At 68.5% G+C, this 49,444-nt stretch carries 35 protein-coding genes and 8 pseudogenes; 21 read left to right on the top strand and 22 right to left on the bottom strand.

Annotated elements, in window-relative coordinates:
* The 8 genes and pseudogenes from AB0924_RS36840 to AB0924_RS36805 all read right to left on the bottom strand — a co-directional run.
* A partial coding sequence (locus AB0924_RS36840; RefSeq protein WP_366913788.1) for a UvrD-helicase domain-containing protein occupies positions 1-273 on the bottom strand: 273 nt, incomplete at its 3' end.
* 76 nt (positions 274-349) lie between these two features.
* A complete protein-coding gene (locus AB0924_RS36835) occupies positions 350-829 on the bottom strand; it encodes a hypothetical protein (RefSeq protein WP_366913792.1) in 480 nt (159 codons plus the stop codon).
* Positions 829-1,716: a DUF6083 domain-containing protein gene (locus tag AB0924_RS36830; protein WP_366913787.1), complete on the bottom strand. Its 888-nt coding sequence runs from the start codon at positions 1,714-1,716 to the stop codon at positions 829-831. The genes AB0924_RS36835 and AB0924_RS36830 overlap by 1 nt, the downstream gene beginning before the upstream one ends.
* A 159-nt stretch (positions 1,717-1,875) precedes the next feature.
* Positions 1,876-3,663: a transposase gene (locus tag AB0924_RS36825; protein WP_366913791.1), complete on the bottom strand. Its 1,788-nt coding sequence runs from the start codon at positions 3,661-3,663 to the stop codon at positions 1,876-1,878.
* A gap of 14 nt (positions 3,664-3,677) precedes the next feature.
* Positions 3,678-4,628: a TnsA-like heteromeric transposase endonuclease subunit gene (locus tag AB0924_RS36820; RefSeq protein ID WP_366913786.1), complete on the bottom strand. Its 951-nt coding sequence runs from the start codon at positions 4,626-4,628 to the stop codon at positions 3,678-3,680.
* A gap of 108 nt (positions 4,629-4,736) precedes the next feature.
* Positions 4,737-5,021: a hypothetical protein gene (locus AB0924_RS36815; protein ID WP_366913785.1), complete on the bottom strand. Its 285-nt coding sequence runs from the start codon at positions 5,019-5,021 to the stop codon at positions 4,737-4,739.
* Positions 4,997-6,130: a DNA-binding protein gene (locus AB0924_RS36810; protein ID WP_366913784.1), complete on the bottom strand. Its 1,134-nt coding sequence runs from the start codon at positions 6,128-6,130 to the stop codon at positions 4,997-4,999. The genes AB0924_RS36815 and AB0924_RS36810 overlap by 25 nt, the downstream gene beginning before the upstream one ends.
* Before the next feature lie 188 nt (positions 6,131-6,318).
* Positions 6,319-7,935 (bottom strand): annotated as a pseudogene (locus AB0924_RS36805) (Helicase associated domain protein); the annotation flags it as partial.
* A 177-nt stretch (positions 7,936-8,112) separates the two neighbouring features.
* On the opposite strand from AB0924_RS36805, the gene AB0924_RS36800 reads away from it, so the two are divergent.
* Entirely contained in the window at positions 8,113-8,460 is a 348-nt protein-coding gene (locus AB0924_RS36800) for a hypothetical protein (protein ID WP_366913783.1), read from the top strand.
* A 152-nt stretch (positions 8,461-8,612) separates the two neighbouring features.
* Here AB0924_RS36800 and AB0924_RS36795 read toward each other — a convergent pair.
* Positions 8,613-9,056, bottom strand: a pseudogene (locus AB0924_RS36795) (helicase); the annotation flags it as partial.
* Between the two features lie 65 nt (positions 9,057-9,121).
* Between AB0924_RS36795 and AB0924_RS36790 the strand changes: the two are divergent.
* The 5 genes and pseudogenes from AB0924_RS36790 to AB0924_RS36770 all read left to right on the top strand — a co-directional run bounded on the left by AB0924_RS36790 (position 9,122) and on the right by AB0924_RS36770 (position 18,146).
* Positions 9,122-9,256, top strand: coding sequence for a hypothetical protein (locus AB0924_RS36790; RefSeq protein ID WP_366913782.1), 135 nt, complete (start codon positions 9,122-9,124; stop codon positions 9,254-9,256).
* 865 nt (positions 9,257-10,121) lie between these two features.
* Positions 10,122-11,258: pseudogene (locus AB0924_RS36785) on the top strand (DUF6531 domain-containing protein); the annotation flags it as partial.
* Between the two features lie 60 nt (positions 11,259-11,318).
* Positions 11,319-15,656 (top strand): RHS repeat-associated core domain-containing protein, encoded by a 4,338-nt coding sequence (locus AB0924_RS36780; RefSeq protein ID WP_366913790.1) that lies wholly within the window; start codon positions 11,319-11,321, stop codon positions 15,654-15,656.
* Between the two features lie 594 nt (positions 15,657-16,250).
* A complete protein-coding gene (locus AB0924_RS36775) occupies positions 16,251-16,976 on the top strand; it encodes a DUF6531 domain-containing protein (protein ID WP_366913781.1) in 726 nt (241 codons plus the stop codon).
* Between the two features lie 352 nt (positions 16,977-17,328).
* Positions 17,329-18,146, top strand: a protein-coding gene (locus AB0924_RS36770) for an IS5 family transposase (protein WP_366913780.1) whose coding sequence is annotated in 2 segments (ribosomal slippage) — positions 17,329-17,671 and positions 17,671-18,146 — 819 coding nt in all. Because the reading frame shifts where the segments join, the coding sequence is not laid out codon by codon here.
* Between the two features lie 585 nt (positions 18,147-18,731).
* On the opposite strand, the gene AB0924_RS36765 is transcribed toward AB0924_RS36770, so the two are convergent.
* From AB0924_RS36765 to AB0924_RS36755, 3 genes are all read right to left on the bottom strand, one after another.
* Positions 18,732-18,959: a hypothetical protein gene (locus tag AB0924_RS36765; protein ID WP_366913779.1), complete on the bottom strand. Its 228-nt coding sequence runs from the start codon at positions 18,957-18,959 to the stop codon at positions 18,732-18,734.
* A 650-nt stretch (positions 18,960-19,609) separates the two neighbouring features.
* Positions 19,610-21,904 carry an ATP-binding protein gene (locus AB0924_RS36760; protein WP_366913778.1) on the bottom strand — a complete coding sequence of 765 codons (2,295 nt, stop codon included), beginning with the start codon at positions 21,902-21,904 and terminating at the stop codon, positions 19,610-19,612.
* On the bottom strand, positions 21,901-22,821 hold the full coding sequence (locus tag AB0924_RS36755) for a hypothetical protein (RefSeq protein ID WP_366913777.1): 921 nt from the start codon (positions 22,819-22,821) through the stop codon (positions 21,901-21,903). Before AB0924_RS36755 ends, AB0924_RS36760 begins: the two co-directional genes overlap by 4 nt.
* Positions 22,822-23,405: 584 nt before the next feature.
* Between AB0924_RS36755 and AB0924_RS36750 the strand changes: the two genes are divergently transcribed.
* Positions 23,406-24,695 (top strand): HEPN/Toprim-associated domain-containing protein, encoded by a 1,290-nt coding sequence (locus AB0924_RS36750; protein ID WP_366913776.1) that lies wholly within the window; start codon positions 23,406-23,408, stop codon positions 24,693-24,695.
* A gap of 90 nt (positions 24,696-24,785) precedes the next feature.
* Here the strand turns inward: AB0924_RS36750 and AB0924_RS36745 are convergent, their stop codons facing one another.
* Entirely contained in the window at positions 24,786-25,052 is a 267-nt protein-coding gene (locus tag AB0924_RS36745; protein ID WP_366913775.1) for a hypothetical protein, read from the bottom strand.
* 109 nt (positions 25,053-25,161) lie between these two features.
* On the opposite strand from AB0924_RS36745, the gene AB0924_RS36740 reads away from it, so the two are divergent.
* Positions 25,162-25,725: a hypothetical protein gene (locus tag AB0924_RS36740; RefSeq protein ID WP_366913774.1), complete on the top strand. Its 564-nt coding sequence runs from the start codon at positions 25,162-25,164 to the stop codon at positions 25,723-25,725.
* Positions 25,722-26,513 carry a hypothetical protein gene (locus tag AB0924_RS36735; RefSeq protein ID WP_366913772.1) on the top strand — a complete coding sequence of 264 codons (792 nt, stop codon included), beginning with the start codon at positions 25,722-25,724 and terminating at the stop codon, positions 26,511-26,513. The genes AB0924_RS36740 and AB0924_RS36735 overlap by 4 nt, the downstream gene beginning before the upstream one ends.
* An 18-nt stretch (positions 26,514-26,531) precedes the next feature.
* Here the strand turns inward: AB0924_RS36735 and AB0924_RS36730 are convergent.
* Both AB0924_RS36730 and AB0924_RS36725 read right to left on the bottom strand, forming a co-directional pair.
* A pseudogene (locus tag AB0924_RS36730) lies at positions 26,532-27,248 on the bottom strand (helicase associated domain-containing protein); the annotation flags it as partial.
* Between the two features lie 1,097 nt (positions 27,249-28,345).
* On the bottom strand, positions 28,346-29,149 hold the full coding sequence (locus AB0924_RS36725) for a calcium-binding protein (protein ID WP_366913771.1): 804 nt from the start codon (positions 29,147-29,149) through the stop codon (positions 28,346-28,348).
* On the opposite strand from AB0924_RS36725, the gene AB0924_RS36720 reads away from it, so the two are divergent.
* From AB0924_RS36720 to AB0924_RS36705, 4 genes are all read left to right on the top strand, one after another.
* The gene (locus tag AB0924_RS36720; protein WP_366913789.1) at positions 29,148-31,307 is read left to right on the top strand and encodes a competence protein CoiA family protein; all 2,160 of its coding nucleotides are present in this window, start codon (positions 29,148-29,150) and stop codon (positions 31,305-31,307) included. The genes AB0924_RS36725 and AB0924_RS36720 overlap by 2 nt on opposite strands.
* Positions 31,308-32,172: 865 nt before the next feature.
* A complete protein-coding gene (locus tag AB0924_RS36715; protein ID WP_366913770.1) occupies positions 32,173-32,448 on the top strand; it encodes a hypothetical protein in 276 nt (91 codons plus the stop codon).
* 11 nt (positions 32,449-32,459) lie between these two features.
* Positions 32,460-32,630 (top strand): hypothetical protein, encoded by a 171-nt coding sequence (locus AB0924_RS36710; RefSeq protein WP_366913769.1) that lies wholly within the window; start codon positions 32,460-32,462, stop codon positions 32,628-32,630.
* Positions 32,627-32,860, top strand: coding sequence for a hypothetical protein (locus tag AB0924_RS36705; RefSeq protein ID WP_366913768.1), 234 nt, complete (start codon positions 32,627-32,629; stop codon positions 32,858-32,860). The genes AB0924_RS36710 and AB0924_RS36705 overlap by 4 nt, the downstream gene beginning before the upstream one ends.
* Before the next feature lie 61 nt (positions 32,861-32,921).
* Here AB0924_RS36705 and AB0924_RS36700 read toward each other — a convergent pair whose 3' ends face one another.
* From AB0924_RS36700 to AB0924_RS36690, 3 genes and pseudogenes are all read right to left on the bottom strand, one after another.
* Complete coding sequence (locus tag AB0924_RS36700) at positions 32,922-33,128, bottom strand: hypothetical protein (protein WP_366913767.1); 207 nt, start codon at positions 33,126-33,128, stop codon at positions 32,922-32,924.
* Between the two features lie 715 nt (positions 33,129-33,843).
* Positions 33,844-33,996: pseudogene (locus AB0924_RS36695) on the bottom strand (helix-turn-helix domain-containing protein); the annotation flags it as partial.
* A 95-nt stretch (positions 33,997-34,091) separates the two neighbouring features.
* Positions 34,092-34,238 (bottom strand): annotated as a pseudogene (locus tag AB0924_RS36690) (recombinase family protein); the annotation flags it as partial.
* A 429-nt stretch (positions 34,239-34,667) separates the two neighbouring features.
* On the opposite strand from AB0924_RS36690, the gene AB0924_RS36685 reads away from it, so the two are divergent.
* Complete coding sequence (locus AB0924_RS36685) at positions 34,668-34,946, top strand: hypothetical protein (RefSeq protein WP_366913766.1); 279 nt, start codon at positions 34,668-34,670, stop codon at positions 34,944-34,946.
* A gap of 316 nt (positions 34,947-35,262) precedes the next feature.
* On the opposite strand, the gene AB0924_RS36680 is transcribed toward AB0924_RS36685, so the two are convergent.
* Both AB0924_RS36680 and AB0924_RS36675 read right to left on the bottom strand, forming a co-directional pair.
* Positions 35,263-38,721 carry a hypothetical protein gene (locus AB0924_RS36680; RefSeq protein WP_366913765.1) on the bottom strand — a complete coding sequence of 1,153 codons (3,459 nt, stop codon included), beginning with the start codon at positions 38,719-38,721 and terminating at the stop codon, positions 35,263-35,265.
* Positions 38,722-38,738: 17 nt separating this feature from the next.
* A complete protein-coding gene (locus AB0924_RS36675; RefSeq protein ID WP_366913764.1) occupies positions 38,739-40,049 on the bottom strand; it encodes a hypothetical protein in 1,311 nt (436 codons plus the stop codon).
* Between the two features lie 337 nt (positions 40,050-40,386).
* Between AB0924_RS36675 and AB0924_RS36670 the strand changes: the two genes are divergently transcribed.
* Positions 40,387-40,575 carry a hypothetical protein gene (locus AB0924_RS36670; protein ID WP_366913763.1) on the top strand — a complete coding sequence of 63 codons (189 nt, stop codon included), beginning with the start codon at positions 40,387-40,389 and terminating at the stop codon, positions 40,573-40,575.
* A gap of 1,054 nt (positions 40,576-41,629) precedes the next feature.
* Entirely contained in the window at positions 41,630-42,616 is a 987-nt protein-coding gene (locus AB0924_RS36665; protein WP_366913762.1) for a hypothetical protein, read from the top strand.
* Positions 42,617-42,699: 83 nt separating this feature from the next.
* Here AB0924_RS36665 and AB0924_RS36660 read toward each other — a convergent pair whose 3' ends face one another.
* Positions 42,700-43,296: an NAD(P)-binding domain-containing protein gene (locus AB0924_RS36660; protein ID WP_366913761.1), complete on the bottom strand. Its 597-nt coding sequence runs from the start codon at positions 43,294-43,296 to the stop codon at positions 42,700-42,702.
* A 41-nt stretch (positions 43,297-43,337) separates the two neighbouring features.
* Positions 43,338-44,171 carry a 3'(2'),5'-bisphosphate nucleotidase CysQ gene (locus AB0924_RS36655; protein WP_366913760.1) on the bottom strand — a complete coding sequence of 278 codons (834 nt, stop codon included), beginning with the start codon at positions 44,169-44,171 and terminating at the stop codon, positions 43,338-43,340.
* 137 nt (positions 44,172-44,308) lie between these two features.
* On the opposite strand from AB0924_RS36655, the gene AB0924_RS36650 reads away from it, so the two are divergent.
* The 5 genes and pseudogenes from AB0924_RS36650 to AB0924_RS36630 form a co-directional block, all read left to right on the top strand.
* Complete coding sequence (locus AB0924_RS36650) at positions 44,309-45,214, top strand: LysR family transcriptional regulator (protein ID WP_358940708.1); 906 nt, start codon at positions 44,309-44,311, stop codon at positions 45,212-45,214.
* 233 nt (positions 45,215-45,447) lie between these two features.
* Entirely contained in the window at positions 45,448-46,350 is a 903-nt protein-coding gene (locus AB0924_RS36645; RefSeq protein WP_366913759.1) for an NADP-dependent oxidoreductase, read from the top strand.
* 284 nt (positions 46,351-46,634) lie between these two features.
* Positions 46,635-47,054, top strand: a pseudogene (locus AB0924_RS36640) (zinc-binding dehydrogenase); the annotation flags it as partial.
* A 254-nt stretch (positions 47,055-47,308) separates the two neighbouring features.
* Complete coding sequence (locus AB0924_RS36635; protein WP_366913758.1) at positions 47,309-48,631, top strand: MFS transporter; 1,323 nt, start codon at positions 47,309-47,311, stop codon at positions 48,629-48,631.
* 582 nt (positions 48,632-49,213) lie between these two features.
* Positions 49,214-49,444 (top strand): annotated as a pseudogene (locus tag AB0924_RS36630) (hypothetical protein); the annotation flags it as partial.

Genomic DNA, 49,444 nt, shown 5'->3' with positions numbered 1-49,444 from the left:
GGGGCTGTTGAGCCGGCTTGTGTAGCGGTGGCCGAGGGCGGCGTAGGCCGTGGCGTGGGCGGTCTTGCACACCACCGTGCGGGGGAAGCGGGTGGCGGCACCGTGCGCGATGTCCTTGTTGAAGGCGAGGTAGCGGCCGCTGCTGAGGGTGCTGGCGGCGAGCAGGGTGAGCGTGCTGGTCTTTCCCGTTCCGGCGCCGGCCTGCAGGACGAGATGGTGGCCGGCCCGGAAGGCGTCGACGGCGTGGGCCTGTTCGTCGGTGGGCGTGTGCAACAAGGGCTCCGCGAAAGATTGAAGAGGATCAGGGGGGCCTGCAGCCGCCGCGTCGGGAGCGGCGTAGGAGAAGGAGTTATGGCGCTGTGCGAGTGGGATGGTGCTGGTGGCGGTGCAGGAGGCTGGCCACGCAGGCCAGGACGTCTTGGGGGGTGTGCTCGGCGAGCAGACTCTCGAGCCGAACCTCCAGGCGCCGGGCGCGTTCCTGCTTCTCCCGGGCAAGGGCCGCGGTCACCCGCTGCCGCAGCAGGTCCTGGGGGCGTTGCCCCAGGACTGCCGCAGCCTGGCGTAGGGCCCTGTCGGCGGTGTGGTCCAGGGCGACGTTGAGCAGGACCTGGCCGTGCCGGTCGGGGTAGTGCGTTGTCAGGACGTCGATCGGCAGGCGCGTGCCCAGCCGGCGCCGCAGCACATGCAGGGCACTGGCGGGACTGCGCGCGCCATGGACCGCCATCAGACGGTTGCGGTCCGCGTTCGCGGCCAGGGGCACGCCGCGGCGCGCATGCCGAAGTTCGCCGGGGGTGGCGGGTCTGGTCAGGGTGATCTCGTGGTGCGGCATCACGGCCGGGCCGCCTGCCGTGCACTGCCTGCAGTCCTGGGGCGTCGGACGGGGGTGGGCAGGCGGGTGTGGATGTGTTCGTGGTGGTGCAGCGGGTCGAAGGGCTCCCAGTCGGCCACCGCCAGGTCGGCGGCCGTGGGCGTGGCGGCGTGCTGCGGGCAGCGCTGGGCGCGCCAGCGCAGTTGCTCGGCGTAGGGGACGCCGGTGAGGTCGTAGAGGGCCATGACCTCGGCGAGGAGGACCAGTTGGCCGCCCGTCGCGGTGGCGGGGACCAGTCGCCAGGTGCCGGCCGGGGCGTTGGAGACAAGCAGCGGGCTGGTGCAGCGGTGGCGGCGCCGGGTCTGGGCGACACACTGGATTTCATCCACCGGCCGGGAGGCGAGGTAGCGGACATACAACAGCTGCACGATGGGCCGGGCCGGGCGGCAGACGGGCGGCCGGGGCGCCGAGTTGTCCGGCGAGGCCGGGGGAGGAGTGAAGACCCCGGCGTCGATCATGCGGCGGGTGTGCACGGCCAGCGACCGGCGCAGCCCGGCCAGTTCAGGGAAAGCCGGTGCCGTGTCGCGGGCGGGACAGAGGACGGCGTGCGGCAGACGGCACCAGCTGCTGCCGTCCCCGGCCGGGTGGGCGATTCCGGAGCTGACGTGCCAGCGGCAGGCGGCGGGCACCCGGGTGGCCGGCAGTTCCTGCGGATGGAGACGGACCGGCCGGCGGTCGCTGCGGTGGTACCACTCGATCCGGTTGCCGCAGTCGCGGCACCGGCCGCTCTGTCCACAGCGCAGCAGCCGGCTGGCGCCGTCGGGGGTGACCTGAAGGGAACGGCGCGCGCGGTGGGCGAGGACGGGGCTGCGGTCCCAGTGGCGGGAGGCGGGAGGTGTGGAGCGCATGCGCGTGAACCTGCCAGCCAACACGCCGCATCCGCGGCAGCGGTAGGGCCGGATCGCCCGCTCAGCCGCACATGGTGCCACTGGAGTGCGAACGGACGGTCGCTCGTTCGAGGCGGTCTCGCCGGTTTGGGTGATCCGGGGCGGCCGCCCGGACGGGGGTCAGTCCCCGCTCGGCCCCGGCAGGTCATGCCCGCGGCACAGCGTGCTGAAGAGTTCGTCGAACGGGGTGCCCAGAGCGTGGGCGAGGGCGTGCCAGGTCTTCAGCGTGCCGATGGTGCGCCAGATCTGGCGGACGTCGTGGGGGTTGGTGTGGACTTCCCACCTGCCGCCGCGCGAGGTGATGGGGGAGGGCTGGCCGCGGTACGGGCCCAGCAGGTCGCAGTCGTAGGTGCGGTGGTTCAGGCGGATGCCGCGTTCGGTGATCGCCTGCCAGCGCACCGGCAGCAGTTCCAGGTAGTCGTCTTGCGTGAGGGGCACGGGTACGTAGCCGACGACCGAGACGAGGGCGGCCCACATCTGGTTCGGCGTCAGCGCCGCTTTGGGCAGCACGGGATGGCGCAGCCCTTCGTGGGGGCGGTGGTGGTAGTGGACGAGCCATTCGTCGAGGAGATCCTGCAGCTGCGCGACGGTGAAGCACGCTTCGCGTTCGGCGTCGCGGCCGCGACGGGTGATGTCGGAGCCGGTGTAGCCGGGCAGGTGCTGGCAGAACAGCGAATTGATCGAACCGAAGGTGCGCTCGACGATGCCTTTGGCGGTGGGGGAGTAGGGCGGGGCGGGCTGCACGCTGATGCCGAGGGCTTCGCATGCGGCGGTGAACGTGTGGGACAGGAAGACTTTGCCCCGGTCGACGATGATCGTCTCAGGGATCACGACGGGGCGGGCGGCCGCTTGCTCGAGGCGTTCGTCCAGGCTCAGCAGCCGCTTGTGTGCGGGCAGTTGGGTGTGGGCGAAGCGCAGGGCATCGGGCCAGGTGGGGCGGGCAGGGTGGGGCACGGCCATTTCGGCCAGGAGCAGGGCCGCGTCCACGGCCTGAGTGCCGCCCGGGCACAGAACGGCGGCGAGGATGGCGCGGGTGGCGACATCTACCGCGATGGTCATCTCGGGCCGGCCGAGGGTCCCGTCGTCGAACAGGGCGAGGACGTCCAGGCGGGTGGTGTCGATCTGTACCTGCTCCCCGGGCCGCAGCGCGACGGTGGGAGTGTGGCCGCGTCCGTCCTCGGTGATGGGCGCGGTGCGCACAGAACGTGCGGGATGGTCGGCGGGGCCGGAAAGCTGGCGGACGAGCCGGTAGAAGGTGGCCTGGGCCGGCATCAGCACGCTGCCGCCGTGACGGTCCTGAAGGACCTGCGCGACCCGTGGCATCAGCGCGCTGATGGTGCCCTTGGAGCGGCCCCGCTGTTTGCGCAGCACGTCTTTGACTGCGGCGACCACCCTTTCGTCCTGCCGCCCGGTGGGGCTGGGGCCTCGGGTGGTGCGGTGGTCGACGAGCCCCCACAGGCCTTGCTTGCGGTAAGCGAGCCGCATGCGCTGCACCGTGGTGCGTGATACCCGGGCGAAGCCGAGCGCGGTCAGCTCCTGGGCCTTGGCCTGCTCCCGTTCGGCCAGCGTGTGCCGTGCGGGGTCGTACTCGGGCCGTACTGCCCCGTCGCTGCCGGGCCCGCCGGGCAGACCGCACTCGACCTCCCGCACGTGCCGCTGCCAGGCCAGCGCCTTTTCCCGCGCCGCGGCCGGGGCGGTCTCGAACAGCCCCCACCGCGGTACCGCCTGCGGCTGCGCCACTTCCGCCTGCGCTCCCAGCACGGCGAAGCTTTGATCGGCGAAGAGGTGCCCCGCCAGTACCGTCTCATCGCCGCCGTCCTCGCCAGCCAGATGCACACACTGTCCGGCCAAGGCGACAACCTGCCACCGCGATCCGCGGAAGCGGACATGCGCCCCGACCGCCACCACCGGCCGCCCGCTGCTCACACCGCCTCCCCAGTCCGGGCACCGGCCTCATCCCCACCTACGTCCGTGTCCGCGCCCTCCGCGGCTTCGCTAATGTCTCGGGCCTCCTCGGCATAGCCGTCCTCGCACTCGCCGACGTCTTCCTGAAGGCGGCCGGCCGGCACGCCTGCACCGGCATCTGCTGTCTCGGGGCCGCTCCAGGCGCGCGGTCCGACGAGGACGCGTTCGTGCAGCGGCGTCTTGAGGTCTGTCGTCAGCCGGCTGTGCCACAAGGCGTGGAAGACGCAGGGGAGGACCGCGATCGGGTCGCCGACCGCTTCGGTGCCCTTGATCAGCGGCCGCGGCCGCGTGAACGCCTCCAGGACGGACTCCGTCAGTCCGGGGCGGCCGGCGTTGCGGGGGTGACGGTAGCCGGCCAGCCACTTCAGGTTGGCGGCCAGCACGTCGTCGAGCGGCGGCAGGCGCCGGTAGGTCCAGCCGATGTCTGCGCACGCCTGCGCGACCGCCTCGGCGGCGTTCCTCGCGCGTTCCCCGCCCGCGGCCGGGTGGCCGGGGCAGTCGGCGAGCAGCGCGGTGCCGTCGGCACGCCGGGCGAACAGCTGCGGCACCCAGGAACGCACCCGACCACGCCGTTCACGCCACAGCAGCCGCACCGGCCGACCCGCCAGACCCGTCACCTCCCGATCGCGGTCCAGGACCATCAGCTGGATGCGCATCGCGTTGGACCCGGCGGCCACGTGCCGCCCGGTCGTCGCCGACCACCACAGGCCCGGCCCCCATCGCCTGCCCGGCATCACTGGGAACGCCGACACCGGCGGCAAGTCCTCGAACGCCACGGTCAGGGCGGCATCCGCCCACCGCTGCTGCACCGCCTGCCCCAGCGGGTCGAGGAACACCGCCTCGAACCCGCCCGCCTGGTCCACGGCCGCCCGCCCTGCCCGGCCCCGGGCTGCTCCTGTGCTGGTCACCCGCGCCAGCCAAGCCGCTCCCACCCACCCCGACAGCCGTTTTCAGTGTTCCTGCCACGAACGAGTGCCGTATCAGCTAACAGCCGACTTCTCCCCGACGCACCGTGCTCAGCCGCCCGCCTCCCGCCCGTCCGCGGTCAGCATCTCCCGGAGCACCTCGACGGGCATGTCCACCCATCGGGCCACCTCTTGAAGGGGCACGCCGCCGTTCACCGCCGCCAGGGCGGTCCGTTTCCAGGCGCTCTCGATCAGGCCGGCGCTGTGACCGAGGCCGCGCAGCAACCGCCGGGCGACGTCGGCGGTCGGGCCGGTCTGCACCCCCCGCAGCTGCAGCAGCTGCTCCTGGACGCTGTCCAGCGTGCTGGTGATCAGCATCCGCTGCTCGGCGGGCACCGCAGCCCGCCACATCGCCCCGAGCCGGGTGCCTTCTTCTCCTTGCCCAGCACCCGCAGCTGGCCAGCCATGGTCCCGGGCTGGTGTTCCTGCCGCAGCCACCACGGGTCGTTGTCGTACCCGGGCGGCCCGCCGGCGCCGCGGCGAAGACGGATGACACTGCCCATCCACGCGATAAGCGGCCCGCCGTGGTCTGTCGCGGCCAGCGGCCCCAGCCACGTACGCCCCAGCCGCTCACCGAGCCTGCGGCAGAACATCCCGTCGGCGGGCAGCGCCCGCGGCCGCCCGGCACCGCTGTCGGCCCACACCAGCTCGGCCATGGCCGGGTCCAACAGAGCGCCGGCCACCGCCACCACCTCCGGGAAGACGACCGCGTCCCGCCCCACGATCCGCCACCGCTCCAGATCACCACCGGCATCCCCGCCCGCGACCTGGTGCAGGCGCCGCGGCCAGGCCGTCTCCCGCTCCCAGCCAAAGGCCTGCTCCCACCATCGGGCCACCACCGCCCGCGCCAGCGCGAACACCCGCTCCGGCTCCGCACCGGCCCGCACCGCCCGCCGCGTCACCGAGGCCCACCGCCGCTGCGCCGCCACCACCTCCGGCAGGCCACGCAGATCGAGGTGCTCCAATGGCTGGTTTGCGTCCGCGTCCAGCAGCCACCGCCCATGCCGCACGCACACCCGCTCCCACCGCGGCGCATACCGCACCACCCGCACGGCCGCCCCCGTACGGCGAGCGGTGCACAGTCGGCAGCCGAATGCCACCGGACCGGCTACCGCACCACCGACCCGCCACAGCCCCACTGGATCACCAACCTCGGCGCGCAGCTTGGCATCCTCTGCCGCCCAGGACGGTAACGCCTGTGCCAGCACGGCTTCCTCCGCGCCGCACATGCCTGCCAGGAGCCGGCGTCCGGCCGCGTTCAGCAGCACCTCGGCGTCAGCCCGCGCGCCGCCGCCCTCGTGCCCCGGCGGGTAGTTGCGCCACTTCCAGCAGGCCCGCAACACCTTTGCTTCCATCCCGTAGCGCCTGGCGACGCGGCAGATCAGCGACGAGGTCGTCTCCCGCTGCAGGGGAGCGGTCCGCAGGAGGACGGGGGTACGGATCACTCCACCACGGTCTCGTGTTCACCGGCCCGGACGGACGTCTTCGCAAAAGGTGTCGGTGAGAGTCGCTGGGGAGAGAGCCGCACCGTTTGCTTCTGCCGGTCAGGAACGCACTCGGTACGTACTGCGTACGCTGAATGTACGCTTCGCGGCACGGCCGCTGCGCCTGGGTGGCTGATGCTCCCCGACTGTCACGCCCACTCCATGCCCAGCTTCCGCAGCGCTGCCAGTTGCTGCGTCGTGAGTTTGTCGCGTCTGGCGCGGGTGTTGGAGATCCATACACCGAGCCTGACCGGCACCGGCTCCGCCTCACCCTCGATCGCGACCTCCTCCCTGTGGTCGCGAGGGACCGGCCGGCCCCGGCCTTCGCGTTCGACCCATTGCGTGAGTGCTGCGAGTCCCCTCTGGAACGCCGCCTGTGCCTTGCCACTGGCCCTTCCCGAGCTTTTCGCCGTGCTCGTGGTGGCTGGTGCCGGGGACGGCATCTCGAGCGGTGTCACGCCCAGCCGGGTCAGCCGCTTCTGCTGCTCTTCCGACAGCACCTTCCAGGTGGCTGGCTTGCGCTGCTGCTTCAGCCATCGTCCGAGGTCGTCGTTGTCGAGGAGGACGCCGGGTGCGATGTCGGGGAGCCGGCCGTCTGGTTCGTCGGCGGCGAGGTCGGCGAGGACGCGGTGGTGGCGTTGCCAGTCCAGCGTCCAGGAGCAGTTCCAGTCGGGGTCGATCGCGGCGAGTTGCTCGGCCCGGGTGGCGGCGGTCTCCGGGTCCCTCTTGCCGAGTCCGTGGGGGCGGCGGAGGTTGGCGATCAGCTGTCCGATCGCGACCGGCTGCCCGTCGGGACCGTCCCACATGGCGTTCTGCCGGGGTGCGAGGTGTCCGGTGGCGCGCCGGTACGACCGGAGGACGGCGAGCTTGTTCTCCCACGCTTCCTCGCCGGGTTCCCACACCATCCCGGCCTCAGCGGCGTCGAGTAGCTCGACGCGGTGGGGGTCGAGTTCCCCGGCCCGCCGCGCTTTGCGCTGCTGGTGAACCCACCTGCCCAGCGGGAACGCCTTGGTCGCCCCCACCTGGGTCTCGACGTCGTAGGGCACGGCATACAGCCCGCTGATGTTGTTCTGGGCTCGCCATCGCAGGAGGGCTTGGTAACCCTCGAGCCACACCAGTGACTGTGGCCGGTAGACGCGGGTGCGCAGGAATGCGGCGATGGTTGCGGGGTCGCGTGGGCTGGAGAACTGCAGCAGCTCCGACTCCGCCACGCCGCTCCCCGGCTCCCGCCCCTCCTCCTCACCTTCACCGGCACCCGCGCCGGTGATGATGCGTCCGTCGGCGTCCCGCCGAACGTGCACCTTGCGCGTTCCTCGGGTGAGGGCGCGATTGGCGAGTTGTTCGGTGAGGTGTTCGGAGTGGGAGCGCAGGCCTTGGAGGACGGCGACGAGGGGGGCGTAGGAGGCGCTGGCGATCATGTCGGTGGGGTCTTCGCCGGGCTGGAGGAAGACGGGCACAATGATCCGCGCGACTTTTGTGGTGCCGTCGAGGTTGGGCCGTAGTGCCCGGCCGATGTTCTGCACGATCTCGAGCGGGGAGCTACGGGTGTCGGCGAAGCAGACGGCCTCCACACCCCGCACGCCCCGGATGTCGACCCCTTCGCCGAGGACGCGGCAGCTGGCGAGGAACGCCCGGTGCACCCGCCGCCCCGCGGCATCGATCCCGTTCGCGAACTGGCGCAGGACCTCGCGGCGTTCGGTGACGAGGTGGTCCCGGCACAGCCACGCCGACCACACCCGGTCCGCGGGAACGTGCCGCCCGGCCTGGAACTGCCGAGCGGAATCGTCACCGTGCACTCCCGCACCCAGGGCGACGTCTTCTACCACCCCCTGCGCGCCTGACCTGGCACCCAGCCGACGGGCCCCGCGCCCCGGCCCGTAACTGCATCCTGCATGACTTATGCGGCTGATGGCGGTGTCGGTCCGGGGTGAGATCGTCCCTGCATGACGTATGCGGCTGATGGCGGTGCGGAGACAAGCGACGAGCACGCGGTCATCGCGCGGTATCGACTCACGGGCGACGGTTTTGGCGAGCCGGGCGATCGGGCGGCTGTCCGCGCGGCCCAGAACCTTTTGACCGAGGCGATCGGACGCGTCGGTGTCGGGGAGTTCGACGGGAACGAGTTCGGAGACGGCGAGGTGGCGCTCTTCGCCTATGGCCCTGATGCCGACGCGCTCTTCGCCGTCATGGAACCTGTCCTGCGTGACCTGCCGTTCCGCCCGGCGAATGTGGTCTTGCGCTACGGATCCGCATCGCATCCTTCCGCTGCCGAACGGCGCGTGGAGCTGTAGCACGGATCCGCGTCAGGCGGCCGGGGCCGGGTACTCGGTCCAGTTGCGGATCGGCGAGAACAGGCAGCAGATGTTCACGGCCTCTTCGACGTCCCGGGCTTGGCACCGAGCGGGGGCCGCGGCCTGGCGGCGGCCTCGTCGAGGGCGTGGGCGGTGACCTCGTCCGCATACAGGTCCGCAGCGGTCTGCGGGAGGTTGACGGCGAAGGCCTCGGCTTCCTCGACCCGGCTGTGGAAGGTCATCATCGTCTTGATGTTGCGGGCACTGGCATGCTCCAGCACGGCCTGCAGCAACGCGAGGCGCCGGCCACGCCGCGCTTCGTCCGACAGGCCGACAAAGTAGTCGGGGTCCTCGATCTCCAGGACGTCGATCTCGAACCCGGCGAGGATGCCCCGCTCGACCGCCTCGGCGAGCCCGAACTCCGCCAGCCACGGCCCGAACGTGGCCGAGTCCTGCCCCATCGAACAGAGCTCCAGCTCACGCCCGTCCTTACCCCGCTGCGGCCTAGGCGATGCCAGGATCCGCGGGGTGGCGGTCAGGTAGAGCCGGAAGTCCGCGGGGATACGGGCGTTGTCGTGGATCGCCGCCCACGACCGGGGAGCGGGCCGCGGCCGAGGACGCCGCACAGCGGGAACGCGCCACCCGGCTCGCCCGGGACATCATGGCCGCCGGGCTCGCCTCGGCCACGGGTGAGCGGTGGGGGTCCGCCCTCATGGCGCTGCCCGGCCTCCTCCTCGGCGACGAACAGGTGTACATCGTCGCGGAGTGCTCTCTCGGCGACGGCAGCACGGCATGAGCACGGGCACGGTCATCCTTACCCAGCTGCGGCTGCTGTTCATCCAGAGCAAGTTCACCCGGAACGAGTGTCCGCGCTCTACCTAAAAGAGGTCAGGACGGTGGCGAGCCGGCACCAGGGGCAGTTTGCACTACCTGCTGCTCGAGGCCGCCGACCGGTACCGGGTCGACACCGTCGGCCTCTACCTGACCCGCGCCGGGGCCTCGCCTCCTGGCCCTTGGACGTCCCTGCCCGAAGCCACCCCGCCGGCCACCGGAAGTTCTGCCCCACCTGATGCCGCGACCGCTCCGAAGGTCTCCCGCGTCACGGCTGCTGCCCGGAAGCCCTCGCCCGCCCGGATCGTCGAGCCAGCGCTCCGACCCCGTCCCGTTCGCTGACGACCCTCGCGTCTGCCTCACCACGCGGAACACGGCCCAGTGTTGCCGGGCAAGTCGCTGGTTGATTGCTGAGGCAAGGTTTCGGAGGGTAAACAGGCGTTGACTCTGTGGTAGGTGGGGCGATAGCTTGTCCCACGTCTGTAGGTCCATATCCGGTGACACTTCCTCGCACTGACCATGCGAGGAGCGGAACAAGGGGGGTTCCTGCACTAATGACCTGCGTAGCACTCTGCATGCGAGCAAACCGTGGCGCCGGAATGGCGGCTTCTTCTTATGTGCCCCGCCCCATGACATAACTGCGCTGCTCCCCTTTCGGGCTCTATCGTCAGAAACCCGTGAGTACGCGCGCTTCTACTTATAAGGCTGCACCGCCGCATGCCTGATCTGTTTTGGCATGTCCACATCACGCCATTCGGACATCTAAAGGCGATTGCCTCTTACCCGTGTGAGTCTACCGAGTTCCACACACCATCGACCCAATAGGACAAATGTTGAAAACGCGATGGTTCACCTCGGCACGATTATTACTGCCAATAGCGACCGCGTGGAGCCTCATGATCACGGGCGCTGCGCAAGCGACTCCGGCAGTATCGAAGGCCTCCCAAAGGGTCGAACAGTCAGATAGCGGTCACGGGCCGAGGCCGGCTGAGCCACAGGCGGCGGTCAGCCTGAAACAACGGCGAGCACAGGTTCTTCGCGACGCCAAGAATCTTCAGGTAAAGATCCCACAGAGTAAAGAGGCGAGCAGAAGCAAGCAGCGATCCGTCACTGATTCGAAAGTGCCGTATCGAATAACACCGGATGACTCGCAGACATTCGATTCCAGCGGCAACGAGGTGGCGAATTATCATAACACAGTCGGTGGAGACCCCGGCTACACCACGGTGCGGGGATTCGTACCAAAGCCCGGCGACGTATTCACGTTCAAAACGTGGATATATTACGACTGGGAGGGTGGGGGGACCCCAGCAGAAGAAGACAAGGGCCTGCAATCTATAGTCATAAGGCCTGAAGTGTTATGTGGAACTCAACCTGGCGTCTGGTTCGGGGATCCTGTAACGGTCAAGGCTCCTTCATGGCTAGCATCTAAACAGTACCCGCGGGGATGGCCAAATGATCCAGGGTACTCGCAGGGAGCGCCTGCCTCTTTCACCTATAAATTCGATCCGCAACTGTGCATCGATGGAAGTAACAGTGGCGGCCAAGCGCCCTCTATCTTCCACATGGCGTTTATAATCCAAGAACCGGACGGGTCATGGCCGCTCTACGTAGAGTACGCGTACGGCGCCTGGGGACTCGGGCTCGCCGGAGTGCCTACGGAGCAGACGTTCGGCACCTCGTGTGGCGGTAATTCCGCCGGTGCAACAAACTGTCAGTCATTTCGCGGTGTAGGAGTAAACACAGCAACGGGCGCCTTCGGTCAGCAAGTTTCCGATGCGACACTGCCCGGCTCTCTCCCAGTCGACCTCAGCCGCAGCTACGCGTCGAACAACCGGGTCTCCGGCAGCCTGGCAACAGCAGGGAGCACCAGCGGGGTACTCGGCGAGGGATGGTCGACACCTTTCGAGTCACGTCTCGAAAAGAAAGACAACGGAGACCTTGTCTTCCATGCCGAGGACGGCTCCCGTTACTCATACGCAAAGACCGGTGACAGTTACGCACCTCCCCCTTCGGCACATTCCCAGTTGACGACCACCACCGATGGCTTCCAACTCAAGACGCCTGATGCGGGACGAATCCTATCTTTCGACAAAGATGGAAACCTCGTCACCAGCACAGACAAACAAGGGCGCTCGGTCATATACAAGCGTGACAGTTCAGGCCTGATCTCCTCAGTTGTCACGCCCTCTGGGCAGCAAGCAGATTTCTCCTATTCCGACTCCCGGCTTTCCGGTATCAAAATTTCCGACGGGCGGACCATATCCTACGCCTATACGGACGGTCTACTCTCGCAAGTCATTGAGCCCGACGGCAGAAAAGTCGGCTACAAATATGACGCGACTGGGCGCCTGGCAACCGTGGTCGACGGAAACGGGAAAGACTCCCTGCGGAACTCCTATGACTCTTCCGGGCGGGTCATCAATCAGACGGACGCCGCCGGCAGCAAGACCACATTCTCGTACGTGGGCAAGGAAACAGACGTCACTTACCCAGACGGTGGTATTTGGACTGACGTCTACGAGCAGAACGTGCTGATGGCCCAGTACGACCCGTTCGGTAACAAGACATCGTACGGCTACACCTACCATCTCGACCCAGTCCAGGAAATTGACGCCCTTGGTAATACCACCAGGCGTAAGGTGGACGGTTCGGGGCGTCTTACGGCCATCAATACCCCGCTGTCTGGGCGGTCCTGGAGCTATAACTCGTCGGGCAATATGTGGATGTACACCGACGGTAACCGGAAGAGAAGCGGGTACTCCTACGACGCGAAGAACCAGCTGGCTTCTTCCACAGACCCGCTCAGCAAGAAGACCCTCTTCACTTACACAGATCGCGGTCAGACGGAATCTGTAACCGACCCTCTGGGGAAGGTGACGAGGTACGGCTACGACTCCGCGTCCAATCCGGTATCCGTCGAGTATCCCGATCACACGATTGTGACGAGGAAGTTCGACACCGCTGGCCGGATAACAAGCGTGACCGACCCGCGGGGCAACCTGTCCGGCGCATCCTCCGACGACTTCACGACGACCTACGGGTACGACGAAGCAGGCCGACTCACGACGACGAAGGACCCAAGAGGGAACACCACCCGAAACGAATATGACCCCGTCGGCAACCTCAGCTCCGTGACGGACGCCTCGGGCAAGACCACGACATACACCTATGACGCGGCCAACAGGCTGACCGCGGTGAAGGACGCCGCCAGCCACACCTCCGTGATCACCTACGACGTCATGGGCAATGTCGCCTCCCGCACGGACCCCACGGGTGCGAAGACGACCTACGTGTATGACAAAGCCAGCCGCCTGGTGGCGATGACCACACCGCTGGGCAACGTCTCGGGTACGGATCCCACCAAATACACGTGGACGTACGGCTACGACAAGGTCGGTAACCAGACCACCGTGACCGACCCCCTCGGGAACACAACCAAGACCGACTACGACGCCGAATACCGGCCGATCGCGGTAACTGACCCGCTCGGACACGTCCGCAAGACGGAATACGACGGCGAGGGCAACGTCACCAAGACCACCGACGCTCTCAGCCAGACAACCGTCCACACCTACGACGACAACGGCCGGCTTCTCACTACCACGGACCGCAGCGGCAGGACCGTCACCTACACCTACGACGACGCCGGCAACCTCGCCACCGAGACGTCACCACGCGGCGGCAAGACCACCTATGGCTACGACGACAACGGCCGCTTGACCACCAAGGTGGAACCACGCGGCAACGTCACCGGTGGCGACCCCAGCAAGTACACCTGGAGCACTGGCTACGACGCCGCAGGCAACATCATCAGCCAGAAAGACCCATACGGCGTTCAAACCGTCTCCAACACCTACGACGGCGACGGCAACCTCACCGAGCGCGCCGACGCCCTCGGTAAGAAGACGATCTACGGCTACGACAAACTGGGCCGGCTCACTACCGTCACCACCCCGGACGCTGGCACAACCGTCCTCGGTTACGACGACCTCGGCAACCTGACCTCCCGCAAAGACGCCAACGGCCACACCACCAGCTATGGCTACGACGATGCCGGCCGTCTAAACAAGGTCACCGATCCCATGGGCCGCACCACCGCGTTCCTGTATGACGCCAACGGCAACCGGACCAAGACCACCAACGCCCGCGGCCAAACCATCACCAGCACCTATGACGCGCGGAGCCTGCTCACCAAAGCCACCTATTCCGACGGCACCCCGACCGTCTCCTACACCTACGACAAGGTCGGCCACCCCAAGACCGTCACCGACGGCACCGGCACCCGCACCCTCACGTACGACAATGAAGACCGGCCGCTGACTATCACCTCCCCCGGTGCCACCAACCCCTTCAAATACACCTACAACCCCAACGGCACCCTCAGCAGCCGGACCTACCCCGACGGCCGGGCCATCACCTACGCCTACGACGACGACGGCCGCATCACAGGCCAGACCGCAGGCGGAAAGACCACCACCTACACCTACGACCCCGCTGGAAACCTCACCGCCACCAAACTGCCCACGACGACGGCCGTCACCGAGGCCCGCACCTACGACCGGGCCGGACGCCTCGCCTCCGTCTCCCAGGGCACCGGCGCCCGATACTTCCAGCGGGACGACGACGGCCGCATCACCGCGGACTACTTCAAGGACGCCACCACCACCGGCCTCGCCGACCGCTACTCCTACGACGACGCGGGCCGAATGATCCGCGCCTGCACCGACACTTCCGCCACCGCCTCATGCCTGACCAGCGTTAGCGGCAGCACCTACAACTACGACAAGGTCGGCAACCTCACCACCTCATCCACCCCCACCAGCACCCGCACCAACACCTACGACGCCGCCGACCAGCTCACCAAACGCGTCGAAGGCACCACCACCGTCGACTACACCTACGACGCTGACGGCAACCTCACCAAAGACGCCAGCGGCACCTACGTCTCCGACCCCCTCGGCCAGCTCAAGTCCGCCACACTCGGCACCGACACCTACACCTTCGTCAACGATGCCGACGGCAACCGCACCACCACCAACAAGAACAACGCCCTGTGGCGAACGACTCGGTGGGACCTCGCCGGCCCTCTGCCGCAGATCGCCACCGAGACCAACAGCAGCGGCGCACTGATCGCCGACTACCAGTACAACCCCGACGGCATCGCCGAAGCACAAAACCGCTCCACCGGCACCTTCTACATGCGCCACGACCGCCAGAACTCCATCACCGCGGTCTACGACGCAGCCGGCAAGGAAAACTACACCTACACCTACAGCGCCTGGGGCGTCTCCACCGGCAAGCCCAGCACCACCGACGGCCAGACCAGCGTCTTCGGCTACACCGGCCAGTACAAAGACCCGGCCCTCACCAGCCGCCTGTACCTGCGCGACCGCAGCTACGACCCCGGCAACCGCCGCTTCACCAGCCTCGACCCCGAACCCGCTCCCAACGACAGTCCGAACCTGTCGCCCTACACCTACGCCAACAACGACCCCATCAACCAGGACGACCCCTCCGGCCGCTGCCCCCTCTGCGTCAGCGCCGGCATCGGCGCCGCCATAGGCGCCGCCGTCGACGGCGGCATCTACGGCTGGCAGCACCGCAACGGCGGGTTCACCTGGGGCGGCTTCGCCAAATCCGCCGGAGAAGGCGCTATCACCGGTGCCATCGCGGGGGCGCTGATGCCCGGTGCAGGTAACACCGTAGCCCGCGCACTCAGTCTGAGCGGAGGTCGCGCTCTCGCCACTTCCTCCGCTGTCAACGCTGCCGTGGGCGCCGGCTTCTCCTGGGCAGTGAACGAGGCCCGCTGCCAGCCCACCACCCCATGGGATCTACTCTTTGGGGCCGCGGGCGGCGCAAGTAGCAGCCTCCTGGGCCCGTCGTTCAAGTGGTTCAAGGGGAAGATCCGCGGGGGCGTATCAGAGACTGATCCATTTCCCGAGATTGGCGCGCCGCCAAAGGCCCTTGTGAATCCCAAGGTCGTGTACCGCGGGGATGCTCGTGATCCGTCGCTCGTCTTCAAGTCGGGGTTCCATCCTAAGGCATCCGACGGTAATGTCGATCTTCATCAGTATGGGCTGCACAACACGCCATTCGCCTGGGTTGGAACGAGTGTAAGGGCCGATCTGGCGGCAATGTTCCCTCAGAGCGCCAAGGGGAGCACCTGGGTCTACGAGATTGATTCGCCGGGCACTGGAATCAACATGAACAAGGCTATGGGCATGGGCTACGTTTTTCGGGCCGAAAAGGAAATAGTCTTCCCACAGGGGATCGATCCATCCCGCATCGTAAGGGCCGTCCGGTGGTCGTGGGGCATGCCCACCAACGAAGTGATCGAGAATCCGGGGTACATTCCACGATGAACCAGGTGCGAGTCGAGGCACGCTTCACCGATGGTCGCCATGAGACATGGACTATCCGCTATGCGGAAGAGCCCCCTTGGGGGGTAGAGGTTCTCCCTCCAAGGGGAGAGCCCCTGCTAGGGCACGGAGATGATCTCTTCTTCGCACTGCAAGGTGTTCGGCGCAAGCTGGACCACCAGGGCGTCTTGTTGTGTTGCAACGGAGCACGCGCCAACGCAAGACCGTCGCGAATGGCGTCCGAGCATGGCGCAGAGTTCGTGTATCTCCTCCCGAAGGGAAGGCCGGCCAGCAGTAGGGACCTAGTTCCGCTCTTTGCTCCGGCCCCCCCAAAAACTGTGGTGACCGTGAGCGAGCAACAAGAGGCCTGGGACCGCATGATGTACAGCAGGTTCACGCGCATGTGGCCAATCAATCCAACATGGTGGTGGCATCGTTTGCGAGAGGCCACCGAGGGACCCGTTATCTGGGTTCCCGAGGCCGACGCAGACGGCTTCACCACGTGGCAACCTGCGCCCAAGCATGGCAGTCGGACGCAAATCTGAGGCATTCGATGATTTATGCTGGTATCTAATGCTGGCAACTTAAGGAGGCCATATGCCTAATTTCCGTAAGAGCGTTGCCTTCACCTTAGCTGGACTGGGGATAGCGACGCTGAGCGTCACTCACGCAGCTACGGCCTCTCAAGGAACCGCACCCGTCGCTGACCTGAGCGCGGTACGTAGCACGGCAAGTGATCTGCAGGTAGTGGACGCGGAGGTTGCAAGCCGAGGTGTTCCGTTCAGCCTCACGAGGTTCTACCACTGGGACTCTGCAGCTACGCCTGGAATCCTCGGCAAGGGCTGGAAGCTCTCCCTCGAAGCAAAGCTCGAAGTATCGGCCGCAACAGTAGTTTTCGACGAGGCCGACGGCACCAAGGTGACCCTCACCAAGCAGAGCGACGGCACCTACAGCACACCTGAGGGCACGGCTTACAAGCTGACGGCCACGAACGGGGGTTACTCCGTGACGTCTGACAGCGGGAACCTTGTGCGAAACTTCGATCGAGCCGGACGACTCAGCACAGTCGTCAACGGAAGCGGCGAAGGCCTGAAGCTCGCCTACACGTCAACCGGACGCATCGCTTCTGTGTCAGACGCCGAAGGCCGCGTAGCTCACTTCAACACAAGCAGCACAGGACTGCTTCTGACCGTTACCCTCGCAGACGGCGGCCGCGTCACGTACACGTACACGAACGAGGCCTACCTAACACGAGTCGCGGATGTGGCCGGCAAGGTGCGGACCTATTCCTACGACGCTCAGGGCCGGCTCATCCAAAGCTGAGGTGCAGCAGGCGGACGCCGGATGGGACTCATGGCGGACAATCGACGGCGTCCGCCACAAGCAAGCTGTCACCTCACACCCTCGGGCTCCAGGTTCCCCAGAGGCGACATTGGCATTGGCCCGACCGAGGGCGAGCGGCACCGGGTCCTTGAGGAGCGGCTGCGGGAGCAGGCGGTCGTCGGAGGGGGAGGACTTCGTGTGGCGGCGGGAGCAGGCCCGTGTGGAGCAGGCCCGCCGTGATGCGGCCCGTGGGCTGCTCAGGAGCGGCGGAGCGCGAGCGCCAGGCCGCGGCCGCCGCCGACGCGGTGCGCTAAGACCGTGTCCTATGTGGTGAGCGCTCGTTGGGCTGTGCATGGGGCGGGGTACGTGGAGTTGGATTGTTCCGGACGGCCTGTGGGAGATCGCCGAGCCGCTGATCCCACCGTCGAAGGTGCGGCCGCAGGGCGGGGGAACGCAGGACACACCTGATGAGACGCTGTTCGCGGCGATCATCTACGTGCTGGTCAGCGGTTGCGCCTGGCGGGCCCTCCCGCCGTGTTTCGGGATATCGAAGTCGACCGCGCACCGCCGGTTCATGATCTGGTCGCGGGCCGGCGTGTGGGGTCGGCTGCACGAAGCGGTGCTGCACCGACTCGATGACGCCGGCCTCGTCGACGTCTCGCGCGTGGTCCTCGACTCCGCTCACGTGCGGGCTAAAAAGGGGGCGAACTCACAGGTCCGAGCCCCGTGGACCGGGGCAAGCCGGGTTCCAAGATGCACGTCCTGTCGGACGCGAACGGACTGCCCCTGGTCGTCGGTGTCTCGGCCGCCAACACCCACGACAGCGAAGCTCTGAAGCCCATGGTCGAGGGTCACCAAACGAGACACGACCCCCACCGCGGCCGCCACTTCAAGCCTCAGCGCCTGCACGCCGACAAGGCGTATGACGTCCCCCACCTGCGGAAATGGTTACGCGGCAAACGCATCGGCGTGCGCATCGCCCGCAAAGGCATCGAGTCCAGCGAACGCCTGGGGCGCCGTCGTTGGGTGATCGAGCGGACGATGTCCTGGCTGTCCGGCTACCGCAGGCTCAGCCCCCGATACGAGCGCGATCCCCGTAACTACCTAGCCTTTCTCGGCCTCGCCGCCGCCATCTGCTGTTACAAGCGACTACTCCGCCTCACCACATAGGACACGGTCTAAGCCCTGCCGTGCGAGGTCTGCGGGCTGCAGCGGTCGGCCGGCCTGTGCGAGGCGTGCGGTATTAGGCGCCGGACCGAGACGGCAACCGTGGAGGCCGGGCTGGTCGCCGCGACATGGTCGGCCGACCTGCATGACCCAGGCGACGTCGCCGCCGTAGTGGCCCACGTCCAGGCCTCGCTGGAGGCCGACATCGAACGGGCGCGGCGTAAGTTCCTGGAGCTCACGGAGAGGGGCGCTGGACGCGGACCCGGACCTGGCGGCGTCGGCGCTCGCCTTCGCCGCGCTCCAGGCCGTGGAGCAGGCCCTGCCCGGGGTACCGCAGCAGCGCCCTCGGACGGCTCGGACGGACCGAGGATGCCGAGGCGAAGGCGCGGCGGGCGTGACGCGTCGCGGTCGCGACGGAGGCCGCCGACGAGGCCCGGGAGCGCACCGCCCAGTACCTGCTGGCGACGCAGCTGGAGCAGTTGCGCGAGCGGGCGGCCCGGACTGAGGCGGCCGTGCGCGCGCCGTGGGCGGATCGATTGCCCGAGCTCGCAGCCCAGCCGCTGGACGGCGAGGCAGCCGGGGCGGTGATCACGTCAGCACCGAGCTGAGCGGGATCGTCCTCGCGCGCCAGGCCCTGGTCGCCGCCCGGAAAGCGGCGAGAACGGGTGCGCCCGGAAGGAGAAGCCGAAGCGGCGCACCGGCGCGGTCGTACGCCGCGACGGCCGCGAGCCGCTCGGGCTCGGCATCGCGATCGCGATGATGATGACCGAGCGCGGCATGGTCACCCCCGCCGTCGGCGGCAGCATCCTCGCGCATTTCGACGACATCCTCGCCGCGGCCGCGCAGAGCTCGCCGGTCACCTCCAGGCCGTGGCGTTCGACGCGGACACCGGCCGCCTGGACGTCGCTCCCGACGCCCCCGCGTACGGTACAAAGGTGCGCTGTTGGACGACGTCGACGTGGGTAACCGGCGCATCATCGTCGGTGGCCAACCACCCTGATCGCCCGCCGCGACGAGCGGGCTGCCGTCCGGAAGAGTGAAGGACACCAGCGAGGCGAGAGGGGTCGACATACGTGCCAAGAGGTTGTCAGGCAACCGTAATTGATTCCACCGCGGTGTGACGCCGGAGCGGTAGCCAGGTAGCGGCTGTGTCGCGACCATGTTCCCAGCGGCACCACGCCCGACAGCCGTGCCCAGGAGGGACAGGCGGAGGCTGTCGGCCCGGGCCGCCGCTCCTGCATCGCCCAAAAACGCTTCGATGCGGGCCCACGCGGCGAGGCGCGCGGTACTGGGGTGGAAGTCGGCGGGGAGTCCGAGGGCCGCCCGGACCGTGCCACTCGTCTCCCATGGCAGGAACCACCAGGGGATGTGCAGGTCGCTGACCAGTTCGGCGGCGGCGACATGCGCGATGAGGTGGCGTCGTAGGTACGGGTGCGGGGGCTGATCCGGCGTCGGGGGGAGTAGCTCTACGAAAGCCCATACGAGTTGCGCGTGCGTAACGGTGATCGAGATCTCGGGGAAACGCTCCGCCGTGTCCGTGTCCGTGTCCGTATCCCGGAAACCGAGCACTGCGGTGCGTACCGGAGGGTTTCGCTGATCCGTTCGTGGATCGGCCGGTACACGGTCCGCTCGTCCTCGACCGCGGTGGTCAGGTAGCCGTTGAGACGGCTGCCCATCACCTGGCGGATGACCGCGTCCGGGTCGGCCACGGGGGTTAGGCAGAGCGCCCGCACCGCGGCGGGCCAGATGTCGGCCCAGGGCAGCCCCGCCCCCTGCCCGAAGGCGGATGTCCGCAACACGGCCATCAAGTGTTCGGCCGGGGTGTCGTGCCAGCGGGCCACCTCACCGAGGTCCTCGCGGAGGAGCGCCTCGGTCCCCTCGCGCAGGGTCCGGCGCCACGGAGGGTCGTCGGGGCTCGGCAGGACACGCATCGAGCGAAGTCGCTCGGAGGCGATCCGGGCGTCCAGGAAGGACGGGGACACCTCTTCGGCGACCGCTGCGGCCAGCGAGCGGTGCTGGTACCGGAGCTGGGGCTGGGCGCGGTCTGGCCCCGGGTACCCCGGCTGCTCTTCCTCGGCACCGCCCTGGCCTTCGTACGGGGCCCGGAGCAGCGCGCGGACGTACGCGGCGATGTCGCCCCTGGTCGCCTCGACGTCGTCCGTGCGGATCAGGTTCCCGGAGTGAGTGGCCCGGATGAGGAGCCCGAGCAGGTCGGTGGAAGGGGCCGTGGGGGTCGAAGTGGAGGGACGCTGCGCTTCGCCCTCGGCGGCCGTCGTGTACTCCCTGGGGCTGCGGACGCCCAGAAGCAGCCGGACCGCGGGACGTCCACCCGTATTCATGCGCAATTGACTGAGGGGGCGGAGCAGGTCGGTGATGACGCGCGTCGGGTTCCTGGCCTCGTCGATGCCGTCGACCACGAGGGTCAGGGGCTGTCCCCGCAGCAGGGCGAGCTCTCCTACGAGCCTGCACAGGGCCACCACTGGACCCTCGTCTAGGAGCTTCGCCGGCCCTCTGGGTGCCGTTCGGGTGCGTGCCGTATGCGCCGTGCCGAAGACGCTCGGGGAGCCGCCGAGCGCCTCGTACAGGGTCTGGGCGAGCTCGTCCGGATTGGAGTTGCGGGCGAGGACGGCCGCGTCCACCGACCCCACCGGGACGTCGAGTTCCTCGGGGATGTCGGCGACGAGCGGACCGTAGTGCGGGTCCGCCCGGAAACGGGCGTCGCTGAGGGTCACCATGCGGGCCAGGAGGACAGACTTCCCCGAGCCGGCCTCGCCGGTGACGACGAGTACGTTCTCGGTGCCGACCAGGAACGCGAGCACCCGCTTGACCAGCTCGGCGCGCCCGGTGAAGTACCAGCCGGGGCCGCCGGCTCCCGGCTGACCGGAGGCGCGCGAGATCCAGTACGTGTCCAGCTCGGTCCGGGTCCATCCGACCTGGCTGAGGGAGGCACCGAGTACGGGTTCGACGGCGGCGTAGCCGGGGTTCGGAAGGCAGGGGCTTGGCTGTTGGTGCGCCCTCTGGACCGTGGCGGATGGGGTCGGCCAAATCTCGTGGACGTCGGCCATGGTCTTGGCGTCGAACACCGCGCCAACGATGCCCTTCCAGTCCTGCCAGCTGAGGTGGGACCCGGCGTAGCCGTTGGCCCGATCCGCGCAGTGCTCGTGGGCGGCCCGGAGCAGGTTGGTGAACTGCCCGAGCCGGGGCCTGCTCTCGTCGTTCCCGGCCGCGAGTACGACGAGCGAGCCGAGCGAGCGGCGCCTCTCTCGGAGCGCCTTCAGGTTGGCCTTGAGCTCGGTTTCGAGCCGGCCGGAGAAGCAGGAGTCGACCATCACCAGGACGTGAGTGGCCCGGGAGTCCAGCACGGTCGCGATCAGTTCGGCGGTCGGGAAGGCGGTGCTGAGCGGCCGGTCTTCGTAGGAGTCGGGCAAGCGCAGGAAGTGCTGCGGGGAGTTGGCGGGGGCCAGACCGTGGCCCGTGACGTAGACGACCAGGGCTTCGTCGTCGTCCACCTCAGCGAGTTCCTCCTTCAGGAGGAACTCACGCAGATCCCTCAGATCACGGAGCTGCTTGGGCCGGGCGGGGGCGAAGCGGCGCCCGTCGTCGAGGCCGGGATCGGCCCACCAGCCCTCCACGATGGTCACCTGCGCCGAGACGCCCGTCCTGAACGCCTGCTGCTGCGCCGGGCTCCCGTCGTCGTACTCCGTGACGGCTATGACGAGGAGGCGACGGGCGTACGTGCTGGCGACCGGGTCGCGCCTCATGGCCGACCGTCCGCTACTGCGCGGGCCACCGGCTCGCTGCGGAGGTAGCGCACGGCGCTGTGGGGGTCGCCCACGCCGTTGCGGACCGCGGCATCGACCAGCCCCGGCGCCACCCGGCACAGCCCCGCGCCGCCGGTGACCACGTCGTCCGGGTCGTAGACGTTGATCCATCGGACGTGATCGGGCAGGCGTAGCTGGTCGCCGTCCTTGATCTTCATGAGCCGCCGCACCGAGGGGATACCGAGTGGGGAACCACAAGTGATGAGGGTGTGGACGGCGGGCCCGGGGACATCTCCGTGTGTCCGACCCGCGACGTCGTCCTCGTGGCGGAACAAGTCATAGGCGATGACGCTGCCGAGGGAATGGCCGATGACCACGGAAGCGGTCGGGGTGACGTGGTCGCGGACGAGTGCGCGGACCTTGATGGCCAAGTCCGGCTGCGTCAGATAGAAGCGGACTTCCCGCATCCGCTGGACGAAGAACCGCCCGCCGCCGCCGGGGAAGCGGTGGTCAAAGGCCATCAGCAGTCGGGTGATCCGAGATGGCCAGAGCTTCGGCGGGCCCAGTACGGCCAGCGGCTGATCCTCGGCGTAGGCCAGGTCCTGCGGCCCGACGACGTCACCGAGGGCCTCCGCCACGAACTCTTCCTCTGCCAGAGTCAGCCACGCGCCGTAGGCGTCGTCCTGCGGCCCCAACCGGTCCGTGCCCTTGGCGAGCAGGGAAGTCCAGTGCGGCGTGCGGAGCGTGGGCAGGTGGTCAGGCCGGTCCGTGAACTCCTTGATGCCGCGCTCGAGCGCCTGTGCTGTATCCGGGCAGGACTTGTCGCTCGATCGGCCGGACTCCCGAAGGTCCCCCGCTGAGAGCGGCCGCTGACGGATATGGGCTGGCTCGCCCTTACGAGCACGTACTGCGTGCATCTCCCGTGCGCACGGGAGATGCACGCCCGTGTGGAGTCAGGGATGGCCTCCTGCAGGGGATTGGTACGCAGGATGTCCAGTGAGGTTCCGGATGGTGGCGGAATCGGAATTGCGGGGGTGGGTGGCCTTATGACGTGCGGTGCGGCAGCTGGTGCACGATCCGCGCGGCTCTGCGTTCCGGACCGCGCTACGCGGCATCCTCGAACCCGTCCGACACCGGTCCTCGAGTTGACGGACACCTTGGCCATGCGGCCGGCCCTGCTTGCGCTGCGCCAGCTGGTCGAAGCCCTGGCCACCACCTAGGACTTCGCCCGCAGGGCTTCGTCAACGAGGGCCGGCGGGTCGGCCGATTGAAGGACGGCCCGGCGGTCGGGAGGAACGCACTGGCCTCCCCGGCGTACGCACTTGGGGTAGCGGGCGGGCACCCTGGTGTGCTTGATCATGGGCCTGGTCAGCGAGGTCGGCACAAGCCGTTGCGGCCCGGTCTACGGCACGCTGTTGCGAGACCCGGGCCGGAGCCGGCCCCAACTGCCACCGGAAAAAAACAGGCCGCGCCGCCCCTCAGGCGATGGGATCCTGCGGGGATGGGGCATCACTCCTATCTGATCGTCGGCGAAGACCAGTTCCTCTACACCCGCGATCACTACAACGAGGAACTGGCAGCGCTCTTCACGGAGAACGACCGCGAGCTGGTCGTCGCCGACGCCGACGACGACACGCGTGACGACGACTGGGACGGGGAGGAGATCACGTTCGGTTACTACACCACCGCGAAGGCTCTGCGACAGCGCCTCAACGTGCAGGGCTTCACCTCGCCTCGCGCTCTCGCCGAGCTGGCGGAGGGCGCCGAGCGATGGCGGAAGACCTACGACGATCAGAGCGAGCTCCGCGAACGGGAAGCCCGGGGCGAGCAGCTGTACCAGACCCTCGCCCGGCCCCCGCGCGAACCCGCCGAACTGCTCGCGGCCATCGGCGAGGCAATCGGACCGCACCGGCCGCAGACGTCGTTCGCCACCGCGGAGGAATACGTCTCGTACTTGATGCAAATGACCGAGACCGCCGCGGACGTGGAAGAGCTGCGCTGGTTCGTCGAGCGCCGCAGCCTCGTACGGCTACTCGTCGACCAGGCCGCCGACCACATGCGGGTCGGGCTGGACGTGAGCGGGCTGACCGGTTGCTGTATTGGCCTGGACACGGACCAGCCCATCGCCGGCCCGACACGTGAGCGACAACTCGCGGCCCTGCCCGACAATGCCCCGCTGATCGTGCTTACGGAGGGAAGTACCGACTCCAGGGTTCTCACTGAGGCGATGCACGTCACCCACCCGCACCTCGTCGACTTCGTCCGCTTCATCGACTACACGGGCACGGACACGAAGCCCCAGGGCAGCGTCGGGGCACTCGCGAACATGGTGAACGCGTTCATCGCGGCTGGTGTGGCCAACCGCTTCGTGGCCATCGCCGACAACGACGCCGGCGGGCACGAGGCATTCGCCAGGCTGAAAAGACAGAAGCTGCGGGCAGGATGTCGGGTGCTGCACTACCCGGACCTGCCCCTGCTGGCCCGCTACCCCACCCTCGAGCCGACATCCTCCGTCGTAGCGCTGACCGACGTGAACGGTGCCGCCGGCTCCCTGGAGATGTACCTCGGCGAAGACGTTCTGACGATCGACGGCGCGTTGGCGCCGGTCCACATGGGACGCTTCATCCCCGCCGTGCAGCGCCGCCAGGGGGCGCTGTCGCCTGTGCACAAGGTCCTGGTGCTGAAGGCGTTTACGAAGAAGGTGAAGGCGGCCCGGTCAGGGCAGCACAGCAGTGGTGACTGGAGCGGCGTGCACGCCATCTTCGAAAAGATCGTCCACGCTTTCGACTGAAAGATCCCGGGGCCGAATGTCGTGAGGCTGCCTTCGCGACGGTATGGATGACCTGTTTCCGGCTCTCCGTGTCAGGCGGGCGCGTGGCGCCTAGTCCTCGCCGCCGTCGACCCATACGTCGACCGTGACGTCCTTGCCCGGCAGCGCGCCCGCGAGGAAGAGCAGCGGCGCCCCCTGACGGCCTTCCGGGACGGCTGGGGCGCCGGCGGGCGGAAGCGCGCTGGCGTAGCGCTGTACGGGCGCCCGCAGACTCAGGCGGGTGCCGGTGCCGGGCGCAGCGATGCCAGTGGGGAGTCGGCGGCCTTTCTCGACCCCGCGCAGGTGTTCCCAGTCGATCGCCGGGTGCGTGGCGACCACAGCGTCGACGGACGCTGCGGTTGCTCGATCGAGAGGTGCTGGCTCGCCGAGTCTTATCAGTCCGCATTTACGACGCTACGTTGATCCTCTCCATGGTGAGGGGGAGTGCATGGACCGTGACGACGTGATGACCGATGCGTTGGCCGACAAGGTTCTGGGGGGCCGGATCGGAGGGGCGATCAACCTGCCCTTCCAGTGGAAGCAGAAGAACGCACCACGCCGTCCCACGGCACCGATCCACATAGAAGCTCATACGCCCGTGCGTACAGACCTTTCCTGCCGCTTGGAGCTGCGGTTCCGGATCGGACTGGACAAGCCCTGGGAGTACAGCCTCATCTTGCTCCATCCCGGCAGCCGCACGGTCCTGCGCCGTCTTGATGTACGGGGGACTCACATTGACCGGGAGAGCGGCGAGGAGTACATCAACCGCACCCACAAGCACAAGTGGAGTGAGCAGCGGGGCAACAAGGACGTCTACGCCCCCGATGACATCCGCCACTCGCCGGACCCCGTACTCGATGCCACGCTCGCCATTATGGACGAGGAGTACGACCGAGTTGTCTACGACTTCGTCCACGAATGCCGAATGAGCATCGGGGGAGGCTACCTTTGGGTACCGCCGACGCCGCCGACGCCAGCCCCGACCTTCGAGGGATTTGAGGAGTACCCGTGAGCCCCTCCGCCCTTATCGATCCTGAGGTCGCCGCCGCACTGCGCTGCTGGCACATCGCACCAGCTGGCCGCCCAGGCACCGTTGCGCTGACCGGCCGCGCGTACTTCGCCGACGGTGACGGTGTCACGGTGCTACTCCGTACGTCAGGGGGAGATGCCCTCGCCAGTGACGGCGGAGTCATGGCGGCACGGCTAGCCGACGTCGGCGTGGATGTGTGGGGCCCCACTCGCGCAGCTACGGCATGGATGGAAACCCTTAGCGCCTTCAAGCTGCATGAAGTCGACGGCCGCATCGTTGGCCGCCGTCCGATCAAACAGGCCGCAGCTCTGGCATCCGACATCAGCAGCGCCATGCTCACTACCGATGGGCTGCGCTGGCTGGCCGCTCCTGAACGCGAAAGCAAGCTGGTACGTCAGTTCTATCAGTTCCTCGATGGAGCCCATTTCGCCTACGACAGGCGGCCAACCATCGAGCTCCCCAGAGGCGCCAAAGTCCGCCCAACCGTCCGCGTGAACACCCCAGAGCGTTCCGTACTCGTCCAAGCCGTAGGCGGCACTGAGCAAGCCCTTGAGCATGCGCTCTCGCTGGTCCAACGCATCGAGCGTGCTAACTATGCGTTCGATCAACGGTTGGTACTGCTCAAGGGGAACCCCACCGGATGGCCAGCGGATCACCTTGACCTCCTCGCTGACCATGCACCGGTGGGCTTCTCAGACCGGATGGATCAAGTAGGCCAGTTCCTCAAAGAGGGGACTCCTCTTGCACGGCCAGTACCTGCGGATCTCTGATCGAAGGTAGCGACACCCCTACGCCCACTCCATGCCCAGTTCCCGCAGCGCGGCCAGTTGCTCCTGGGAGAGCTTGTCCCGCCTTGCGCGAGTGTTCGATACCCACACCCCCAGCTTCACCGGCACAGGCTCCGTCTCGCCGTCGACCACGATCTCCACGACGGCGCCGCGCGGGACCGGCCGACCCACACCTTTGCGCTCGACCCACTGCATGAGGGCTGCCAGGCCGCATTGGAACGCCTGCTGTGCCTTGCTCGAGCCCTTCGGCGCACGCGTGGCCGTCGGGGCGGGGGAGGACGCCTCAGCAGGCTGCACGCCCAGCTTTGATAGCAGCTCCTGCTGCTCGGGCAGGAGCCGCGACCAGGTGCCCGGCTGCTTCTGCTGCCGGAGCCACTTGCCGATGTCGTCGCCGTCGAACCGCACGCCGGGCGCGATGTCGGGCAGGTGGGCGTCGGCGTCGACCAGGTCCACCAGGACGCGGAACTGTCGCTGCCAGTCCAGCGGCCACGGACAGTCCCAGTCCGGATCGATCTCCGCCAGCTGCGCCGCGCGCACGGTGGCCCGCTCCGGGTCCTTGCCCAGGCCGTTCTTCACGCCCTTGCGCCGGAGGTTGGCCATGTGCTGCCCGATGGGCACCATCGCCTCGCCTTCGCCCCACACGGCGTCCTGCCGGGGCGCGAGGTGCCGGGTCGCCCGCCGGTAGGAGCGCAGCGCGGCGAGCTTCGCCTCCCACGCCGATCTGCGCGGTGACCTCGCTCTGCTCCTTGCGGTTGGTCGCGAGGTCATCGGCGTACTGCTGCGCGTACTTGTTCTGGATGGGGGTTTTCGCGGGCTCGTCGGCCACGACCACACTCCTTGTGCCTGGTTGTTGCTGCCGGATGCTAGTCACTGTGACAGAGCGACAGTTGCTCTTCCCGCACGGTCACCACCCTCACGGTGAGAGTGGAGACCAGCGCACTGCCTGTCCCCACGGTCATCGGCGCGACGGGACGTGCCCCGGTGAAGGCACCGGGGCACTCGCGCGTTGCCTTGTCGGCCAGTTGCCGTGCGGTGCCATCTCAGAGGGGCTGGGGGTGCGCACTGCTGTGGCTGCGTGTCCGGCGACGTAGATTTCCTAGGCCATCCGCCTACGCAGCCCGCGTTTCGCCGTCCTGGGTGGCCCCGAAAGGCGCCAGGGGGCGGCCCCGAAAGGTGGTAGGGAGCGGCGGCGAAAAGTGATGGGGCACTCCGGGCGCCGGGTGGGAGTGTTGCTGCTGGCCATCTCGCCGACGTTCAGGCGTGCAGGTTTCCCTGCAGGCTTCTGTGCAGGAACAGCCGCCCGATTCTGCGAGGAATCACCGCCCCAAATGGCCCTGGACACCACTGCCGACGTGCGAAAACGCGTATTTGAGGGAGGCCATTTGGAGGTGCGATGGTGTGTGCCGCGCGACGCGGCGCACTTCAGCAAGGGGGAGACATGGAAGCCATCATCGCTGCCGTCATCACCGCCCTGGGCGGCATCGTCACAGCGGTCATCACCACGCGGCGGCGGGGCTCGTAGCAAGATGCGCTGTGAGGTGACATGACGCGAAAACGAAAAGCTCTGGCCGCGTCACGTCACCTCATTACATGATCACGCGGCAGTTCCGGGATCCGTCTTGCGGCGGACCGCGTCGCCGACCACCTCACGGACCTCCGCCTTGGACGGCGTACGCCCGGCCCCTCGAAGGCGCGCGAGAACAGGGGCTCGTCCCAGACGCGGTTCGCCATGGCGGCGAGGTGGATGCCCTGGCTGCCACGTGGCCGCTGCCCCCGCTCCCTCGGGGAGCGAGGGCGCGGGGGCGGCGTACGGATTACTGCACGTCCACGAAGTCCCCGGTCGCCTTGACGGGCGGGGTGGTGGAGGTGCCCGCGAAGTTCCAGCGCCAGTAGCCGTCTTCCGACGCGGGGACCGTGGTCGTCAGGCTGCCGGTGCTGGAGGTGTACACGGTCTTGACGGTGGTGTAGGTCGTGGTGCCGGCCTTGCGGAACTGGAGCTTGACCGGCTGGTTGGTGTAACCCCGGTAAGCGAGGTTGTCCCAGTCGGCCCGGGTGAGCTTGCCGGTGACGGTGAGGGTCGCGCCCTTGGCGACCGGCTCCGGGCCCGCGTTCGCGGTGAGCTTGGAGTACCGCTGCAGGCGGGTCGTGGTGTAGCTCGCCGCCTGGGTCCAGCTGTCGTCGTTGGCCACCCCCTGCACACTGACCTTCCACGTGCCGGCGTGGGCGTTGGCGAGCGCGGTGCCACCGTACCGCCAGTCCGGCTCGAGGAAGATCGTCTGAGAGCAGGTCGAGGTGGTGGCGCTCGATGCGACGCAGTCCGCGTGGTAATGGAACTGCTGCGACACGATGCGGTCGTCGTAGGCCTCGTAGGGATTCGCACCCTCCGGTCCGCGCCACAGGACGAAGTCCGCGTCCTGGATGCCCGACGGGTGGGTGAAGGTCCCTGACACCGTGATCGTCTTGGAGTCGAGGCCCACCACGATGTTCTTGCCACCGTCGAAGGAGACGTCGCTGATCTGGACGTCCGTCTGGGTCTCGCCCGCGTAGGCACCGGGGACGACGAAGCCGGTCAGCGCCGTGACGGTGCTGAGGACGGCGAGGGCGGCGCGCTTGCGCATGCATCTCCTTCACGAAGAGGGAAGCGGGAGTCGCCGGGCAGGGCACGGCGAGGCAGTCGAAGCCGGTCGGGGGCCGGTGACGGGTTGGATCCATTACGGGATGCGGCCTGCCGCATCCTTCGGCGGACGTCGGCGTGCTGCACGCAGTGTCACCCTGCTCCCCCGGCTCACGGACTGCTCGAAGTATCAAGCGCGCCTGGCCGTCCGAACGTCACCCGCTCGGCATCCGAAGCTGGGACCGCTCGGTGGCAGCCCGGGCGGTCTCCGGGCCGCCGCCGTACCCGGAAGCCCTCCGCGTCGGCATCGTGAGCACGGCCGGAGGAAGCGGCACCAATACCTTCGCTACCCGGCCCCAGGCGCCTCGTGTCCGGGCGAGGGCACACCTTCCGCATATGGTTGGTACCCGAGATGTACGCCGTATGAGCGCTTTATGGCTAGGGTGTGGGCTGCCACCGTGGTGCTGCGCCCCGCCGGACTGGAGCGTGCGGGTCTAGCGTCCGCGCGACTGATCCGCGAGCCGGCCCGGGCGCCCGTGGGCGTCCCCGAGGCACCCTCTCAAGGACCACCGCCTCCGAGGGCACGGTGCCGGTGTGGGCACGGTGCCGGTGTGGTGCTGTACCGCGCCAGCACGGTTCAGGCGCTCGACGGCTCCGGGAGGGCACCGGATATCTGCAGTTCAGCCCGGTGTGTCAGCAGCGCGTGCTATCTGCTGTTGCGACGGATTCACCGCGCTGCGCGCCAGATTCCCGGGGGTCACGAGCCCGTGCCGTTCACCGCGCTGCACCCAGATGCCGGCCGACTGGACGCCACCCAGCCTGATCTCGGGTGCGCGATGAGCTGGGCCCAGGTCTACAAGGTTCGGCCCCGCGTTGCCCTGGCCTGCCCCGGATGCGGGTGGGCCGTGCATGCCAAGCACTCCCCGCAAGGGGTGCGGTTCTTCTGCCACGACCCGGGCCGCGACGGCACCTGCGAACTGGGCGGCGAATCGTGGGAACACCACATGCTCAAGCTCGAGCTGGCCTCGGCGGTCCGCAGCGCCGGATGGCACGCCGCCCTCGAGGTGGCGGGAGGTGACGGCGCATGGCGCGCGGACGTGATGGCGTCATCCCCCGACGGCAGCAGGCGCATCGCCTGGGAAGCGCAGCTCTCACCGATCACCGACCGGGACATCCTGGCCCGCACCGCCCGCTACGCAGCCGAGGGCATCGGCGTGTGCTGGGTGTCCCCGGGCCCCCAGGCACCCCCGTGGATCGACGTGGTCCCGGCCGTACAGGTCAGCGCCCCCGACCAGCACGGGCAGTGTTGGAGGGTGGTCGACGGACTGGGAGGATTCGACGCCGCCGCCGGGACCTGGGAGTTCAAACCGCAGGAGCTGGGGCGGTTCGTGAGATGGGTGCTGTCCGGCAGCGTCACCCCCGTCGCCAGCCTGCCGCACTACACGTCCGTACAACGCGGCTCCGGCCTCGACCACTACGTGCAGCGTCACCTGTGGTGGACCTCCGCGCAGTCCGAGCGCGCGCAGACCGAGCACGACCGCAGACGCCAGGAGCAGGCCGAACGAGCCGAACGGGCCGACAGAGCCCGTCGGGAGGCCGCGGAGCGCCGCGCCGCACGCCAGCTGCAAGAGTTCCAGCGCCGACAGCAACTGAAGCGGCGCCGCCAGAGTCAGCTCGTGCCGGCTCCCGAAGACGAAGAGACCCGCCGCGCCCAGGCACAGGAGCAGCGGCGCCTGGAGCAGGCATGGCGCCGGCAGCGCGAGCAGGAGGCCGCGAAGCTACAGGAGCTGGCCGGTCGGGCGGTGGAGGTGGCACGGGCGTGGTGGCAGGACGTGCCACCACGCCAGCGTGCCGAGCTGTTCGCCGCGGTCGCCGAACGGGCCTGGCACGACGAAGAGATACGGGTGGAGATCCCCGAGAGGCCGCAGGTGTCCGAGAGCTTCGCATACGGCATCCCGCTCTTCACGACGGGGCGGCTGCGCGCCCTGTACGGGATCGTGCGTCCCTGCCCCGAACTGGTCTGTCTGTCACCGCAGTTGGAGTTCCAGCACCTGGTGGTGCGTGATGAGCGGGAAGCCCGTCAGCTGGCCGGGGTGATGTCGCCGCGAGCCCGGATCACGAACCTCTGCCTCTCCAGCGACGCCACGGGCAGGCCCGGGTAGACAGCCTGCGATACCCGGTCCAGCGCAGGGCCCGTTCGGCGGCAGCGGCTCGCTGCGTTGCGGCCTGTCGGTGCCCCGTGGGGGAGAACTCCACTCGGCCGGTGTCGGGCTCGCAGGAGGTCACCGTGCCGTACAGACGGTGCAGCACGGGGGTCACGCCGCACGACAGCCCCGCCCCCTTGTCGCCTCTTCGCTCTCTCGCTCACTGTGACACAGGCGCCCGAACAGGAAGTCCAGCGGGACCGCGACGTTCACGGCCCTGGTAGGCACGCCCGGGGCGAGGCGGGGAGAGTGGACGGCGGCCGCGCCTTACCTCCCCTGCATCGTCGTGCCCGGCGCCCCGAGCAGCGCCAGACCCATTTCAAGGCCAGACCGTTGCTCGGCCTGCGCTCGTTTTTCGCATCCGGCCCCATCCCGCGCCACGGGGCGAAACCTCGTAGGCGTGCGCGACGACTACCGGCTGCCGCTCGCCGTGTCCGCGCCGGTCAGACGTCTGGCCGCAGAAGCTCTGTACTCAACCCGCCCGGATTTCTACGCGAAAACAATGCCGGATCCTATGCGGAAACCCGGGGCGTCTCCACCCCCGAGAATACCGCTCTGAACTGCGGTTATTCACCGGACGAAGCGGGTTGCAGCACGGCATGCGGGTGGCCAACCTGCCTTCTGCGGACAGCGCACCGCACCACAACACCCGAGGGGGAAACCATGCAGACAGTCATCCTTGCCATCGTCCCGTCCGTCATCGCAGCCGCCGGAACCATCGGTGCCGCCTTGATCAGCCGTCGAGGGCAGCCAGCGCGCCGCAACGATGATCCAGGGGTTGACGGACCCGGTGCTTCGAGCACCGATCAGTCGTTGGCGGGGCATGACCAGGACTCCTGACGTGGCGGTCGCCCGTGTGGTCGCCCTCGCCGAACAGGCCACCCTCCACGCCACCCTCGAGCACGTCGACCAGGCGCTCGCTGCGAACCGGCGGGAGTCCGACGCTCCCGACCGGATCGAGGCCGCAGCGCCGCGTCAAGGCGCTTTCGGGCGCGGCTGCGGGGCGGACTGGCGGGCGCTAATCCCGGGATGGTTGGTAGTCCCCCGGCTGTGGCTGTACGGCAGGCACGCGATGGGGTCGACGGTGCCGACGGCGTAGCCGGGGCAGCGGTGGGAGTCGCTGTCATCGGCGGCAAACAGGGCACCGACCGGGAGCAGGGCGAACAGGACCAGGGCGAGCGCCAGGAGGGCGGTCAGGCGGGAGAAGCAGGCGTCGGACTGGGGGCGGTGAGTGTTCACGGCGGTGCCTTCCAGGAGGGATGCCTGCAGTCGAAGGCATGAGCACGATCCCGGACGCGCAGCAGGCCAGGCGCTCGGAGGACGGGCCACGGCCGGAGGTGTGGACCTGGCCCCGGACCGACCGCCCGGCGCTCCGGGTGATGTCGGGCGGGAAGTGGCGGCACGCGCCGGTTCTGGCCCGGCAGAACGACGAGGTGGACCTACTCGGCGATGCGTTGCGGGTGGCCCGCGAAAGCGGCTCAGAGTTATCCAGGAGCGCCGCCGGGGGCTGAGCGTGGGTGATCCCCGGCGCGGCCCTGCCAAGGGCTGACAGGGCCGGCGGGGGCGCTCCGGCTACAGGTAGGTGTCCAGGAACGCGGCGGCGTGCGCGGTGCCGTGCTCGTCGACGAGCGGGTAGCCGAGCAGCTCCACGCGCTCGTTGCGGCCGTTGACGCGGACGGTGACGACGGCACCGTCTGGCGCGGCCGCGCGGAAGCGGACGACGGTGTCCGTGAGCGCGCTGGAGTTGATCACCTTGAAGACGCGGACGGGGTGAGCCATGTGTGGCCCCTCTCGAGCGGGGGCGGCGTCCGTATTGGCCGCCCTGTAACCCTTCCCGGCCTGGTGATGGTCTGCGGGGGAGTGTCAGTTGGGCATCGTCATCTGAGTGTCAGTGGCGCAGGCTCAGTGACCTGGTGGTTGGTGCTGACGGGTGGTGCCCACCTGTTGCTGACATGAGTGACGAAGGGCCATGTCATTCTCATGCAGACTGCTATAGCGGATGCGGAGTTTGTGCTGGTCGGAGGCTGCAGCGGCCGAGTATGGGGCGGGTGAAGGCTCACGGCAGCATGCCATCGAGGCCGGGCAGGATCTGGACCGCGTTCCGACACCGACGACCTGGTGCGCGACGCCGTACGGCGCGTGCCCGGCAGCGCAGCAGCCGGGCACACCCGTTCCGGGGAGAGTCTGGCGGCCCTGGTCGGCCGTTATCACCGTGCAGCGCACTCAGGTCGCCGGTGTCACAGGAAGCTCCTGTCCTCGGGGGGTCTGTGTAGCGAAATCGTTCGGTGTAACTCCCGATCATGCAGGTTCCGGCACCGGGGGGTGCGCCGGGCGGGGCGCTGCCGGACGTGGGCTTCGGCGGTGTGCGGGGCGGTGATGGCGCTGTGGTCGGGGATGGCGCGGGCCGCGAGGGTGACGCCGCTGGCGATTCGGGGTCCCAGTAGTACTCGCCGAAAAAGCAACGGAGTAGCCCCTGAGCTGTGGGAATGCCGGGCTACGCGGTGCCCTGGGGCTGGCTGGGGACTTTGCTGAGGTGGCGGTAGGTGGTGGGGCGGGAGACACCGAATTCGTCGGCGATCTGCTGGACGGTGTAGTCGCCGGAGTCATACATCTCGCGGGCGAGTTTGACCTGGCGGGGGCCGAGTTTGGGTTTCTGGCCGCCGGTGCGGGCGCGGGCGGAGGCAGGCCGTCCCTGGTGCGTTCGGACATCAGGGCGTGCTTGAACTCGGCGATGGCGCCAAGGATCTGGAAGAACATGCGGCCGAGGGCGGTGGAAGTGTCGATGCCCTGGTCGAGGACGACCAGGTCGACGCCGCGGGCCTGGAGGTCCTTGGAGAGGTCGATGAGGTTCTCCAGGGAGCGGCCGAGCCGGTCGAGCTTGGTGACCACGAGCTGGTCGCCTTCGCGGGCGACGAGGAGGGCCTTGTCGAGTTGTGTGCGTTACAGGAGGCGCGTACAAGACATGCATGACACTCGCGGCCTGCGGAAACGCCGTGGTGATCTTCGTGTCACACGAATGATCGTTTGCGTTCTCCTATCACGGTTGGGCTGGAGAACCGTCAGCCTCCAGCCCCGGTGACATGGCCGCCTAGTCGCAGGCCGAAAGGGCACCGGAGCAGTAGGGCGCGGGCCGTCGTGACCGTGACCACCTCCCGCTCAGCGGCAAGTAGCCCCGAGTTACGGGACTCGTCCTCATTCGGCACAGTGCTGACCGCCGACCTCTCGCCCACGTAGTTGCGCACCTAACTGCTCCGTCCACGACGTTCGGCGAGCGGCCGAGAGCAGGCCGCTCCGTAGCGGACAAGGAGCACCTACTTCGTGATCAACTCAGTTGTCTCGAATGAACGACGACGGATCACTGTGGATCTCCTGAGCAACCAGCCCTTCATCGACATGCTCGGCGAGCAGCGGCCCATCGCCCAAGTTGCCCTCGCGTTCGCCGACACCATTCTCAAGGGCGTCCGGCTCACCGCCGGCGACGGTGAGGTCGCGTACGTCAGCCAGGCCGATCTCAAAGACCCGGGGAGCTGGCCGGACTGGCTCCGCGATCTGCGGCGGTGCGAGCACCGCCCCAGCTCCTTCGGAACCCGGCAGTAACTCGCTGATGCACTCCTTGCCGCCCTGCAGGTAGAAGCGAGGGAACGCACCGAACACGCCGATGCCAACGACAGCCCTCTGCTCGCCCGACTCGATGAGCTCGAACCGGCCGAGGTCCTGAACGTGCTGGACGAACTTGGTCTTCTCACCGGCTCCCTGGTGCGAGCAGTCAGGGACGCGTTGGCCTACTTCGACCGACGCACCTACCGGTCGGCGACGTACCAGCAGAACTGACGCCCCGCACCCGCACAAGAGGTCGCGGACCGGCCCTCTCAGCCTCCCGGCCCTCCGCTCCCCGGTTGCGGGCCGGGACGCCCTAGCTCGTGCAGGACGGCAAGCTCCCGAGTCCCCCCACGCCACGCGCCCTCGCCACTCGGAGGTAGCGTCGCCCGCCTCGGCTAGTGGCGACGTAGAGTCGTACAAGGCCGCCGTTCTCGTCATGGACGTACAGCCGCCGCCCGCCCTCGGCCAACCACACTGCATCACGCATTGCCAGCCGCCAGCGCTGGCCAGTGGCGTCGATGCCCCCAACCTCGTCAAGACCGCGACCGGGGTCGGCGGCGTCGCGGGTCACGCACGACACGACGAGTGGCGTGGGGAGACCCCGCGGTACGAAGGTAAGGCTGACGTTGGCGTCCTCCTCACCGGTCCCGTCGGCAGCCACGATGACCAGGGTGACGGGTGACGTGACGAACACGTCAACCGGTGTCCTCCGCGTCTGCGGGTCCAGCCAGGCACGGGCCCCGGTGGTGTATCGCATGCGGCCGTCGAGCACGTTGTCCGCCGGGGCGTCCCAGGCCACGAAGCGGGTGACATCAATGCCGTTGAGCAGTGCGCGAACGCGGGGGGTGATGCCGCGCGGCAGGCCAGCCTCTTCGGGATGGGCGTACGAGGCGTTTGCGCCATTGACCCGGAAATGGATCTCGCCGCTTTCAGCCGTGGCTGCGCTGGCCACTGGCGCGATGACTTCTATAGATAGAGGGTCACCCGTGACGGCCCGCTCCAGTGCCGCGCGCTGCTCCTGCACGTCCTGGCCGTCGAGCTGGGCCTTCACCTGCTCAATCGCCAGCCTAGTGGCGCGAAGCGAGTTCACCGTGAGATCGAGGTCGGCCAAGAGCGGCCCAATCCCCGCGGCGTCTAGCAGAACGGTCAGCACCGCCCGCCCGACTACCTCGGCAGGCAGGGTTACGCGGAAGATCTCCACCTGGATGTCGGGGAGGATGTGCGGAAGCAGCGGATTCGGGATCGGGATGACGATGGGGATCGAGACCGTCGGCACCTGTCCGTCGCTCCACGCGCGCTCCAGAACACCCCGCACACCAGTCGACACGCCCTCAGGCGATTCGGCGACGGCCAGCAACGACTCGGCGCCGACATCCAGGACATCGGCGAACGTTCCGATAGCCTGCCGGGCGTTGCCCACAATGCCGCCAGTGGCCCCCTGGATGCCCACCATGATGATGGGTTCAAGCACCGTGCGTGGCAGCCCCGACGCGGCAGCCTCGCCGAGCACGATCGTAATCAGGCTGCGAACGAGCGCGGTCTCGATGTCGTCGGCGGCGGTTCGGGCGGCAGCGGCGACGTCCCGCAACTCCCGAAGGAACTGCCCTGACTCCTTGGCGAGTTGACCTTCCAATTCGTCAGCGCGCCGCTGAAGGTCACCAGCAATGGCCTCGCTGACCCGGATCGACTCCTCGAACAGCTTGAAACCCGCCACGGCGCTCACGGCGAGGGTCCTCTTGATGATCTCCGCGCTGCCCGCGACCAGCGCGGTGGTGAGCTCAACGCTGTCCCGGACGGCGAACTCGATGCTATCTGCGACGTGCTGAACGAAGTGCCGGGCGAGCTCCGGCAAGAACGTCGATTTGTACTCGCTCAGGGCCGTCGCGGTTCCGTGCTGGAGGATCCGCTCGCACACCCCAGCCATGTCCAGCGAGCGCCGCAGGAAGCGGAGTTCCTCGGGCAGGACGGTGTCACACCAGGTATCCACCGTGCCGGCGACTTTCCGGAGTAGCACGGCGGTCGGCAGCCCCACGCCTGCACCCACCACCGCGCGCGCGAGCTGGTCCCAATTCCACCGCAGGCTGAGCGGAAGGTCGCCGACGTCTGCCTGGTCGGCCAGCGAACGCAGCGCACCCGGTGCCGCCCGGAGTCCGGTGTCCGCGACAATCTCGATCACGCGGGACAGCGGTGTCCCGATCAGCGTGACGAGGCAGGCGGTGAAGCCCTCGCGCATCCGCCCGGCCGCGGCGGCGCCGAGGTCGCTTGCGCAGAACTCCTCCAGCACGCGGACGGCCGCCGTGACGGCCGTCCGCGCTTCCGCCGGCAGCGCGGCGGAAACCTCGTTCCACTCAGTGCTCTCGAGCAGCGTCGTCCGGATCATCTTGAGGAAGGACACCACCAGTGCGAGGTCCGCTGCTGCGTCATCGGACGCGCCAGCGACGAGGTCGGCCACCTCGGCCACTCCTCCGACGAGGTCGGCCAGCCAGGAGGGGAGGAGGTGGTGTGCCTCCAGCAGGCCTGGGAGTTCCGTAGCGAGCACCGCGGTGGCGATCCGACGCGGTGTCATTGTGACGTCGACGCGGGGCAGGACCGTGGTGAGCCCGTCGCGGGGTGTGGCCGACCCGTCTTGGGTGAGGAGGAGCAGCGCGACCGCGCACCGCACAGCGCGAGTGAGATCACGCTGCTGGTCGGCGGGGAACGCGCTCGCCATGGTCAAAACGAGCTGCGCCGCGGCGACCAGGTCGTCGGTGAACAGTGTCCCGTCGGAGTCCGCACCGACCCGGTTGTGTGCCGCGAGGAGGCCCAGCAGCGCGTCCCAGAACCCGCGGTACGCCGCCGGGGTAAGGCCGGTTAGAGGTCCTGCGCCGAGTCGCTCCCCGAGCAAGCTGAGCACGCGGGGCAGAATGAAGCCGACCAACTCGGTCCCGAGAACCTTGGCGAAGTCGGCGGCGAGTACGGTGATCTGGTCCTCGTCGGTCGATGTGCTGGTGAGGCGCCCAAGCCGGAGAAGCACGCGGATCGTCTCCGGCAGCACTCGCGCGCCCGCGTTGACCAGCCATCCGACCGGGCTGTCGTCCGCGATCTGCGCGGTGGCTCGGTACTGTTTGATCGCCGCGCTCAGGTCCGCCGACAACTGGTGGCCGAGCCGGGGGAGGATGATATCCGGGTCGAGCCCGACGTTCACCACCGTGCCCCAGGCGCCGCCGAATGCCCAGGCATAGCCATACCGCAGTGCGGCGGTCACGCCGGGATCACTGCCGTCGGTGGGGAAGAGCGCGACCGCGGAGATCAGCTCGCCTTTGGCCATCACCGCGAACGCACCCCGTGCCCACACGCCAGCGCTCACGGTGGCCTCGTCGACCAGAATGCGCGCGTACTCGCAGACATTACTCGGAAGGCCGTCGAGCACCGCCGTTGCCAGCGCGGCGAGCGATAGTGTCGCCGACACGGACGCCTGGCCGGAGGCCGAGGTTTCCACGCTCGCGCGGGCGATCAGGCCAGCACCAGTGAAAGCGTCCATCGGCGCCGCCACTTGCAGCCGGAGCCCTGCATGCGCAGCTCCGACCAGCTCGCCGTCCAGTGCCGCGAGGCCATCGGCGATCGAGGAACCGACCCGGCCGGAAATCTGAGCGTCGAACTCGCCGGAGATGTCGAGCTGGTCGTCGGCTCGCAGCGATCCAGTAACCCAGGCGCGAGCCGCGGCACGGCCGTGTAACCAGGCGTTTTCTTCGGTCACAGTGCTGAGGGAAAAGACTTCGACCTCTGCGGGCACGGCGCGCTCCTAAGTGGTCAGAGGGGCACCTCGTCGCCGAGGAGCAACAGCTTGCGGACGATGCTCTCTTTCTTGATGCAAACCTGGACGCCGCCGTTGAGATAGTCCGGGGCGATGATCGTGTCGTAGTCGTTCATGGTCTTGCCCAGGCGTTCCAGGAAGTTCGTGAGGGCGTTGTTGTACTGCTCGTTGACCAGCCTCGGCTGGACTTTGAGCACCGGCGCTACAAACGTGCTCCACTCCTGGCTCTGCTGGCCGTTTACGAGGTCGAGAACCTCGCCCAGGTCCTCGACTGTGGCTTTCACCCTGACGAGCACGGCCGGATCGTCCGGGGTTGGGTAGTGCTGGGAAAAGACCTGGGCGATCCGCTTCTGCTGGCTGAAGTAGGTGCCGCGCCCAAGGTCGTGTGTGGCATCTTGGGCGAGGTCGCCGAGGATCCGCCGGAACGTGGTCCCCCGGAACAGGACGAGCTCGGTGAGCGTCTTCTGGCGCGCCCACAAGGAAAACAGCTGCCGCCGCTGCCGAAAGCTCTCCAGCGCCGCGGTGACCGTCTCGTTGACCGTCGCTGCGATCTTGTTGGCAGCACTGATTCCTGCCCCAGCAAGGAGGATTTCCTTGGCACCCTCCAGGATGCCCTTGAACACCTCGCCCCAGATCCTGCGGATCTCGTCGCGGGCGTCCTGGGGCCGCATTTTGCGGTCCTCGACGAAGTACCCCATGTCGTTGTTCCAGCTGGTGTACACGTACCGCAGGAGCCGTGCGTCCCGCGCCCCGACGCCGGGCAGTTGCTCGTAGAACTCCAGGGCGGCCGGGAAGTAGTTGAAGAACTCCAGCGTGGGCCGGCGGAACTCGTCTACACCGGCCCAGACGACGATGTCGCCCCACGGCTCAACGCCTGGGAAGGTCCGGAGGTTGGGCAGGGCCGCGCGTCGGAAGGCCCCGGCTCCCTCCAGCCGGACAATCTCCTCGCGCGTCGAGTCCGGCAGCCACGCGGGCAGGAGGTCGCGCAGGGACCACCCGGGACCGTCGAGGAGGTACCGGTCCCGGAACTCCGGTCGGGCAACGGCGAACTCATCAGCGGTGATGTCGAAGAGAAAGCGGCGCTGTGGATCGTCAGCCAGCCCCTCGAGGGGATCAGGACGGAATCGGCTTTCGGGGGGATCGGCCCTGCCCTCGAACAGCCAGTCGATCGCCTGGCGGCGCGTCATGCTCGGGTCGGCCATGACGTGTTTCCTGCCATCCCGCGCGATCGGAAGGGGGTCGGCCGCACTCAGCGCGCCGATCAGCGCATCGGACAGGGCTGCGAGCACTGCATGCGGCGAGGTCATCGGCCTGTACCACGTCCGCCGCGTTCCCCGACCTGGGACACCGTACTGCTCAGGCCAGGCCAACTGCCAGCGACAGGCTGGCGGGGCGACGGGGTCTCACCGTCCCCTGTCAAGATGGACACCCAATTCCCGTTGCTGAGAGCCATCTGCTCCCCCGTTCCTGCCCGGCCCATGGGCATCTGCGTGCCGCATTCATGGTTGCAGCCCACGGACGACCGCAGCAGGTGAGGAAGCCGGATTACGTCATCGGAGGGATGTTGTTAGAGGCAGCACAGGGGGATCGGCTACGTAATCATCCCAGTCGAAGCCGTGTCGGCCTCTCGATGAGATGCTAACCATGGCACTGACCGCCGACCGAACTGCCGAAGGCGGCGACGTCGACATCACCGGCTGGACGCCGGATGAGATCGACACCGGCGTCCCCCTCCCCACTGAGCTGGGTCAGTTCGGCGCCGGCGGCCGGGCGATGTACGACCCGCGACCCAGCGACCCGCATCGCTTCGACTGGAACGGCGACATCCCGTGACGATCGGTGCCACTTAGCTGAGCCGGCGGTGTCCATCGTCTCGACGGCCCTGACTACGGGGGCCTTCTGGCAGGGGCCACAGTACGGCAGGAGGGGCCCGCAAGCCGGGCAAGGGTCCGGGCCCCTCCGCTGCGCGCGCACGGGGGTCCGCACGCGTACCGTGCTCAACACTGGAGCGTGCACCAAGGTCACGCAGCCTCCCACACGGACAGCTAGCGCACCGCCAGCACGACCAAGGCCACCATCACCGCAGCCGCGTACGCAACCAAAAGTACCGGCGGCAGCCATGGCTGAGGCGGATGCGCGGCACGGGCCTGGCGGGCCCTCTTCGCACACTCGGCAACCCCGGTCAGACCGCCGAGAAGGCCCAGCACATAGATCCAGCGATGCCAGCCCGTGCTGTCATGGACCGGGCGAACGCGCCGCCGCCTGTCATCACCGTCGCCCACAGGTACGCCGTGAACGGCACCACTTCGGGCTTGTCCTTGTCCGTTAAGCCATCCGACACGGCTCCCGACTCCTCTCACTATGCAGTCACGGACGCAACCGGGAGGGCCCGGGTTGCCGGCGCCTGCGACCATGGACTGTTCCCGGACATGCCCGTTACCACCGCTCCTCTATCCGCGTGCGGGCCTCGCCCTTGCCTGGGGCTGTGCGGGCGTCCCCATGCTGGTCTCCGAGATCCAGCATGGGGAGGCCGCGGTGATCAACCTCGAGTCCTACGGCGGTCACGAGACCGTGCTCTGTGAGGGGTACGGCCTCCTCGAGCGGCCCGATGAGCTCAAGGGGCGGGCCCAGCAGGCGCAGACGGTGGACGGTGTCCTCGTACTGGGTGCGGGGCCCCTCCTACCGCTTGTCCTGGCTACCCGTAGCCGGCCCCGCCCACGTCCGCCGCGGAAGCACGTGGGCAACCCTGTGGGCAGGTTGTGAGTCTCCTGATCGATCACACCGTGATCGAACTTATGAGGAGACCGTCATCAGCGCCATACGCAAGACCCTGACCGCCACCGCCGTTGTCGGTGCCGTCCTCGCAGGCTCCGCCGCCTGTTCCACGGTGGAGCAGCTTTCCGCCGGCAAGAAGCTCGACCGGGCCTTCGAGGAACTCGGCAAGAAGAAGACACTCTCCTTCGAGCTCGACCTGGACACCGACGTCAGGTCCCTGAAGGCGCTGGACGCCCAGTCCGATCCCGCGCCCGGTGAGGAGATGCCGGACGAGGCCGCCAAGTTGATCAGTGGCGCGCGGATCAGGGTCACCGTGCAGTCGAGGAAGCCCATCGACGAGTCCGGTGAGAAGGATCTGGTCGGCATGGCCATGAAGATCAGCAACTCGGACGGCGGCCTCGCCGAGTACCGGTTGATCGGCGACTACGCCTACGTGCGGGCTGACATGACCACCTTCGGCAAGATGACGGGGGCTCCCGTGCCTGCCGCATCGGACCTGCCCCCGGAGGCCGGGGCGATCAAGAGCCTCATCGCCGGCAAGTGGGTGAAGTTCAGTACGAAGGAGATGGACAAGGCCACCGCCGGCCGCCAGAAGGGCAGCCCTGCGCCCGCCCCGTCCCTCGACGCCAAGACGCAGAAGAAGCTCGTAGCGGCCCTGCGCGAAGTCGTCGCCCGTGAGGTGCACTTCAAGACCGCGGACGGCTCGGACGGCACCGAACACGTCACCGCCACAGCGCCCTTCCGCACGCTGATCACCAGGTTGTTCGGCAAGATTCGGCCGCTGGTGAAGGACCTGCCGCCGGGCATGGAGCTGCCGACGGACAGAGACCTGAAGGACGCCCCCGCCACCGACGTGAAGGCGGACTTCACGCTCAACGACGGCGAGTTGAACAAGGTGCACGTGGACCTCGCTGAGCTGGCCGAGGACACCAAGGTCAAGAAGCTGGGCCTGACCCTGCGGGTGGGACATGGCACCAGGCCCACCGTCCCGGCCGGTGCCACGAAGCTGGACCTGACCGAACTCATGCAGGGCTTCCTCGCCGGCCCGGCGGCAAGCGATGCCGACGCTCTCGATTACCGGGACCTGCCGCAGGACTAGCTTTCATCGCGCGCTCGGCGCGGAGGAAGCGGGCGGAGCATCGGCACGGCGAGCAACCGTGCCGATGATCCCCCGTGTGCGGATCAGCGGGCGATCGAGATGGCGAAAGGCGCGAATCCGCCGGCCCGGATCACGTGCGGTACGAACAGGATCGCGGCCTCCGTGGCGCGGGCGGTCCGGATCCCGCCGAGATCGGTGATCCACTCCGTGTGCCAGCCGAGGCTGACGAGCAGTTCGCGGACGATCTGCTTGGCCTGGGGGTCCTCGCCGGAGAGGAAGGCGTCGGGCGACTGGGTGAGCGTGTCCGGCGCGGTCATCACCGGGAAGAGCATGGTGTTGAGGGTCTTGACGACACGTGTTTCGGGGAGCGCGTCCTGGAGTTGCTCGGCGAGGCTCGAGCCGGGGTAGATCAGGTCGGCGGGCAGTCCGTCCGGTCCGTCGAGGGTGGCGTTGGAGACGTCGACGAGGATCTTGCCGCGCAGTTCCTCGCGCAGGGCGACGAGCCGGTCCAGGGAGCCGGCGCCCGGCGTGGCGTTGATGACGATCCGGGCCGTGCGGGCCGCGTCGGCGGCGGCGCCCGGCGCGCGGCCGGCCACTCTCACCTCATGTCCGGCCCGGGTGAGGGCCGCGGCCAGGTTGCCGCCGACGCGGCCGTTTCCGAGAACTGCGATCTCAGGCATGGTGATCTGGTTCCTCCGTGCGTGCGGGGTGTGGTGCGCGGTCAGCGGGAGAGGGTGGCGACGGCCTCGGCGTGGACGCCGGGCGCGGCGGCCAGGAAGCTCTCGCTCCGCGGGGTCCAGGGGCGGCCCTCGACGTCGGAGATCCGTCCGCCGGCCTCGGTGACGAGCAGCGCCCCGGGCAGCAGGTCCGCGCGGGCGCCGGCGAACTGCCAGAAGGCGTCGATCCGGCCGGCGGCCACGTGCAGCAGGTGCAGCGTCGCGGGTACGGCGGTGCGCACGACGAGTGCGTCGAAGAGCATCGCGGTGATGGAGGAGCCGACGCGCCGCACGACGTCGTCGTCCTCGTCCGGCCGGGCCTGGCTGGTGGCCACGATGCTCAGGCCGAGGTCCGCGGTCGGGGAGACGCGCAGCGGCCGGCCGTCCAGGTGGGCGCCCGCGCCGGCGAGCGCGGTGTAGGTCTCGCCGGTCAACGGCAGGTGGACCACGGTGAGCACCGGCTGATTCTCGCGTACGAGGGTGGCTGTCACCGCCCATTCCGGCAGGGCGTGCAGGTGGTTGACGTTGCCTTCGGCCGGATCCACGACCCACCACTCGCCGGGCGGCAGCGCCCCGCCGTCCAGTTCGTCCTCCACCCACCCCGCCTCCGGACGCAGGTGGGTCAGGCGGGGGCGCAGCATGTCCAGGGCCGTGTCGTCGTTGGCGGCGAGGGCGCGCATCAGCTCTTCGCGGGTCTGGTAGCGGACCACCTGGCCGAAGCGCTCGCGCAACGCGGAGCCGGCCGCGCGTACGGCGGTCGCCGTCTGGTCGAGCAGGTCGGCGTCCGAGGCGGGGGCGTCCGAGGTGGCGGCGTCCGTGGTCTGCAGGGTTTCGGGCATGGTCAACTCCCTTGTGAGTGAGGGGTGGTGAGGCCGTTCGGGTCGAGCTGTGTGCTCTGTGCGGCGTTCTGGTCTCGACGGTATACAGCCCTTTGATTAACCTCAAATGCATGTAAAGCACGGCTAGGATTACTCGCATGCAATTGGATTTGAACCTGCTGGCCGCGCTCGACGCGCTGCTGGAGGAGGGCAGTGTGGCCGGGGCGGCCGCACGCCTGCATGTCACCGCCCCCGCGATGAGCCGGAGTCTGGGCCGGATCCGGCGCACGACCGGGGACCAGATCCTGGTGCGCACCGGCCGGACCATGACCCCGACGCCGTACGCGATCGCCGTCCGGGAACAGGTGCATGAGCTGCTTCAGCAGGTCCAGGGGGTGCTGGCGCCGAGCCGTGAACTCGATCTGGCGACCCTGGAGCGCACTTTCACCCTCCGCTGGCACGATTCCCTGGTCGCCTTGAGCGGCCCCGCACTGCTCGCGGCCGTGCGGGAAGAGGCGCCGGGCGTGCGCTTGCGTTTCGTCGCGGAATCGAGCATCGACACACCGGAGTTGCGGCGCGGCGAGGTGGACCTGGAGGCGAACGCCAACCACCCGAGCGCACCGGACGTCAGCGCCGAGAAGGTGGGCGCGTCCCGCCTCGTCATCGTCGTCAGGCAGGGGCATCCCCTCACCCGTGGCGGGACCGTCACGGCAGAGCAATACGCCGCTGCCGAGCACGTCACCGTCTCGCGACGGGGAAACCTCGGCAACGCCCTCGACGACGCCCTCGCGCGGCTCGGCCTCACCCGCCGCGTGGTGGCGACCGCTCCCACGGAAGCGGCCGCGCTGGAGTTCGCGCGCGGTTCCGATCTCCTGATCAGCGTCCCCGAAGCCACCACGCGGTCCGCGGTCGCCGACCTCGGCCTGGTCGTGCTCCCCCTACCGCTCGAGCTACCGCTCGCACCGGTCTACCTGTCGTGGCATCAGCGCTACGACACCGACCACGCCCACACCTGGTTGCGCGGACTGGCGCGAACCGCGCTGACCCTGCGCGGGGCGTCGTAGTCGGCGCCGTCCGGCCGCTTCACCCCTACGTCGACGCGGCCCGCCTCGATGGCGCAGGGCCGGCCACTGCCCCTCCGAGGAGGGTGGTCGTCTCGGACGCGTGTGGGCGGGCATGAAGTAGGGTCGCCGTATCGGAGTAGAAACGTGCTCTGGCCGGGCGGACAGCCGGACGGGGAGTACGCGCACACGCGGTATCGGACGATCCGCCACTCCTTCCACGGAAGGAGTGCGTCATGAAGGCAGTGCAGTTCAGCCGGTTCGGCAGCCCGGAGGTCCTTGAGATCGTCGATCTCCCCGATCCCCGTCCCGGTGCCGGAGAGATACGGATCAGGGTGCGCGCCGCGGGCGTCAACGCCAGCGACTGGAAGAAGCGCCAGGGTCTGATGGACCAGGAACTGCCACAGACCCTGGGCTACGAGGCCGCGGGGCTCGTCGACGAGATCGGTGCCGGTGTCTCGGGTGTCACGGTCGGCGACCGGGTCTTCGGAGCCTCGCCGTACGGAGCCGCCCAGGCGGAGTCGGCCGTGCTGTCGCACTGGGTCCCGATCCCGGACTCGCTGGACTACGCGAGGGCCTCGGCGATCCCCGCGGCCGCCGAGACAGCGGCGCGCTCGCTCGACCAGCTCGGCGTCACAGCGGGCAGCTCCGTGCTCGTCAACGGGGCATCCGGCAGCGTCGGGAGTGCCGCCGTCCAACTCGCCGTGGAACGCGGTGCGCGTGTCATCGGCACGGGCAGTCCAGGCACGCACGATGCCCTGCGCTCGCTCGGGGCCGAGCCGGTGGCATACGGCGAGGGGATGCCGGAACGAGTCCGCGCGATCGCGCCGTCGGGGATGGATTTCGCACTGGACGTCGCCGGCAGCGGTGTCCTTCCCGAACTCGTGGAACTCGTGGGCGCCCCCGAGCATGTGATCACGGTCGCCGACTTCCGCGGCGCGCGGCAGACGGGTGTCCGCTTCAGCCGCGGCGACACCGGCCGCGCCACCTACGCGCTCGCCCAGGTCGCCCGCATGGTCGAGGCCGGACGATTCTCCATCCAGGTCGGCCAGACCTTCCCCCTGAACGAGGTCTCCCACGCGCATCGCGTCGGCGAAGCGGGCAGTGTGCGCGGCAAACTGGTGCTGCTCGTGGGCTGACTGACCCCGGCCTTTGCGATCCGCCCTCAGTGTCGACACCACTACTAAGCAGGTGACTTTGCGTCAACTGCCGCTGCTGAACAAGCGCAGGTCACGGACCTGTTCAGAGGGGCGGTGCCGGACGTTTCGAAGACTTTTTGCCCCAACTGAATTTTTAGCTACAGCTAAAGGTGGCATCCTCGTAGAGAGGCAACACGTGGACCTCCGAGTCCTTTGAGGGCATCGAGCCCCTGGGGCAGATCCCCCAGCGTCGAGCCAAGGCAATCCTGGACGGCAGCCGCACGCGGGCCGCCGGGGCCACCGACTACCTCGTCGCCTCGGACACCACCGCCCGCGAGATCCGCGCCCTCACCGGCAAGCAGGGCGTGGACGTGGCCGTCGAGTGCGTCGGCCGGGCGAGCACGATCCGCACCGCCTGGGACTCCACACGGCGCGGTGGCCGCACCACCGTCGTCGGCATCGGGGGCAAGGACCAGGACACCTTCAACGCCCTGGAGATCTTCCACTGGGGCCGGACCCTCTCCGGCTGCGTCTACGGCAACTCCGATCCGGCCCGGGATCTGCCGGTGCTGGCCGAGCACATCCGGGCGGGCCGCCTCGACCTGGGCGCGCTGGTGACGGAGCGCATCGCCCTGGACGGCATCCCGGCCGCCTTCGACGACATGCTGGCCGGCAAGGGAGGACGGGCCCTGGTGGTCTTCTAGGGCCCGTCGGGGCACTGGCCCCGGCCCGCCGAGCACCTCGGCCTCCCGCGAGGCCGGGGCCCCGAGTCATGCCCGCGCCCCTGTGGACGCACGGCCCCGCGCCCTGTGCAGGTAAAACTCACGGCGCTCAACCCGTTGACGTACATACCGTCCGGTCAGTACGTTCCCCGGAACCCGGGCCACCGTTTCACCGTTCCCTCTGATTCGTCCTGTTCCGTCTGTTCCGTCCCCGCACCCATCGGAGCGTGCACCGCATGGACACCGCACCTTCCGCCCAGCCGCTCACCTCCACCACTCCCGCGGCCCCCAACCGCCGCCGGGTCGCCACGGCAGCCGCCCTGGCCTCGGCCGTCGAGTGGTACGACTACTTCGTCTTCGGCATCGCCGCGGCCCTGGTCCTCGGCGATCTGTACTTCCCGGCCGGGAGCCCCACCGCCGGGGTCCTGGCGTCCTTCGCCACCTTCGCCGTCGGCTTCCTCGCCCGTCCGCTCGGCGGCATCGTCGCCGGTCAGCTCGGCGACAAGCGCGGCCGCAAACCCATGCTGGTGCTCGCGCTCACCCTGATGGGCGTGGCCACCATCGGCATCGGCCTGCTCCCGACGTACGAGACGATCGGGGTCGCCGCCCCGATCCTGCTCGTCCTGCTCCGCATCGTGCAGGGCGTCGCCGTCGGCGCGCAGTGGGGCGGCGCGATGCTGCTGGCCACCGAGTACGCCCCCGAGGGCAAGCGCGGCGTCTACGGCAGCGTCGTCCAGCTCGGCGTCCCCATCGGCGTGGTGACCGCCAACAGCGTGTTCCTGCTGGCCGGCGCCTTCACCTCGGACAGCGCGTTCGCCTCCTGGGGCTGGCGCGTGCCCTTCCTGGTCGGGCTGCTCGTGCTCGCCCTCGCCTGGTACATCCACACCCGGGTGGAGGAGACCCCGGAATTCCGGGAGGCCGAGCGGGCGCTGGCCGAGAAGGAGAAGGGCGAGAAGAACTCACCCCTGCGCACCATCCTGCGCGGTCACCTCGGCACCGTGCTGCTGGCCGGCGGCTCCTTCGCGGTGAACACCGCGACGTTCTACATCATCATCACCGGCGTCCTGGACTACACGACCCGTGAACTGGGCATGGACAAGGGCGCTGTCCTCACCGTCTCCCTGTGCGTCAGCCTCACCCAGCTGGTGCTGATCCCCGCCTCCGCCGCCCTGTCCGACCGGCTCGGCCGGATCAGGATCTACGCGATCGGCGCGGTCGGCATCGCGCTGTGGGCCGTGCCGATGTTCCTGCTGATCGACACCGGGTCGCTGCTGTGGCTCGCGGTCAGCACGTTCGTCGCGAGCTGCTTCCTCAGCATCATGTACGGCCCCCAGGCGGCGCTGTTCGCCGAGCTGTTCACCCCGGAGATGCGCTACACCGGAGCCTCCCTCGGCTACCAGATCGCCGCTGTCGCCGGCGGCGGGCTGGCACCGTTCGTCATGGTGCTGCTGCTGGAGGCGACGGGCACCTCGATGGCCGTCTCCGGCTACATCATCGGGCTGTCGCTGATCGCCCTGGTCTCCATCAAGGTCCTCGCGGACCGGGCCCGCTCACACTGAGCCGGGCGTCCGGCCGGGCCGCGGTTCCCCTGCCTCCGTCTGCTCCGGAGCCGGGACCGCGGCCGTCCGGGCCGTCGCCCCCGACCGGGCCCGGGACCGCGACACCGCCACACCCGCCAGGCACAGGGCGCCGCCCACCAGCGTGAGCGGTCCCGGCACCTCGCCGAGCGCCAGCAGACAAGGAGGAGGGGGAGCTGCTCCAGACGAGCCTCGACCACGCCCACTTCGGCCCGTACCGGGGAGACGAGCGGGTGCTTCGAGCAGTCGGGCTCCGGTAGCTCTGGACGCCGAAGGCGTGGAACGGCGCCGACCGTTTCACCGAGCCGTTGTGTCCTCCTCGTCCTGTCTCAACCCTCCTTCACGTCACCGTCAACGCCCGGGCGTGCAGTAGGGGCACGCCACTTCCCGTGGGTAACCGAGGTGCTGGCCCGGCAGCTCAGGCCACGCGTCTGGGACAGGGCGCCTCCTGCCTGTTCTTGCTGTGTGGGGTGCGTTGTCGCGAGCCGCTGCCCCAGGGGGCCGAGTAGCCCGCGTGGGCGGCTTTCACGCCGAGTCCGATGGCCAGGTGTGTTCGGCACCGACATGCTCGTTCTGAATCCCGGTGAGGCGCCCGTACGGATGCGGGAGTACCACCGTCACCGGCAGGACAAGGCCCTGGCCGAACTCGGCGATGAAACCTCCGCGCAGGCGATCAACGGCCGGCCCTCCCTCGACGAGTTCAGCCGTCTGCCCGAAGAACTCTGCGACGCGGACACCGTCGCCGTGATCTTCGACGAGACCGAAGGCCTGTGCTACTACGCGGACTTCGGCCAC

The organism is Streptomyces sp. NPDC047869 (assembly GCF_040704065.1).
Lineage (GTDB): Bacteria > Actinomycetota > Actinomycetes > Streptomycetales > Streptomycetaceae > Streptomyces.
The sequence above is the reverse complement of the archived record's forward strand: the minus strand, read 5'-3'. Positions and strand labels throughout refer to the sequence as shown.

Bases quoted from the DNA above. Each gene is read 5' to 3' on its own strand.
- AB0924_RS36765 (WP_366913779.1), bottom strand. From the start codon at position 18,959: ATGCGCGAGGATGCTGCCGCCGACGGCGGGGGTGACCATGCCGCGCTC.
- AB0924_RS36830 (WP_366913787.1), bottom strand. From the start codon at position 1,716: ATGCGCTCCACACCTCCCGCCTCCCGCCACTGGGACCGCAGCCCCGTC.
- AB0924_RS36645 (WP_366913759.1), top strand. From the start codon at position 45,448: ATGAAGGCAGTGCAGTTCAGCCGGTTCGGCAGCCCGGAGGTCCTTGAG.
- AB0924_RS36650 (WP_358940708.1), top strand. From the start codon at position 44,309: ATGCAATTGGATTTGAACCTGCTGGCCGCGCTCGACGCGCTGCTGGAG.
- AB0924_RS36670 (WP_366913763.1), top strand. From the start codon at position 40,387: ATGGCACTGACCGCCGACCGAACTGCCGAAGGCGGCGACGTCGACATC.
- AB0924_RS36700 (WP_366913767.1), bottom strand. From the start codon at position 33,128: ATGGCTCACCCCGTCCGCGTCTTCAAGGTGATCAACTCCAGCGCGCTC.
- AB0924_RS36705 (WP_366913768.1), top strand. From the start codon at position 32,627: ATGAGCACGATCCCGGACGCGCAGCAGGCCAGGCGCTCGGAGGACGGG.
- AB0924_RS36755 (WP_366913777.1), bottom strand. From the start codon at position 22,821: ATGCACGCAGTACGTGCTCGTAAGGGCGAGCCAGCCCATATCCGTCAG.
- AB0924_RS36675 (WP_366913764.1), bottom strand. From the start codon at position 40,049: ATGACCTCGCCGCATGCAGTGCTCGCAGCCCTGTCCGATGCGCTGATC.
- AB0924_RS36835 (WP_366913792.1), bottom strand. From the start codon at position 829: ATGCCGCACCACGAGATCACCCTGACCAGACCCGCCACCCCCGGCGAA.
- AB0924_RS36660 (WP_366913761.1), bottom strand. From the start codon at position 43,296: ATGCCTGAGATCGCAGTTCTCGGAAACGGCCGCGTCGGCGGCAACCTG.
- AB0924_RS36635 (WP_366913758.1), top strand. From the start codon at position 47,309: ATGGACACCGCACCTTCCGCCCAGCCGCTCACCTCCACCACTCCCGCG.
- AB0924_RS36775 (WP_366913781.1), top strand. From the start codon at position 16,251: ATGCCTAATTTCCGTAAGAGCGTTGCCTTCACCTTAGCTGGACTGGGG.
- AB0924_RS36715 (WP_366913770.1), top strand. From the start codon at position 32,173: ATGACCAGGACTCCTGACGTGGCGGTCGCCCGTGTGGTCGCCCTCGCC.
- AB0924_RS36720 (WP_366913789.1), top strand. From the start codon at position 29,148: ATGCATCTCCTTCACGAAGAGGGAAGCGGGAGTCGCCGGGCAGGGCAC.
- AB0924_RS36725 (WP_366913771.1), bottom strand. From the start codon at position 29,149: ATGCGCAAGCGCGCCGCCCTCGCCGTCCTCAGCACCGTCACGGCGCTG.
- AB0924_RS36740 (WP_366913774.1), top strand. From the start codon at position 25,162: ATGGACCGTGACGACGTGATGACCGATGCGTTGGCCGACAAGGTTCTG.
- AB0924_RS36655 (WP_366913760.1), bottom strand. From the start codon at position 44,171: ATGCCCGAAACCCTGCAGACCACGGACGCCGCCACCTCGGACGCCCCC.
- AB0924_RS36800 (WP_366913783.1), top strand. From the start codon at position 8,113: ATGACGTATGCGGCTGATGGCGGTGCGGAGACAAGCGACGAGCACGCG.
- AB0924_RS36760 (WP_366913778.1), bottom strand. From the start codon at position 21,904: ATGAGGCGCGACCCGGTCGCCAGCACGTACGCCCGTCGCCTCCTCGTC.
- AB0924_RS36790 (WP_366913782.1), top strand. From the start codon at position 9,122: ATGGCCGCCGGGCTCGCCTCGGCCACGGGTGAGCGGTGGGGGTCCGCC.
- AB0924_RS36750 (WP_366913776.1), top strand. From the start codon at position 23,406: ATGGGGCATCACTCCTATCTGATCGTCGGCGAAGACCAGTTCCTCTAC.